Genomic DNA, 56,518 nt, shown 5'->3' with positions numbered 1-56,518 from the left:
GGATCACCTCCCTCCGCAGACGGCACAGTCGGGGTCGCGTGGCCACTCGGTCTGGCTCGTCGCGCAACCGCGCGCGAAGTCGACGGTGAGCGGCCGGCCGGCGTACGCCGGCGGCTCGAAACCGGTCAGGTAGCGGAGCACCTCGAACGCGCCGAACGCGCCGAGCAGCCCGGCCACGGGACCGATGCCGCGGTTGGGCCGCGGCAGGCGGGCGAACAGCCGGTTCGCCGCGATCGCACCCGCGATCTCCGGGTCGTCGGGGTCGGGGAAGTCGGCCGGGTTCGCCGGGTCGGCGGGGACGCAGGCGCGGCAGGCGCTGACCCCCGGGTGCACCGACCACACCGTCCCCGTGGTGACGGCCATGCCGCCGCGGACGAAGGGGACGCCGGCGCGTACGCACGCCTCGTTCACCCAGAGGTCGATCCGGTTCGGCCGGTCGACACCCGAGGCGACGACGTCCGGGCCGATGCGGCGGACCAGCTGCGCGAGCTGCTCGGGCCCCTCGAGGTCGGCGTCGATCGCCTCGACCTGGATGCCCGGGTCGAACGCCCTGATCCACTCCGCGGCCCGCTCGGCCTTGCGCGCGCCGATGTCGGCCCAGCGGTACAGGTACTGGCGGGCGAAGTTGCGCGGCTCGACGGCGTCCCGGTCGAGCACGGTCATCGTGCCCACGCCGAGCCCGGCCAGGTGCGGGATCGTGTTGGAGTTGAGCCCGCCGGTGCCGAGCACGAGCACGTGCGCGTGCCGCAGGCGTTCCTGCAGGTCCTCGCGGCTGTGCTCCAGCGTGCCGAACGACTCGAAGAAGGCGAGGTTGCTGAAGTACCGCTCGGCGGCGTCCGGCTCCAGCCTGCCGAGGCGGTCGCCGTCCTCCAGCAGCCGCTGGGCGTCGAACGCCTCGACGGCGGCCCGCACGTCGGCCTCGTCGAGCCCCAGCTCGCCGGCGAGCCCGGCGACGGTCCTGCCGCCCTCGCTCAGCAGCTGGAGCAGCTTCTCCACCAGCCCGTCAGGGTCGGCGATCATCAACTGGTCGCGTGGGTCGTTCACCAGCCGCAGCTCGTCCCCGACCCGCTCCCAGGCCGTGTTCTTGAGTCGTGGCCTCATCGCCGCGTCCGCCAATCTCTCGGAGGGATCGGCCACACCGTGGCAGTCACCGGCATGATTTCCGCATGGATCCCGTATGGGCGGAGTTCAGGACGTGCGGGAAACGTATCGGCTAGCGTCTGACGGGTGCCCTCCGCCGACCTCCGATTCCTCCTCCTCGGCACTGCGGAAAGCGTGGTGGGCGGCCGGGCCGTCCACCTGACGGGCAGGCAGCGCACGCTGCTCGCGGCGCTGCTGCTCGACCTCGGCCGCGTCGTGTCCGTCGAGCGGCTGGCCGATCACCTCTGGGGAGAGGCCCTTCCGCCCAGCGCCCCCGCGCGGGTGCGCGGGCTGGTCACCGAGCTGCGCCGGGCCCTCGGCGCGGACACCGTCGTCACGCGCAGCCCGGGATACCTCATCCCCGCCGACGCCGCCGACGTGGACGCCGAGGAGTTCACCGCGCTGGTGGAGCGGGCGCGCGGGGAGAGCGGGGAGGCCGCCGTCGCCCGCTACGAGCGCGCTCTCGCGCTCTGGCGCGGCGAACCCTTCCAGGAACTGAGCGGCCCCGCCGCCCAGGCGGAGCGCTACCGGCTGGAGGAACTGCGGTACGAGGCGATCGAAGGCAGGGCCGCGGCGCTGCTGGAGCTGGGTCGCGGCCACCAGGCCGGCACCTCGCTGATGCGGCTCGCCGCCGAGCAGCCGCTGCGCGAACGCACGCACGGCCTGCTCATGCGCGCGCTGCACGAGGCCGGGCGGGTCCCGGAGAGCCTGGAGGTGTACCGGACGTTTCGGGCGCGGCTCGTACGGGAACTCGGGGTGGAGCCGAGCGCGGAACTCCAGCGGCTGCACCAGCGGCTGCTCCAGAACGATCCCCCGGAGCCGGCGCCGGCGCCGGCCCTCGTCCCGCGTCAGCTGCCGCCCGGCACCGGCCACTTCGTCGGCCGGTCGGCGGAGCTGTCGCGCATGGCCGAGGGCCGGGCCCTGATCGTGACAGGCCCCGCCGGCGTCGGGAAGACCGCGCTGGCCGTCCACTGGGCCCGTCAGGAGAGCGGGCGTTTCCCCGACGGGCAGCTCTTCCTCGACATGCGCGGCTTCGACCAGCGGGAGCCGATGCGGGCGGCCGAGGCGCTGCCCCTGCTGCTGCAGGGGCTCGGCCAGGCCGTGACGGACATCCCGGTCGAACTTGACGCCCAGGTCGCGCTGTACCGGTCGTTGCTGGCCGACCGGCGCCTGCTCGTGGTCCTCGACGACGTCGCCGAGCCGGACCAGGTCCGCGCGCTGCTGCCCGGAGGTCCCGGCTGCCTCGCCCTCATCACCAGCCGGGACAGCCTGCCAGGCCTGGTCGCGCTGGACGGGGTCGAACGCCTCACCCTGGACGTGCTGACCAGTGAGGAGGCGCTGCGACTCGTCGCCCAGCGCGTCGGCGAGGATCGCCTGCGCCGCGAGCCTGAGGCGGCCGCGCGGCTCGTGACGCTCTGCGGCCGGTTGCCGCTGGCCCTGTCCATCGCCGTGTCCTGGATCGGCGAGCACGAGCACCGGACGATCGGCCACTACGTACGCGAGCTCGCCGATCACGGGCGGCTGGCGCGGCTGCGGGTCGAGGGCGAGGAGAGCGTCGCCGTACGGGCGGCGCTCGACCTGTCGTACCACGCGCTGCCACAGGCGGCCCGGCGGGTCTTCCGGCTGCTCGGCCTGGCGCCGGTGGCCACCGTCTCGACCGCGGCCGCGGCGGCCCTGGCGGGCACGAGCGGCGAGCGCGCGCGGCGGTCGCTCGACGCGGCGGCGCGGATCCACCTGGTCAAGGAGACCGCCCTGAGCCGCTACGCCGCCCATGACCTGGTGCTGGAGTACGCCGCGCAGCGCGGCCTCGCCGAGGACTCCCCCGAGGAACGCCGGGCCGCCGTCGAGCGGCTGTGCGCCTACTACCTGCGCACGGCCGAGGCCGCCGCGTCGGCCGCCGGGTTCCGGGCCGTGGCCCCGCCGCACGGTCAGGCCCTCCCCGACGTGACTCCCACGGCCTTCCGCGACGGGGCCGAGGCCCTCGACTGGCTCGGCCGCGAATGGGACAACCTCGCGGCCACGATCTCCCACGCCGCCGCGGAGGGGCCGCGCCCGTACGCCTGGCTCCTCGTGGCGGCGCTGGCGGACGTCATGCAGCACCTGCGGACGCGCGGCGAGGGACTGCGGCTCGCGGAGATCTCACTGGCCGCCGCCGAGCAGGAGGGGGACCTGGGCGGGCAGGCCGCCATGTGCCAGGTGATCGGCCTGTTCCGCTGGCGCCTGGCCGACTTCAAAGGCGCGATGGGCCACCACCGGCGGGCGCTCATGCTCTCCCGCCAGGCGAGGTGGCCGCATGGAGAGGCGCTGGCGCTGCAGGGCTGCGGCGTCGTGCTCAAGCAGCTCGGCGAGCCCGGCCAGGCCATCCCGCACTACCGGCGGGCGGTGAAGATCCACCGCATGCTGGGTGACGAGCGGGGCGAGGCCCGCGGCCTGAACAACCTGGCCTCGGCCCATCTCATGCTCGCCCAGCTCCGGCAGGCCGAGCGGAGCCTGCTCGCCGGCCTCCCTCTCACCAGAGGGACGGGTGACCGCCACGTGCTGGCGCTGACCCTGGTCAACCTGGCGCTCGTGCACCAGAAGCAGGCCCGCTTCGCGGAGGCGCTGGAGTCGCTGCGCGAAGCCCTGGCGGTGGCGGAGGCCGCGGGCCTGCGCTACGCCGAGGCGGTCACGCACGAGACGTTCGGCTGGACGCACCGCGAGGCCGGCCACCACCGGGAGGCCGTCACGTCCTTCACCCGGAGCCTGGAGATCGCCGAGGACGTCGACAACCAGCGCTGCCAGATCGCCTCGCTGACCGGCCTCGCCGGCGCCGAGCTGGAGCTGGGCCGGACCGGCGACGCCTTCGCCCACCTCGACGCCGCACTGGAGCTGGCCCGGCGCACCGGCACCGACCTGGACGAGGTGCTGCTGGGCTACGCCGAGGCGCGCCACCGCCAGGGCCGGCACGACGAAGCGCTCGCGGAGGCGAACCGGGCCCTGGAGCTGGCGCTGACGGCCAACCCGCTGAACCTGCCGCGGCTGCACACCCTGCTCGGATCCCTCCACCTCGCCACCGGCGACGACCGGCGCTGCGCCGAGGCGTGCGAACGGGCGCTGGAACTCGCCGCCCGGTCCGGGCAGCGGCTGGAGTACGCCCGCGCGCAATGGACGCTCGCCCACGCCCTCGCACGGCAGGGCGACGAGCGGGCGGAGCGGCACCGGCGCGAGGCCGAGGAGCTCCTGGCCGCCATCGGCGCGCCGGCACCCCGCCTGTGAGCAGAGCCGGAGGCACGTCGCCTCCACCGCACGGCGGTCGTACGTCAGCCGCGCCGCTGGTCCGCCGTCCCGCAGAACACCTTGACGGCGATGCCCATCACCTCCGCGGTGGACGGGTTGCGGGTCGAGGGATTGATCGACAGCGTCATCGACTTGCCGGAGTCCGAACGGAACGCGAACGTCAGATACCCGATCAGCTCGCCGCTGTGTCCCCACACCGTTCCGCACGGCAGCCGGTAGGCCTGCAGTCCGAGCCCGTAGCCGAACCCGGCTCCCGTCTCGACCGTCGTACGCATGGCCCGCAACGACGACTCGCTGATCAGCCTGCCGTCGAGCAGCGCCGACATGAACCGCTCCAGGTCGGCCGCAGTCGAGATCATCTCCCCCGCCGCCCAGTCCAGCGAGGGGTTCATCCGCGTCGCGTCCACCAGCTCGGGCATCGGCTCGTACCCCTTGGCGTGCGGCGACGGCAGTCCCGCCCGGTTGCCCGGCACCAGCGTGCGGCGCAGCTTCAACGGGTCGAGGACGCGGCGCTTGACCTCCTCGCCGTAGGGGTTGCCGGTCAGCTTCTCCACCAGCAGTCCGAGCACCACGTAGTTGGTGTTGGAGTAGTGCCACTTGCCGTCGTCGGGGAGCTTCTTGGCGAAGGCCACCTTGAGCAGCTCGCGCGGCTGGTAGGAGCGGAACCGGGCGTCGCCGCGCCAGCGGTTGGTCGAGTATCCGGGCTCGCTCATGTAGTCGTACAGGTGACTGGTGTGGTTGAGGAGCCGGCGGACCGTGATCTGCTCGCCGCCCGGCACCAGGCCGGGCAGGTGCTGCTCGATGGGGTCGTCGAGCCGCAGCTCGCCCTCGTCCACGAGCTGGAGCACCACGGTCGCGACGAAGGTCTTGGTGACGCTGCCGATCCGGAAATAGCCGTTGGGCGACGGGCGTCCCCCGCGTTGGAGGTCGCGTACGCCCGCGGCGCCCGCCCAGGTGCGGCCACCGCCGGAGACCCGCGCCAGGGCGGCCGTCGCCCCGTCGCCCGCCACGATCTTCTCCAGATCGGCGCGCACGTCCACTCCTTGGCCGCCCGCCGCAACAGCCGTCGCCACCAGCACGTTCATCGTCGTCTGCATCATGGGCTCAACGCTATGGAGATCGGCTTCGCGGCGGAATGCGGTGCGCCGCCGACCCCATCTGCGGAAAACCGCACCCTCCGAGGAGCCGAGACAGCGCGGCACCGCCGGGACGCGGCGCGCACATCCCATGCCGCATCGGCGTCACCGTGGTCGGAACCCCAGGAAGGCTTGCTCAGGAGAGATCGATGGTGAGACCGGAGGTGGCGATGCCGATCTCGCCGTCGTACTCGGCCTCAGCAGCGGCTCGCGCCGCTGTGGCGTCTGTGTCCGGCTGCAGGTGAGTCAGTAACAGGTGCCGGGCGTCGGCTTCCTTGGCCTGCCGACCTGTCTGGCGGGCGCTCGACAGGTGGCGCCGCATACCCTGCGGCACCTGGTCCGCGAATGTGGCCTCGGCCAGGAGCAGGTCAGCGTCACGCGCCAGATCCACCACATCGGGGCTAGGACCGGTGTCCCCGGTGTAGGCGAGCACTCGCCCGCCCGCTGTCAGCCGTATGCCCGCATTGGGCACCGAGTGCGGCAGCAGACGGGTCCGCGCGCGGAACGGGCCGATGGCGAGCCGGTCTCCCGCGATGAACTCGTGCAGGACGTAGGCGTCGCTCAGCATCCCCGGCCGGTCCAGCGCGAGCACCGCATCCAGGGCGCCGGGCAGCGAATACACCGGCAGCGGCCCCGGCGGGTCATCACGCAACGCACGCGCACGCAACAGCGGGTTCAGGTCGGCACAGTGGTCGGGATGTCCGTGGCTGATGAACACCGCGTCGACCTGATCGGCGGTGATCCGTTCCAGCAGCCGCGGCACCGTCGCGTACCCGGGGTCGACGAGCAGCCTGAACCCCTCGTGCTCCACCAGGTAACCGCCGCAGGCCTGGCCCGCCCCCGGCCACGCACCGCATCCACCAAGGATCGTCAGCAGCATCCAAGAACCCTAACCTCGATCTTGCATGGTGTCGGTGTCCGCCGATCCCTCCGTCGCCTCGATACGGGGCGCGCTCCAGGTCCTCCGGCGTTCGGTTTGGGACGCAGGCTGCCCGTACCGCTCACGCCGCCAAGATCATCGCAACGGACCGCTGCCTGCCGCTACCCGCTCGGTAGCCGGTGATCGCGGATGTAGTGCTCGATCGGGTAGGCGGTGCCTGTATCGACGTGCTCTCCCGCCACCTGGAGCACGTCACTGCCGCCAGCCTGCCCGACGACCTGCTCGATCTGCCCACCCCGGCCGAGGTCCTGGACGCGGTGCCTGACCCGCGCAGCCGCCGGGACGCCGCTCTCGCCTCGGCCCGCTGCCGGCGTTATCCCTGCTCGCCGTGCTCGGCGGAGCAACCTCCCTAATCAAGATCGCCCGGTTCATCGCCGGATACAACCCGGACCTGCGCGCCGCGGCCGGCCTACCCGGCGCGGTGCGGCCGGCCGGCCGCGAGCACCCTGGGACGGCTGTTGGCCCGCTCGGACGGCAACGCCTTCGACACCGCGACCTGCACCTATCTGGCCGCGCTCGCCGCCTGCACCCCACCCGCCACCACAGACAGCCGCCCCCTGCTGGCATTCATCGTCGCGGCCGTCGCCACCGCCGCCGCGGCCGGGCGCGACGCGACGACGATCGGCTGGACCACCATCGCCGCCATCGACCACTGCCGCAGTCGCCCGGCCGACGACCTTCAGCTACTCGGTTTCACAACGTGAGAACGCTTCGGCCCTGGGCCCCCGCCTACATGCTGCCGTGCTAGCGAATGTGGTCCAGCTCAGGAGAGAGGTTCTCCTCGCGAATGAGGTCAAAGTGCCCCATTGACGTGAGTGAGAATGAGATGCGCGACTCGTCCACAACCGCTGCCCGCATGGCCGGCAAGTGCCTCTTGTACGCGGACGACAGCACCACCCGCACAGCATCGGAGACCGCGGCCACAGCGGCCAGACGTGCGCCGATCTGGGTGTATCCGTCAGGGTGCCAATAGCCAAGCATGTCTCGCGAGAGACTCCACAGCTGGACGAAGTCCTTTGTGCGGACCTTGGCGACGTATGAGCGGAGCGCCTCCAGAACAGCCGGATCAGTCGCCTGGCCGATCAGTTTGTCGAACGCAGGCAGGGGATCATTAGGATCCGCCTCGGCGAACAACTTCGAAATGGCCATCGTCGACTGGTTCACGTTCGGGTCGAGCAGCAGGGCCGCCGCCATCCGAGGAGCCGCCGGCCTGTTCTCCCTCCAATGTTCGGCGAGACACAGAATCAGATCGGCGCCGAGCGAGAAACCGGCGAGCACGATCTTTTTCTCCGGATACTTGCCGTGAATCTCCGCAATGAGGTCCGAAACTGTTTCGACATGCTCCCTCAACGGTATGGGACCCGCCGAAATGGTTGACCTCGCCTCGAACCCGACAAGGGTGATGGCGATGCTGTGCTGTTCGTCGTGACGTCGCAGGTAGTCGCAGTAGTCGCTGGAGTCCAGGCCGAGGCCGTGCAGGAAGATCACTATGGAGGAGGAGTTCGACGATCGCTCGACATAGGCCGGCTGGCGCCCCATTTGTAGCCTGGTATGGAGTTTGGTGCTCATCATCATGTTGCGCCTTGAGGTTGATGGTGATGTTCCGGCGGCGCCCGCCACTCTTGACCGTAAACAATTCGTTCATGTGTTTCCATGGAGGACGGCAGCCGCACCGCTGTTGGATCGCTATGGACAGTATGAACGCCCGCTGGCTTAATAGACTACACGGGGCAACTTGCATTCGGCATGCACTTGCAAACTCTGCCGTGTTCTAGGTGTAGGCGCTGGGAGATGGTGCGTGAACAGCCAGCTGACAGTGCACAGCGCAGCCAAATGGATTCGCGACAATGCCTTCTCCAGTAATCAGGTGGGACGGGTGGGCATAGAGCTGGAGTGGCTACTCGTACCTGACGATTCACCTGATAGGCGCATAAGCGTCGCAGATGTCAAGGCGTGTCTCGAAATTGATGATGGACCTTTACCAGCGGGAGGGTGTGTCACTTTCGAGCCCGGCGGCCAGCTCGAACTCAGCACGGCCCCGGCCGACTCGCTCGCCGAATGCCTGGACGCGGCCGCCCGCGACCTGCAAGTGCTCCGCGACGGAGCTGTGCGCTCCAGCCTTACTCTGCTGGGGCGCGGTCTTGACCACCGGAGGGCGGCCCGCGTCGTGGACACTCCGCGGACCGTCGCTTTAGAGCGCAATTACGACCATTTCGGACCTTACGGCCGAGTCGTTATGTACAACAGCGCATCGGTTCAGGTCAATGTCGACGCCGGCGATGACTCGTCAGGCCCGCGAGGTTGGAGACACCGGTGGTGGTTGGCCAACAGCCTTGGTCCTGTGCTCACGGCGATGTTCGCGAACTCGCCCTTCGACCTCGGCACACCGGAACGATCGAGACGGCAGGTGCTTCGTTTCCTCACCGACCCGACCCGTACCGACCCGCTGCCCCTCGTGGAGGATCCACGTGAAGCGTGGGCGGACTATGTGCTCGACGCCCGGGTTGTCGGGATCGCCCAGTCGTGTCCGCGCACCTTGGAGGCTCCTCCTCCGGGCCTCACGATGCGGCAGTGGCTCCGCGGGGCGGGACCACGACGTGCTCGCCTCGACGACCTGGAGCATCACCTCAGGTCGGTGCTGCCTCCCGTGCGGCCGCGCGGCCATCTCGAGCTGCGCATGATCGACGCTCAGGAGGGCGACAACTGGATCGTGCCGGTCGTCACGGTGAGCGCACTGCTCGATGACCCGTACGCCTTCCGGGAGGTGCGCAGGATCGCCGAGACTCTGCCTCTGCCGAGCATGCGCGAGACATGGGTGACAGCCGCCCGTGACGCCATGGGGGAACCCCGTTTTGCGGAGGCCGCCCAGCGTTGCATGGCGATCGTCATCGACGCCCTGGAGCGCATGGAGGTGCCCGGACGGGTACGGCCGATCGTGCAGAGGTTCGCAGAGCTCTACACCTTCCGCGCGCGGTGTCCCGCGGATGACCACTTGACCGACCGGCAGCCCCTGTCCGTGGCGGTCGCGGCCTCCGGGGGGCCGACCGCCCTTTGAGAGAGGCCGCCTCACCCGTCCTGGGCCCGAAGGGAGCGACATGTTCCAGGAGCGGCGCACAGCCTTCGACCGTACGCTCGCCGCCATCGTGCAGCACCAGCAGGGCCACCACGGCTGGTCGCATTTTCATCGGCTCGTTCGGGAACTGCTCGCCGGCGGGCACCCCGAATTCTCCCGCGTACTCGAGACCGTGTGGAGCGCGCGACCCCACATCAGCGACGCCCACCTCATCACCCTGACAAGCGCCGCCGTCCGCCAGATCGCCTTACGGGAGAAGCGTGACACCTCGCTGTTCGACGGCGGCGTCGATGACGCCACGCGACTCCGTCTCCTCCGTGATCTCGTCGAGCGCCACGGCGAGGAACTGGCCAGGGAGATGTGCGGCCGGTCGAACTCGTTCACCGGCGCACGCCGTTTCCTCGTGCCGCAACTGATCATCGGCGGGTTCGCCGCCGAGCACGGATTGGACGAGGTGAGATTCCTCGACCTGGGGACCGGGGTGGGAATTCTGCCTCGCCAGCTCAACAACAAGGCCGTCTACGATCGGTTCGGGACAGACTTGGCATGGGAGCCGTACACGCCTGAATACCGGACCATACCGCTGGCCCTACGTGTCGGCGCGGACGCGCCGCCCCTGCCCAGCATGGAGTGGTTGCGTTCCTGTTACGGGCCGTCCGAGTATTACGAGGAACGGTTGGAGGAACTGCTGTGGTCCTTCGACATGACGGCCGAGGAGGGCAGAGCGGTGGTGACCGCCGAGCTCGACATACTGGATCTGCCGCGGCTGGCCCATTTCCTCCGCACCAACCGGTTCAACGTCATCACCTGCAATTTCGTGCTCTTCCAGTACGACGTCAGTGTTCAAAAGGCGATAGAGGCGTGTGTGATGGACAACATCGCCTCCCCGGGGCTGTTTCTCACCATGAATCCCAGCCACGGCCTCCTTCGGCCGGGGTGTCAGGTACGTGGCCGGCTTGCGGGCGAGCCGAAAGAGTTGCGTCTGGTGGCCGCCGGCGACGCCCATCTCATCGGCACGGCCACGATTGAGGCCGACTTCCCGGTCGTCATGGGCGGACGGCAGGAGAAAGGCATTGGCTGAGGACGCGAGCAGGGGCATGACGTTCCTGAGCCTGATCCGGCGTCACCGCGTGCTGCTCGGTGGGGTGGGCGGCACCCTCGCCGTCATCATCGGCATCTACGGCGACGAGGCCAGGACGGCACTCGACTGGCTGTGGGCGAGCATGGGACAGGTTTCTGAGGCGCTGCCCGTTCTCGCCGTCGTGGGGCTTTGCTGGGCGACGTGGTATGTGCGCGGCGTGGTGGAGCGGAACAGGCGGCAGGACCGGCGCGTCACCGCTCAATCCTTCGACATACGCCCCGCCGATTTCGAGGACGATCTGCCCGGTGACCAGACGGTGATCGGGCGCGAACTGCGCTATCTGGAACGTGTCACGCGATCCAACACCCTGGTCGTCCTGCTGCCCGGCCTTGGGCTCGACGCGAACGACTTCCGGCCCTACATGAACATCGCACATGAGCACACCGCGGCGCTCACCCTCTTCGGGTTCAACGCCGAGGAGGCCAAGGACGAGAGGTATCGGCCGGTCGGCCTGAAAACCCACGTCGAACTCGTCAACGGTGCGCTCAACCATTTCCGCAGGAAGTATCCGCAGAAGAAGCTGGTTCTGGTGGGCTTCTCCACCGGAGCAGATATGATCATCCGTCTGGGAGAGTTCTGGCAGACCCATCCGGCGCGCAACCCTCGCACGTACGCCATGGTGCTCCTCGACCCGAACATCAACCACTCCTCGATGGTCGTGTCCGGGGCGTTCGCAACGATGAATCCCTCCGCCCCCTTCACCGAACTCATCGAGATCGCACGCATTCCGAAGAACATCACCGAGTTCCAGAACATGTCCGAGTACCTGCACAAGATCAGCAAGAAGAACCTGGCACACATCCAGCGGCATGCCGAGGACTGGTGGGACTACTGGGAGGGCGAGGAGAAGTGCGATCGCTTCCTCCGCCGGATCGGCACTTTGCACGCCATGTGCCCGAAGTCGAAAGTCGTGTTCTCCGCGAACTACGACCAGCATTTCAACGAGATAGTCGCGGGAGCCCGGCGGCAGAGCATGGGCGAGATGTTCGACCTGCTCCGCGAGGACCACTTCCAGTTGCTGAACGAGAGGCTCATCGCCAAAGAGGTGGCCGCGCTGGTGACCTCCCCTTCCCTCTCCTGACCTGACGATCGGCCGGCCCAGCCCTGTCGAGCCCGTCGGCGAACGTGTCCCCGGCCCCGGACACCCCAACCCCCTGAACACCCGGAATCAGCGCCCTTCGGAGAACGGCCGCGGAGGCGGCGGCCGCCAGGTTCTCCCTGACGACACGGGTCGTGGGGTGGTCGCTGCCCAGCACTCGCTCGCAGTCGGTGAGGGTGGTCGTGTACAGCGGGACGGCCCGGCCCAGGTTCCCCACCTTCCGGTAGGCGTCGGCCAGGTTGCTGCGGCAGACCAGGGTCGAGGGATGGTCAGGGCCCAGCACCCGCTCGTGGTCACTGACGCCGGCCTTGAGCAACAGGATGGCCCGCTTCGGATCACCCGCCGCCCCGTAGGCGATGGCGCGGCTGCTGCGGCAGGTCAGGGTGTCGGGATGGTCGGGGCCCAGCACCCGTTCGTAGCCGCTGACGGCGGCTTCGAGCAGCGGGACGGCCCGATCCAGGTCCCCCGTCACCTGGTAGGCGTTGGCGAGGTAGGTACGGGAGGTCAGGGTGTGGGGATGGTCGGGGCCGAGCACGCGTTCGCGCTCGGCCAGCGTCTGCTCGTACAGCGGGATGGCCCGGTCCAGATCCTCCGCCGCCTGGTAGGCGTTGGCCAGGTTGGTACGGCAGGTCAGGGTGTCGGGGTGGTCGGGACCCAGCACCCGCTCGTAGTCGCCGGCGGTGGCCTCGAACAGCCGGACGGCGAGCTTCAGGTCCCCTGCCGTCTGGTGGGCGCCGGCCAGGTTCATGCGGGAGGACAGGGTCGAGGGATGATCAGGGCCGAGCACTTGTTCGCGGCCGGTGAGGGCGGCCCTGAACAGGGGGATGGCCCGGCTCAGGTCTCCCGCCTCCTGGTAGCCGACGGCGAGGTTGTGGCGTAGGGCCAGAGTCTCGGGATGGTTCACGCCGAGCACCCGCTCCATGTCGGCGAGAGTGGCCTCGAGCAGTGCGATGGCCCGCTGCCAGTCCCCCGCCGCGTGGTAGGCGCCGGACAGGTTGTTGCGGCTCATCAAGGTGTCGGGGTGGTCGGCGCCCAGCAGCCGCTCGCAGTCGGCCAGCGTCGCCTCGTACAAGGGGATGGCCCGGCCCAGGTCCCCCGCCTCGCGGCAGGCGAAGGCGAGGTAGGTGCGGCAGACCAGGGTGTGGGGGTGGTCAGGGCCGAGCACCCGCGCGCAGTCGGCCAGGGTGGCCTCGAGCAGTTGTACGGCGCGGGCGAGCTCGGCCAGGTCGTGCAGGGATCTGCCGCACCAGAGCCGGAGTGCCAGGAGGTCCTCGGGGAGCTCGTCGGCGGGGGTTCGCCGGTGGAGGGCGTCGCTCTGGTCGATGAGCATCTCGACCGCGGCGCGGGCCGCCCAGGTACGGGCGCCGTCCGGCAGCGTGTCGGCGTAGTCCCGGAGCAGCCCGGTGGCCCGGACCAGGGCGGTGCCGAGGTCGCCGTGGTGGGCGGCGCGGTCGCACAGGACGCGCTGGATGAGGCGGTGCATCAGGACCGTGGTCCCATCCTCACTGAAAGTGATCAGCGAGGTGTCGGCCAGGTCGGCGAGCATTTCCCGCAGTCGTACCGGGGCTGCGCCGGCCTCGGAATCCGCATCGCTCAGGGCGGACAGCACCGGCAGCGGGACGCCGGAGGACGACAGCACGGCGAGAATCGACAGCAGGTCGTGGGCGAAGGGCAGAGCGGACTCCGCCTGGGTGACCGACAGCAGGACGGCCTCGGCGGTGCCGGCCGGGTAGGCGTCGCCGTCCTGGGCGGTCAGACAGTCGCCGACGGGGAAGCCGCGCAGCAGCTCCAGGTAGCCGGCATGGTCCAGGCGCAGACGTACGATCACCGTGGCGGCCTGGGCCAGCGCCAGCGGCAGATGTCCCAGCTCGCGGGCGAGCGCGGCGGCACCGTCGGGGTCGGTCAGGCCGGTGCGCCGCTGCAGGAAGGCCTCGGCCTGCTCGGAGGTGAACACCTCCACCTCGAGCGGCGCGTACGCGCGGGCGAAGGCGCGGTTGCGGGTGGTGATGACCACTCGGGTGGCGCCGGTGGCCGGGCACCAGGCGCGTAGGGCGTTCACGTCGGTGGCGTTGTCGAAGACCAGCAGCGCCGGACGGCTGGTGGCGGCCAGCCATGCCTTGGCGCGGCGGGCGGCGGTGGCGGCGTCCTCGTCGGAGCGGCGTTCGCCCAGCCGCTCGGCCAGGGCGGCCAGGCCGCTCAGGATCTGGTCGGTGGTCTCGGCGGCGATCCAGGCCACCACCGGCCAGCGCGCGGCCTGGCAGGCCCAGGCGTAGGAGGCGGCCAGCAGGGTCTTGCCCACCCCGGGCCTGCCGGCCACGGCGCAGATCACCGCGGCCCCGCCCCCTGCGTCCTGTGCGCCGTGATCCGGGGCCGGGCCGCCGAGCAGTTCGGCGAGCTGCCGTAGCAGCGGCTCGCGCGGCTGGAAGCCGGGCGGGCGTTGCGGGATGTCGCCCTCGACGATCTGGCCGGGGTCCGGTGCGGGCGGGTAGTGGTGGTGGATGGTCTGATCCCTGGCGGACTGATACACGCGGCCCTGGCCGGATGCCTGTGCCCGCAGTTCGGCATGCCGTGCTTCCTCGTCGCGGGAGGAGATACCGGGGACGTCGTCCGCTGTCGACATGCCTCCAGGGTGCTGCCGAACCGGGACGGGCGGGCCCATAGTGACGAACGCGTTACCCGCGATCCCGGCTTCGCTTGCCGCCGGTCCTCCGAAGGACGTTGTCGGCGTCGATCGCGTTCGGGCGTTGCCTGGAGGCGGTGGCCGACCGACACACCGAACGTCGCGGCTCGCGTCCGCAGTTCGGGTTCGGCTCGACGCGGGCCGGCGCGTGGCGGTGATCAGTCCTGGCGGCGGAGGTCCAGCATGGAGAAGACCTTGTCGTAGCGGTGTTCGCCGACGGCGACGAAGTCGGGCAGGCGGCCGTATTCGGTGAAGCCCAGGGACCGGTAGAGGTGCAGGGCGTTGGTGTTGTCGCCACGGGCGTCCAGGGTGAGGACCTCGATACCCGCCTGCCGTGCGTCAGCGATCAAGGCGGCGGTCAGCGCCCGGCCGACGCCACGACCGTGGGCGGTGGCGGCCACCGCGAGCTTCTCCAGGTCGGCGTGCGGGCGGTGGGTCGGCCGGGCGTAGCGGAGCCAGTACCCCAGCCCGATAAGGCGACGGTCGAGGTAGGCGGCGCGCAGGGCCGCGTCCCCGGCGCGCGCCGCGGAGACGACGTGGCCGAGAAGTTCGGCCACCTCGTCCGGCGAGGGTGGTTCGACCCAGCCCAGCGCGGCGCCTCCGCTGACCAGGTCCGCCAGGATCCGGTGGGCCGACTCGGCGAACCGGGCCTCCAGTTCCGGATCGGAAGTCAGGTCCCTGGCGTCGAGGATGGCGGGCTCGGTGATCATGCCGCTGGTCGTGGCCGGATTCATGTCCGGCAGCCTAGCCAGCCGAGCGCCCGCCGTTCCCACGGGTGGTGGTCACCGGATCGCGCCGGCCAATGGCGGGCGCCCGTGCCGTCAGTGGGCCGGCGGCCGCGCACACCGGCTGATCAGCAGCGGCGGGCAGGGCGCTCCACACGGCCGGGCGGACCCATGCCTGGAGACCGGGTCAGGGTTGTGTGTTCCGGTCGAGGCCGAGCGTGGCGATGAGGTCTTCGTGGAGCTGGAACCAGACGCGATGGCAGGAGTCGACGTCGGTGCGGTCCACCCAGGCGTTCTCCCCTGCCCGGGCGCGCTCCAGCGCCGCGGCGAAGCGGGTGTCGTATCCGCGCAGCCGGGTCAGGACGTTCCCGAGCCGGTCGGCCAGGGGCGTGAGCGCGCGGGAGACGCAGGCGAGCTCGTGGAGGACACCGGCGTCCCAGGCGGGGTCGCGATGATCGTTGACGGCGAGCCGGTCGCCGTCGGTGGGCCGGAGTTGCCAGTCGGTGCAGGCGCGCAGCAGGAGGGCGTTGAGGGGGAGGAACGTGCGGTAGACGTCCCGGACCTCGTCGGCGCCGCCGACGCGGGCGAGCTCGGCCGCGAGCAGGCGCTCGTTCTCGGCCCGGCCCGGTTCGGTGAGCGACCAGCCCGCGGTGCCGGCGAAGGCGGAGTACGCGGCCCAGCCGCGCGCTTCGGCGTCGCGCAGCAGTTCCTCGGTCCGGGCCGCGTCGAGCCCGTACCGCTGCGCGATCACCGGGGTGTCGGCGAACCCGAGGACGCGTACCGCGTGCAGGACCAGCAGGTCAGGCGGAGAGTCGCGGGTCACGAGCCGGCTCCTCGCGCCGTCAGGCGGGTGTAGTGCTGCTGGCAGGCCTGCGGGGAGTTGAATCCCATCGCGTCCGCCATCTGCGCCCAGGTCAGTCCGCTGCTGCGGGCGATGAACAGCAGGGCGGACTCGAGTCCTTCCACTTCGGCGCGCGCGGCGGGCAGGAGGGCCAGCGCGCTCAGGACGTCCTCCGGGTCCAGGTCGGCGTTGCGCCAGACGGCGAACTGGACGAGGTCGACCGCCGACAGCGGGGCCGGAGCGGGCCGCCACGGACGGGCGTCGAGCGTGTCCGCGCCCCGGCGCAGCAGGCGTCGCCTCGCGTCGTGCTCGCGGTCGGCCTGGGCGTGGTCTGCGCGCCCGGCGTGAGTGATGTCCTGCTTGCGTGGCATGCCGTTCATGATCCATACTCAACGAAATGTTGTCAATATTTCGTTGAAAGGATGGGCGGGTGATCGTACCCCTCAGATCGGCTGCCGCCGGCACGTGCGGGGGCAAGGCCGGTGCGCTCGGCGCGCTGCTGCGCGCGGGGCTGCCGGTTCCCGACGGCTTCGTGGTGTCGTTCGCCGCATACCGGGCCGCCGTCCGCGACCTGGGCCTCGAACGGTTCGCCGGCGAGCCGGGCCGGCTCGACGCCGTACGGCGGGCGATCGAGGCCGTCGAGGTCCCCGCCACCCTGGCCGACGCGCTCGGACGCGCGCTCGGCGAGCTCGGCGACCCGCCCGTCGCGGTGAGATCGTCCGCCGCCCATGAGGACACCGGCCGGACGTCGGCGGCCGGTCAGCACGACAGCTTTCTCGCCGTACGCGGAGCCGGCGCGGTCACCGACGCCGTCCGCGCCTGCTGGGCCTCCCTGTTCACCTCACGCGCCGTCGACTACCGGGACGCCTCCGGCGGCCCGTCCTCCGGCGACCTCGTCATGGCGGTCCTCGTGCAACGCCATCTGGACGCCGAGGTCTCCGGGATCATGTTCACGCCCGCGGACCCGCACGGCGCGATCCGCATCGAGGCGTCCTGGGGGCTCGGTCCCAGCGTCGTCGGCGGCACGGTCACCCCTGACGCCTACCGCGTCACCGGGGACGGGGCGGTCACCCGCACGGTCGCCTGCAAACGGACCCGCCTTGACCGGCAGGGCGGGCGGCTCGTGATGTCCGACGTGCCCGTCCGCGCCCGCGACCGGCCGGCGATCGACGACGCGACCGCCGGACTGCTCGCCGAGCTGGGCAGGGAGATCGCCGCCGTACGCGGTGGGCCGCAGGACGTCGAGTGGACGATCGCCGACGGACGTCCCTGGATCCTGCAGGCACGGCCGGTCACCGCCACGCCCCCGGCCTGGCCCTCCCCCGCCGACCACGCCTCGGCCTACGCGCCCACGCTGACCGGAACGCCCGGCAGCCACGGGGTCGTGACCGGCGCCGCGAGGATCATCCGGGGTCCCCGCGACTTCACGCACGCGCGCCCCGGCGACATCATCGTCTGCCCCTTCACCGACCCCGCCTGGACGCCGCTGCTGCGCATCGCGGCCGGCGTCGTCACCGAAACCGGAGGCGTCCTCTCCCACGCCGCCATCGTCGCCCGTGAGCACGGCATCCCCGCGGTCCTCGGCGTCCCTGACGCGACGAGCAGACTCCACGACGACTGCACCATCACCCTCGACGGCACCACCGGCACCGTCACGGTGGCCGAGGCGTGAGCGCCCCTCCGCCTCCGCCCCCTTCAGCCACAACGCGAAAGGAGACGGGAAGCGGGCCCGCGCGGGCACCGCACCCCGACCGCCCATGACCACGCGACACCTCTACCTGGCCCGCCACGGCGCCGCCGACGCCTTCGGGAACCTCACCGGCATCGGTCGCCGGCAGGCCCGCCTGCTGGGCGAACGGCTCGCCGGCCTGCCGGTCGACGCCGTATGGCACTCTCCGCTGCCGCGCGCCGCGGCCAGCGCGCACGAACTCGCCCGGCACCTGCCGGACGCGCCCGTCGCCGAGGCCGCCGAACTCGTCGACCACGTGCCCTACGTTCCCCGGGCGGCCGAGACACCCCCGTCCTGGGCCGGCTTCTTCGACGGCTACGACGACGCCGAGGCGGCCTCGGGCCACAAGCTCGCCGAGGCCCTGGTCGCCCGGTTCGCGAACGTCCCCGGCCCGGCACCGGCGGGAACCCGCCGCGACACCCACGAGGTCCTGGTGACGCACGCCTACCAGATCGCGTGGCTGGTGCGGCACGCCCTGGACGCGCCGCCGTCGCGGTGGCTCGGCCTGAACAGCGCCAACGCCGCGCTGACGGTCATCGACTACCGCACCGGCCTGCCGCCGACGCTGGTGATGTTCAACGACGTGAGCCACCTTCCGGCCGACCTGCGCTGGACCGGGTTCCCGGACGGCATGAGGCCGTGAGCCGCCGAGGGGCGTGCCGGCCCGCGCGCTCCTGAGGCGGGCGCGGCGCTGTTCTCCCGGTCGCGAAGCGGTGCGCCTCAGTGACGCCGAGCTCAGGGCCGCTTCCGGAACGGGGCGAGCGTGGCGCGTACGAGACCGGCGGCGCCCCAGTCGGGGTCGAACTGGGCGATCACGGCCAGGTGCTGGCGCAGCTGGAGGATCGGCATGCGTTCGCGCCAGCCGCGGTCGAGTCCGGTCAGCTCGGCGTACAGCTCGAAGAACACGTGCGCCTCGGGCGGCGGCGCCGTCGTCCACAGGTGGGCCAGGTCGACCTCGGCCCACGTGTACGACACGGCCGGATCGATCAGCGCGGGCCGCCCGTCAGGGGCCGCCATGACGTTCATGGCCCACAGGTCGCCGTGCGTCAGGCACGCGGGCCTGACCGGCAGCAGTTCGGGCAGCCGGTCGCACAGCCGCTCCAGCGCCGCTCGATCGGCGGCGTCGAGCGCCTCCTCGACGCGTCGCTCGCCGAGCCAGCGCAGCAGACGGTGCTGGGCGAAGAACGCGTGGCCGTCGTCGTCCCAGGTGTTGACCTGCCGGCGACGGCCCAGCCAGTTGTCCCGGTGCCACCCGAACCGGGAGTGCCGGGTGGCGGTGTGCAGGTGGGCGAGCGTGTGCGCGAGCTGCTCCCAGAAAGCCACGGTGCCCGGCCGGGGCCGCAGCGCGGACAGCACGAGCAGGTCGCGGTCCGCGAGGATGATCTCGGGCGTGGCGACGCCGCCCACCTCGCCGAGCACGGTGAGCCCTTCGGCCTCCGCGGCGAAGGCGTCGTCCGACGGCGGCTCGCCGAACGCCTTGACGAACACCGGCGTGCCGTCACCGCGGCGCGCGAGCCCCGCGGTCGCGGCGAGGCCCCCGGTGGCCGGCTCGACCGCGACGACGTCGGTCAGGCCGGCCGCGTGCAGGCGTTCGAGCAGGAAGGACGTCGTGTCCGTCACGGGTGTGCCGCTCTCCGCGTGACCGGGCCTCGCCGGGCCGCCGAGCGGCGCAGGCAGCGGGCGGGCACGGAACCGTCGTTCACCTGGTGCGCTCCCAGGTGAGCAGGGCGAAGGGGCCTTCTTTCCGTGGGGTGCCCGGTGCGGCGGCCGAGCCCTCGCGGTTCGAGGGATCCCCGTACCGGCGGGCTGGTGTCGGGCATGAGCGTCTCTCCTTCGCGACGACGCGCAACGCGTGCGGGCGCAACACTACCCCGGCCGGGTATCCGGGGAACGGCGCCCGTCCCAGGCGTGTGGCAGGGGTCAGCTCAGCGCGGCCGCCTTGCGCAACAGCACTGAGCGTTCGCGCTGGTTGGCGCACAACCGGGCCGCCAGTTCCAGCTCGGCGCGCGCTTCCGGCCGCCGTCCGAGCCGGGCCAGCAGCTCACCGCGTACGGTCGGGACCAGGTGCGAACCGGGGAGCCGGTCCAAGGCGATCAGCTCGTCCACGATGGCCAGGGCCTGCGCGGGGCCCGAGGCCATGGCGACGGCGACGGCCCGGTTGAGCTCGACCACCGGCGAGGGCGCGACCCGGCCGAGTGCTTCGTAGAGCACCACGATCCGGTCCCAGTCGGTCGCCTCGACCGACGGCGCCGCCGCGTGGGTGGCGGCGATCGCGGCCTGCAGGCCGTAGGGGCCGAGGCCGCGGGCCGACGCCTTGGCCAGCGCGGCCAGCCCGCGGCGGATCGCCAAGAAGTCCCACAACCGCCGGTCCTGTTCGTCGAGCAGGACCGGCGAACCGTCCGGGGCGGTCCGGGCCGGGAAGCGCGCGGCCGTCAGCTCGCACAACGCCAGCAGGCCGTGCACCTCCGGCTCGTCCGGCTGCAGCGCGGCCAGCGTACGGGCGAGCCGGATCGCCTCGTACGCGAGGTCGGGGCGCAGCAGCCGGTCGCCCGACGTGGCCGTCGACCCCTCGGTGAAGATCACGTAGAGCACGCTGAGCACGTCGCCCAGCCGCTCCCGCCGCTCGGCGGCCGGCGGCAGCTCGAACGGCACCCCGGCCGCCGCGATCGTCTTCTTGCCCCGGGTGATGCGGGCCTGCACGGTCGGCACGGGTACGAGGAACGCGCGGGCGATCTCCCCGCTGGACAGGCCGCCGACCACCCGCAGGGTCAGCGCCACCCGGGCCTCCGGGGAGAGCACCGGGTGGCAGCTGACGAACATCAGCGCCAGCACGTCGTCATCGATCTTGTCGGGATCGATGTCCTCGTCAACCGCCACGTCGGCCGCCAGCAGGGCGTACCGGTCCTGGAGGGCGGCCCGGCGGCGGATCGCGTCGATGGCCCGCCGCCGGGCCGTGGCCATGAGCCAGCCGGCCGGATTCGCCGGAGGGGCGAGCGGCCACGACGTGAGCGCCTCGGCCACCGCCTCCTGGGCCGCGTCCTCGGCCAGCCCGAAATCGCCGGTGAACCGGGTCAGCGCGGCGACGATCCGCGCCGACTCGATCCGCCAGACGGCCTCGACATCGGCCGTGCTCATCAGGGGTGGCCGTCGCTGTCGCGCCCGGCCCCGTCCTTCACGGTCATCGGTCGGCCTGCGGGACCTCGTCGCTCCCGGGCACCCGCCGGACCTCGATCTTGGCCCCGCGGGCCGCGGGGACGCGCTTGGCCCACTCGACCGCCTCCTGCTTCGAGGCGACGTCGAGGAGGAAGAAGCCCCCGAACAGTTCCTTGGTCTCGCCGTACGGCCCGTCGGTGACCACGGGGGCCTCGCCGCTGAAGTCGACCACGACGCCCTGGCTCGGATCGTCCAGCCCTTCGGCCGCGAGGAGGACGCCGGCCTTGACCATCTCCTCGATGAACTGGCGGGTCGTGGCCATCATCTCGTCGATGTCGGCCATCATGGCGGCGTTCGACTCGTCGGTGCCCCGCATGATGAGCAGGTATTTCGGCATCGCGTTCTCCTCGTCCGGCGGGGCCGCCTCTCGGCCCTCGCACCCACAGGTCGAACGAGCGGCCCGCGGATCGACACGGACCCGCAGAAATCTCCCGCGGACGCCCCGCTGATCGGAAAGCTTATCGCCGCGTCTTCGTGGAAGGCGGCGACGCGACAGACGCGCGGCACGCATCGAACTAATGCCATGAATCGGACGTTCATTCTTCATCCGGACCGGCCCGCCTCAATAATCGAGATGAATATCGCGGGGAGCCGATATACCGGGTCTTCGAGTTTGATCGGGGAGGGGCGGCAGGAGTCCGCTCTCTGGTCACGTTGAGTGACGGCTAAGGCTGAAGATCACCCCGGATGCAAGATGCCCGCGGCTCTTGTGGATCATGACTGTTGTCTAGGCAGTCGATCTTCAAGAAACCACGGGCGTGCAGAACACTATAGAGATTTCTTCGGATGCGACACTGCTGCTGGGCCTGGAAGGCGTGGCGGTGGTGCGGGTGGAACGCGACGATGACGGCCATCGGGTGGTCCACATGATCACTGATGATGAGACGGCACGGGCCTGCCCGGCGTGCGGGGTGTTCGCCACCCGGGTCAAGGAACGTGTGCTCACCTCGCCCCGCGACCTGTGCGCCGGCGGTGAGACGATCAGCCTGCTGTGGCACAAACGCCGCTGGGTGTGCCGGGAGGAACGCTGTCGGCGCGGATCGTTCACCGAGCAGGTTCCGCAGGTCGGCGCGAGGATGCGGACCACCGCCAGGTTGCGGCGGGCCTGCGGGCGCAGCGTGGTGGACGGCGGGCGCACCATCTCCCAGGCCGGGCGTGACCATCGGCTGTCCTGGCCGGTGGCGATGCGCGAGATGCGCGCCTATGCCACCGAGGTGCTGCCCGCCGAGCCGCTGCCGACCTCGGCAATCGGGATCGATGAGATCCGGCGGGGCGCTCCCCGCTGGGAACAGGATGCGGCCACCGGCAAGTACCGGCTGATCGCCGACCGATGGCATGTCGGCTTCACCGATCTGTGCGGGGAGCAAGGGCTGCTCGGCCAGGTCGAAGGCCGCGTGGCGACGTCGGTCACGGCCTGGTTGAACGCCCGGCCCGCCGCATGGCGCAACGCCGTCTCCTACGTGGCGATCGACATGTGCGCGGTGTTTCGCTCGGCGATCCGCGCCGCGCTGCCACACGCGATCATCGTGGTGGACCATTTCCACCTGGTGCAACTGGCCAACGCCAAGCTCGCTGAGCTGCGGCGGCGGCTGACCTGGAAGATGCGCGGACGCCGTGGACGCAAGGGCGACCCCGAATACGACCACCGCCGCCTGCTGCGCGCCAATGCCGAGGAGTTGACCGCCGAGCAGCGTGCCGTCCTGGAACGCGACGTGGGCAGGATCGGCACCGCCGGCAGGCATCTGCTGGCAGGCTGGCACGCCAAGGAGAAACTGCGTCACCTGCTCGCGCTGGCCCGGACCAACCCGGCCCGCTCGCGGATCGCCCACCGCCTGCACGCCTTTTTCGCCTGGTGCGCCGACCACGCCTACCTGCCCGAACTGGTCACCTTGGCCCAGAGCATCGCCGCCTGGTGGGCCGAGATCGAGGCGTTCATCCGCACGGGCATCACCAATGCCAAGAGCGAAGGGACCAATCGCGTGATCAAGCTCGAAGCGCGCTGCGCGTACGGCTTCCGCAACACGAGCAATCAACGCCTCCGATCACGCTGCGCAACCACCCGCTCAAGCCGAAACCGAGCTATCCCCGCGTAAGTTCGATGACCCGATATACCTTGCATGCGTTGTCAGCCGCACCGTTTGATGTCTGGTCCGGAAAGTGTGCTTATGGGATACGCCCCTTTGATGATCGGCGCTCTGGGAATCGTCGCCACCCTCCAGGCGCCCGGCGCCACGACCACGGGTTTCGCCCGCTCCGGACCAGCCCCGGTCACCTGCGAGGCAGGAGGAACAGGACAACTGACACTCGTAACACCCCCGATGATTCCGGCCGAGGCACCCGGAACCGCACGGTTTCCGGCGCGGCTCGACATAAGTAACGTCACCGCGAATATCCGGGACCTGCCCACCCAGATCTCCGGCAGTGTGACGTTCTCCCTTAGACCGGGCGAACAGTTCGAGGACTACGACAATCGCGCGGCCGCGGCGACGGCTGAGCTGACGATCCCCGTCACCGGGACGGCGGTGGGCGGCCGCGCCGTCCTGACCGGTTCCGGCACCCTGAACGACGGCCGATGGAACGGGGTTCCCGGCACGTACCGGCTGCACGCGACGAACCTCGCGCTCACCATCCCCGGCGCGGGCTCTTGCCGCGTGAGCGACATCGCGCCGGCGGGCGAGTTCTTCGTGCAACCACCAGCCACGGTCGAGGACGAAGAACCGGCGTTGACGCGCCTGGTGGGGGCGATCCGCAGCATCATGATCACGCTCGTCCTCGCAGGGGTCGGCGTCTTCCTGTACGCGAACAGACCGAAGAGATTCAGACGCGGCCGCGAGCCGCGCACGGCCGGCCCCCGCCGTCCGCGCCGCGAGCAGCCCCCCGCCCCGCGCAAGCCGCCGCCCGAGCCCGCCGGTTTCGAGTCCCGGCCGCACCTGCGCCTCTTCCGGACCTTCACGTCGATCGCCGTGGGCTGCATGCTCACGCTCGGACTCGTCGTGAGCTGCGCGATCGACCGGCGCGTCACCCTGGACGATCTGCCCGGCCTCCCGGGCCTGCCGTCCCCGCCCGCGCCGCCCGGCAGGTGACCCCATGACCGAGGAAACGCACACTCACCTTCTGCCGGCCTGCCGGCGGCAGCGCCTGGCGCTGCTCGTCCTGGTGTCGCTGCACGCGATGGTCGCGCTCACCATGCTGCTCAGCCAGGTACGTCCCCCGCAGATCGACGTGGCGCAAGCCGGCATTCCCGAGCTGACGAAGCTCACGAACCTCCTCACCTCGCTCGTCTACTGGCAATACCTGCCGGGCTGGGCACTGCTGGCCGTGCTGTCGGCCGTCGCCTGGGGACACCTGCGCCACGCCAGGGCCCGGCACGTGCCGCCGGACCGCCGTGAGCGGGTGGCGCGGCGGTACCGCAGGACGCTCGTGACAACGTTGCTGGCGCTGCCGGCCCTGAAGATCCCGTCCCTGCTCGACGTGGCCGTCTGGCCGCGCGCCCACGCGCTGGCCTTTCTCCTGTGCCTGCCGACGACCCTGTACGCCTTGTGGCTCGTGCACCACCTGCAGCGCTTCCGGCGGGTGCCCGTGCCCTTGCTGCTGACCGCCGCGGGATGGGGGGCCGTCATCGCCACCGGCTTCGGCCTGACCATGAACGAGTGGTGGAAGTCCTTCTCCACCCTGCATTTCCCGCTCCCGGAGAACACCCTGGACGTGACGCGCCTGAAGGACACCGGCCTGCCCATGGTCTCGGGGTTCTTCGAGGAACTCGGCAAGGGGGCGGGCGTGGCGATCCTCTTCCTGCTCCACCGGCGGCATTTCGACTCCGTCGTCTCCGGCGTCGTCGTCGGCGCCGCGACCGGGCTCGGCTTCAACTTCGCCGAGAGCGTCACGTACATGGCCGCCTTCGACGGGTCGAGCGCCGGCTTTCACTTCTGGGCCCGGCAGGTGGCCGGGCTCATGGCCGCGCACGCCGCGTTCACCGCCGTCACCGGCGCGGCCTTCGGCATCGCCCGGCAACTACGCAGCCGTTCCCAGCAGCTCACCACGATCGCCCTCGGCCTCTGCGCGGCGGCGAGCGCGCACTTCTGCAACAACGCCATGCTCGACTACCTCGCCAAGGAGTCCCACAAGTGGTTCACCGCCGATGACACCTTCGACGTCCTGGTGCTGACGCCCGCCCAGTTGCTGCTGTTCCAGGGCCCTTCGGTGGTCCTGTACGTGCTCCTTCTGCGCCGCGGACTGCGCAGCGAGGCGGGCGGCCTGCGAGTGGCGCTGACCACCCTGCCGCCCGCGTCTCGCGACGCGATCACCGAGCAGGAAGCGGCGGTGCTTCTCTCCCCCGCCCGGCGCTTCCGGCTCAAGGTCGACGCTCTCCGCGCCGGGGAGAACCCGCGCCGCGGCCTCACCGCCTACCGCCGCCTGGCACGCCTGCACGCGGCCCAGCTCGACCTCGCCACCGAACGCTGGCACAGCCTGCGGGGCGAGGCCGACCCGTACGCGCCGGACGAGGCGTCGTCGCGGGCGCGCGTCCAAGCGATCAAGGCCGTACTCGCCGCTCCGAAGGACTGCCGATGAACGAGCGCACGCAGCGGCTGCTGGCGCGATGCCTGCTCACAGCCGTGGGAGCGGTGTGGATCCTGCTGCTCGGCGCGTCCCCTGCGGCGGCCGGCTGCGGCACCATCACCTACGAGCAGCGTCAGGACCCCGGCCGGCCCGGGCCCGCGAACGAGTGGATCGTGGGGCGCTGCGACCAGTCCGTCCCCGCGGCCGCCGCCGCCGTCGCCTGCGCGCTGGGCCTGGTCGCCACCGGCTGGTCCGCGTGGCGGCTGCACCGGGCCGGCGCCGCCGCGGCCGCGCCCACCGGGCCGGGAGACGTCGAGGTCGTCGGTCCCGGTGAGGTCAGGTCCGGCGATGTGGACGGTGACGTCGTCATCCAGGGCGGGACCCTCGTGGGTCACGTGTCCGGCACGGTGGTGATGGTGGAAGGCGCCACCTTCATCGGGACGGCCGGGAACGTCGTCCAGATCGGCGCCCGCAACAACGTGATCGGCGACATCGACGAGGGCACACTCGTCCAGGCCCGATCGGTCCTCGGCGGTGTTCTCTCCAAAGGCCGCAAGCTGTGGCCGCTCGACTGACGGGGAGGGCGTCAGTGGTCCACCGTGACGACGATCTTGCCGAACTGGGTGTTGGACTCCATGTGCCGATGCGCCTGCACGATCTCCTCCAGCGGGAAGACGCGATCCACCACCGGCCGGAACACGCCGCCTCGCAGCCCCGAGGCGACGAACGCGGCGGCGCGGCGCAGCCGCAGCGGGTCCCTGGCGATCTCCAGCATCGTGTACGTACGCATGTTCAGAGCGGGCATGCCCAGGTCGAACCCGGGATACGGGGTCGGCTGCCCGCTGAGCGCACCCCACAGGAACAGCGTCCCGTCGGCCGCCACCGCCCGGGCCAGCTCGGCCACGCCCGGACCGGCGACGGCGTCGAAGACGAATCGGGCGCCCTGGCCGCCGGTCAGCTCCAGCACGCGTTCGGTCACGTTCTCCTCGTCGGAGACGATGACCTCCGCCGCGCCCTGGCCGGTCAGTTGCCGGGCCTTGGCGCGGGTGCGGGTGACCGCCACCGGGACGGCGCCCAGGCGGTCGGCGGTGTGGATCGCGGCCAGGCCGACGCTGCTGGAGGCCGCGTTCACCACCGCCACGTCCCCCGCCCGCATGCGGCCGATCTCCACCATCGCGCCGTAGGCGGTCAGGTAGGGCATCCAGACGGCGGCGCCGGAGACGGCGTCCACCTGCTCGGGCCGGGGCAGCAGCGCGGTGGCCGGCACGACGGCCCGTTCGGCGTAGACGCCGTAGTCGTTCTGGGAGAAGTTCGGCACGACGCTGACCGGCTGTCCCGGCTCGAAGCCGGTCACGCCCGGGCCGAGCGCCTCGATCGTGCCGGCGGCCTCGGAGCCGAGCCTGGCGGGCAGCCGCTTGACCGGCTCGATGTAGTGGCCGCTCCTGAACAGGGCCTCGGCCCTGTTGACGCCGATCGCCTCCACCCGGATGCGCGCCTCACCCGGTCCCGGCTCCCCCGGGTCCTGGTCCTCCAGTCTCATCACCTCGGGTCCACCGAGCTCGTGGAACAGCACGGTCCTGGCCACACGAATCCCCTCCTGCCGAAGACGAAAGTACGACACTCATCGAACTTTGATGGTTATCGTACTATGGGGTCATGGAACGCACACCACCCCACCCGGAGAAGGAGCAGTTCGACCTGCAACGGGTGCTGGAGGCGCTCGTCGACCCCGTCCGCCGGAGCATCGTCGCCCAGCTCGACGCGGCGGGCGAGGACGTCGCCTGCGGCGCCTTCGACATCGCCGTCAGCAAGTCCACCGCCACCCACCACTTCAAGGTGCTGCGCGAGGCCGGCCTGATCCGGCAGCACTATGTCGGCACCTCACGCATGAACACGCTCCGCCGCGCCGAGATGGACGAGACCTTCCCCGGCCTGCTCGACGCCATCACTCGACAGGTCACGCGTACTCCTTGGTGAGCGACTGGCGGTACGTGGTCAGCCGGCGCACGAACCCGGCGGTCACCACGCCGACGAGACGTCCGTCGCGGTGGTATTCGGCGAGGAACCGGCCGTCGGGTTCCCTGGTCACCAGACGCAGGTCGTAGCCGGTTCCGGTGAAGCCGGCGGACTGCAGCCTGTGGCCGTACAGGTGGCACCAGAACGACGGGACCGGGTCGAAGGGGGCGGCGACGCCGAGCAGCGCCCGGGCCGCCTGCGCCCCCTGTTCGAGGGCGTTGCCGTAGTGCTCCACCCGGACGAGCTCCCCGCCGAGCAGCGCGGACGGCCGGCGGGCGACGTCTCCGGCGGCGGCCACCCGCGGCGCGGCCAGCCCGTGACGGTCGACGACGACGCCGCGGTCCAGGCGCAGGCCGCAGCCGCGTAGCCACTCGGTCTCGGGTTCGGCGCCGAGGGCCACGACGAGCAGGTCGGCCGGCAGCGCCGTGCCGTCGTCGAGATGGACCCGCTCCACCCGTCCCGTGCCGGTGACGCCGGCGACGCGGCGGCCCAGCCGCAGGTCCACGCCGTGGGCGCGGTGCAGGCCGGCGACGATCGCGCCGACCTCGTCGCCCAACGGCCGGCGCAGCGGCACCCGGCCGGGCCCCACCAGGGTGACCGGCAGGTCCAGCGCGCGCAGAGTGGCCGCGACCTCGGAGCCGATGAACCCGGCTCCGGCGACGACCACGCGGGGACGGGTGGTGAGCGCGGCGCGCAACGCCCGGGCGTCGTCGAGGCCGCGCAGCGTGACCACGCCGCGCAGTTCGCCGGCGCCCGGGAGGGTGCGGGCCCGTACCCCGGTGGCGATCACCAGGGCGTCGAACGGGACGGGCGGCAGGGCGCCGCGGTGCAGGCGGCGGCCGACCAGGTCCAGGCCGGTCGCGGGGTGACCCAGCAGCCAGGTCACGCTCAGGTCATCGATTCCGGCGAGCGCGACGCCAACGCCGTTGTCGCTGTCGTTGTCGTTGTCGTTGTCGTTGTCGTTGTCGTTGGCGAGGAGGTACTCCTTGGACAGGGGCGGCCTTCGGTAGGGCCGGTGGCGCTCGGCGCCGATCATGCTGATCTCGCCGTCGTAGCCGAGCCGGCGGAGCTCCTGTGCGGCGGTCAGTCCGGCGAGGCCGGCGCCGGCGATCGCGACGCGGCGCACGGGTCAGTCCCCGTCCAGGAAGATGGCCTGCACGGGGCACGCCCGAGCGGCCTGCTCGACGGCGGGCCACGACGCGTCGGCAGGTGTGGCGTCGTACACCAGCTCGTCATCGTCGTCGAGGGCGAACACCTCCGGGGCGGCGAAAACGCATTGGGCGTGGGTCTGGCACAGGGTCATGTCGACGCGGACGCGCATGGCTGCCTTTCGTTCGTGAAGAGGGTCAGGCGGGGTTGAACCGGGAGTACTTGCCGAACGACCACCGGTGCGGGACGTCGCCGGCGATGTGGACGACCCGCTCGACGTCGAAGTCGATCAGGCGCTGCGCGCCCGGGACGGCGGCTGCCCGGTCCGGGTCCCAGTCGGCGCGGGCGCGGCCGGTCAGGTGCAGGGTGTCGCCGTTCTCCCAGTCCAGGAACAGCAGCCCGCAGCGCGGCTCGAGTTCGAGGTTGCCCAGCGTCATGTACATCGCGTTGCCGACGTAGTCGGGCCAGGTCAGCCGGCGGTCGCCGGACACGGTGACGAAGCCGGGGTTGCCGCCCCGGTGTGAGGCGTCGGCGCCCAGCCCGGCGACGTAGGTGGCGACGAAGAACGTGTCGGCCGCGGCGATCCACCGCTGGTGGTCGGCGGTCAGCGCGCCGGTGACGATCGCCGTCCTGTTCGTCGAGGGGGAGTCGTCGACGTAGGCGCGGGTCTGGATGTACTTCGGGCAGTTGGAGTACACCTGTTCGGTGTGGATCATGAGGCGGCCGTCGTCGTCGTGGGCGTGGCCGTTGACCCGCATCCGTTTCCGGGTGGCGGGCTCGATCGCGAGCATCCCGAGCGGCTGCTCGGTGGCGAAGAGGCCGGCGAGGGGATCACCGGCGCCGGGCAGCCGGTCGGCGATGATGGTCCGGTCGTCGGGCACGGTGATGAATCCCGGCGGGCCGGTGAGCGCGCCGGCCCACGCGGCGCCCGTCGCGTCCGCGGCCGCGATGACCACCAGGCGCTGCCCGGCGAGGAAGTCCGCGGCCACCTGGGGGATGGTCGTGCCTACGCCGGCCGATCCCCAGCCGTCGACGGTCAGCCCGGCGCGGCGCTGTACGGCGTGTTCTCCTCGATGGAACATGGGTGATCCCCTCTCCGTGGCGGGCCCGGGCCGCGGCACGCGGCCCGGGCGGTCTGTTTAGAAGAAGCCGCAGGTGGGGGCGCCCTGGACGGGCGCCTGCGCGGTGTCGGCGCCGGTCGGCGCGTAGATCTCCAGGCGGATGCCGTCCGGGTCGCTGAAGAAGATGCCGCCGGAGGACGCGCCCTCGCCGTGCGGGACGATCCCGTCGTAGGCGAACTGCACGCCGAGGTCCCGCAGGACGGCCTCGTAGCGGCGGACCGCCTCGATGTCGGGCACCTGGAACGACAGGTGGTGCAGTCCGGGGCGATCCGTGGGGAAGGTTCCGCCGCTCTGCTGCCACAGCGCCACCACGAGGGTGCCGTCGCGGCCGAGGAGGGCGAACCTGCGGTCGCCGTCGGTCTGCTCGGCCAGGGTCTCGAAGGCGAAGACCTGGTGGTAGAAGGCGGTGGAACGCGCCAGGTCGGTCACGTTCAGGCCGACGTGTCCGGTCTGCAGGGCCGGGGTGCTCATACGAATCTCCAGATTCCGATATCTAACGGATTGTTGCCCGTCTTGGCGTTAGAAACAATGGCAGGGGTTTCTAACGGTGTCAACTCGGCGGTACCGTTAGAAAGGTGGATGTGGCTCACCTTGCAAGCGGCGGCGCCCCGCTCCTCGGCGAACCGCCGCCGATCGAACTCGGCAACACCTCGTACGCGGTCAGAGGCCGTCCCATGGACGGCCTCCAGAACGCCGAGCACCTGGCCGCGTGGCTGCGCGACATGCGCCCACGCCTGGCGGTCCCGCTCACCGACGCCGACCTGCGCGAGGTGAACGACAGCGACCTGCGCGTCGCCCGGGAGCTCCGGGACGCCGTCCGGACCCTGACCGTCGCGACCGTCGATGGCCGTGACCCCGATCCGGCCGCTGTGGCGACCCTCAACCGCCGCGCGCGGCAGGCCCCGCGATGGCGCGAGTTGCGTACCGCCCCTGAACCGCACATGACGGTCCGCACCACGGGCCGGCCCGTCGCGGCCGCCGTCGCGGCACTGGCCGAGGAAGCCGTCGCCCTGTTCGCCGGACCGCTCCGCCATGACCTGCGCGCCTGCCCCGGCCCCGGCTGCGTGCTGTACTTCGTCCGCGACACCCCACGGCGCGAGTGGTGCTCAGCCGGCTGCGGCAACCGAGCGCGAGCCGCCCGCCACTACGCCAAGGCGCGGCAGGAAGCCCAAGGCTGAGGAGCGGCGGCAAGGCCCCCGCAGTAGGGCCTTTCGGCCCTGCCCGGCCCGGTCGCGGCGGATGACGCTGAAGGGTGGACGGAGGGCAGCGACATGTCAGCGATGATCGTCGAGGGACTGCACAAACAGTACGGGACAGTGAAGGCCGTGGACGGGGTGAGCTTCACCGTCGAGCGGGGAGAGGTGTTCGCGCTGCTCGGGCCGAACGGCGCGGGCAAGACCACCATCGTGGAGATCCTGGAAGGGCACCGGGAGCGCGACGCCGGTCGGGTGTCCGTGCTGGGCTTCGACCCGGCCACCGGCGGGCGGGCCTACCGTGAGCGCATCGGGGTCGTGCTGCAGGAGGCCGGGTTCGAGGAGGAGTTCTCCGTCTTCGAACTGGTCCGGCTGTACGCCGGCTTCTACCCGCACCCCTACGGCCCGGACGAGGTCATCGAGCGGACCGGGCTCAAGGACAAACGCGACGCCCGGGTACGCACGCTCTCCGGAGGGCAGCGCCGCCGCCTGGACCTGGCGCTCGGCCTCGTCGGCCGTCCGGAGTTGCTGTTCCTGGACGAGCCCACCACCGGCTTCGACCCCTCGGCCCGGCACCACGCCTGGGAGCTGATCGACGGCCTGCGCTCGTCCGGCACCACGATCCTGCTCACCACCCACTACATGGACGAGGCCCAGCAACTGGCCGACCAGGTCGCCGTGCTGCGGGCGGGCCGCGTGGTCGCCGCCGGCGCGCCGGACACGCTCATCGCGGCCGAGCGCACCAGCGTGCTGTCGTTCCGCCTGCCCGAGGGCACGGCCGTCGCCGACCTGCCGCCCCTCACCGGCGAGGCCGAGGTGCGCGGTACGGCGGTGTCGGTCGCGACCAGGCACCCCGCCCGCGACATGCACGCCCTGACCGGCTGGGCGCTGGAGCGCGGCACCGAGCTGACCTCGCTGTCGCTGGCCCGGCCGTCCCTGGAGGACGTCTATCTCGACCTGGTGGAGGAGGCGACGTCATGATCGGGCGGCTGGTCCGGCACGAGACCCTCTCCTTCGTCCGCACGCCGATGGCGGCCGTCTTCACGGTCGCGATACCCCTGCTGATGACGGTGATCGTCGGCGCCGCGGTGGGCAACCAGGTGGTCCAGCCCGGGTCGGGCGTGCGGGTGATGCAGTTCGTCGTCCCGGTGATGGCGGTGTTCGGCGTCGCCCAGGGCTGTTTCGGCGCGCTGGCCATCCGCCTGGCCGACCTGCGCGACCGCGGCTGGCTCAAGCGGCTGCGCGGCACGCCGGTGCCCGCCTCGGCGGTCCTCGCGGGGCTGGCCGGGGCGTCGCTGGTGATCGCGTCGGTGACCGTCGCCGTGCTGCTGGCCGTGGGTGTCGTCTTCTACGACGTGCAGCCGGTCTGGCGTACGCTGCCCGCGCTGCTGCTCACCCTGCTGATCGGGGCGGCGTGCTTCACCGCGCTCGGCTTCGCCGTGGTCGCGCTGGTGCGCAGCGCGGCGGCGGTGCAGCTGCTCGGCACCGGCCTGCTGCTGGGGCTGGCGTTCATCTCCGACGTCATCCTCGTCGGCGCCCGGCTGCCCGCCTGGCTGGACGCCATCGGCTGGATCTTCCCCCTGCGGCATCTGGCCCACGCCGTGCGCGACGCCATGAATCCGTTCCTCACCGGAGCGGGTCTCTACCCCGATCATCTGGCGGTGCTGCTGCTCTGGGGGATCGGTGGCGCGGCGCTGGCCGTCCGGCGATTCCGCTGGGAACGGCCAGCGGCACGCACCCGGACGGCCGGCACGGCCCGGGAGCGGCGTGCCCGGTCCCAGGGGCGCCCCTCGCCGTGGCGGCTTCTGGCCGCCCAAGCCGGTCACGCGCTGGTCCGGCTGCGCCGCGACCTGTCCACGGCGTTCTTCACGGTGATCCTGCCGGTGCTGCTTCTCGCCCTGATCTCGCTGATCTTCGCCGACGCCCGGGTCTCAGGGGTGCGGCTGCCGGTCTTCATGCTCGCCGCCATGATCACGTACACGGTGGGCGTGGCCTCCTACGTCAACATCGCCGAGGCGACCGCCGGTGACCGTGAGCGCGGCGTGCTGAAGCGGCTGGCCGGCACTCCCCTGCCGCGCTGGGCCTACCACGCCGGCCACCTCACCACCGCGCTGCTGGTCACCCTCGCCACCACCGCCGTGCTGGCGCTGGTGGCGGTGCTCGGCTACGACGTCAGGATCGAGCCCCGCGCGGTTCCCGGGATCCTCGCCGCGACGGCTCTCGGGGCGGCCTGTTTCACCGTCCTCGGGGCTGTCGTGGTGGCGTTCGCGAGCAACCAGCAGACGGTCAACGCGATCACTCTCGGCACGTTCCTGCCGCTGGCCTTCGTCTCGGACGTGTTCGTCGTCGGGGGCGAACTCCCCGGCGCGCTGCGCACGGTCGGTGACGTCTTCCCGCTCAGACACGTGTCTCACGCGATCCTCGCCGTGCTGGATCCGGCGGGACGGCCGTGGCCATGGACGGACCTCGCCATGGTGGCGGCCTGGACGCTGGGCGGGCTCGCGGTGCTCGCCGTCGTGGACGCCCGGCGCGGAGCCGGCCCGCTGCGGCGGTGCCGGAGGTCTTCGGGCAGCCGGGACTTTCGCCTCTGGCGCCGAGCACGCCGGCGGAATGAGCTGGAGATGCAAGGCTCGGATGGAGGGAGGCCGCCATGGACTGGCCCCTCGCGATCGTCATCGTCTCCGTGATCTTCGCTGTCACCGTGGTCATCACCACGTTCATCGCCCGGCCGAAGAAGTGACGCGGGAGCCCTGCCCGCACGCGGACATCTTCGAGTGCTCCACCGTCGCGGGCGGGGTCGCGGCGCTCCTGAGAACGGGCCTCGCATCGTCCTCCAAAAAGTGATATCACTTAGATAGCAGAATGAAGTCATCCAGAAGGGACGGACGATGACGAACACATCGGGCCAGGCCACGCTTGAGGCCGCCGTCGTGGACATGCCCGCGCCGCGCACGGGCGAGCGCCCGGTGCGGGCGGCCAACGGGTTCGTGATGATGGGAGTGGCGACGGCGCTGGCCCTGGCCGGGATCGCGCTGCTCGTCGCGGGGATCGTCATGCTCGCCTCGGGGGCCGGGCAGGGCGGCGTGTGGGTGACCGTCGTGAGCATCCTGATGATCCTGCTCGGGTTCTTCCTGTACTTCGGCCTCACCGCGGTGGCGCCGGGCGAGGCCAGGGTGGTGCAGCTGCTCGGCCGGTACGTCGGCACCCTGCGCACCCCCGGCTTCCAGTGGGTCAACCCGATCACGGTGCGCCGGCGGGTCTCGACGAGGATCCGCAACCACGAGACGGACGTGACGAAGGTCAACGACGCGGACGGCAACCCGATCCAGATCGCGACCGTGGTGGTCTGGCAGGTGGAGGACACCGCGCAGGCGGTGTTCGAGGTGGACGACTTCGTGGAGTTCGTGGCCATCCAGGCGGAGACGGCCGTGCGGCACATCGCGGGCAGCTATCCGTACGACGCGCACGGCGAGCCCAGGCTGTCCCTGCGGGACAACGCCGACGAGATCAACGAGCGGCTGTCCACGGAGATCGCGGCCCGGGTGGCGTCCGCCGGGGTCAAGGTCATCGAGTCGCGCATCATCCACCTGGCGTACGCGCCCGAGATCGCCCACGCCATGCTGCGCCGCCAGCAGGCGGGCGCGGTGGTGGCGGCCCGGCAGCGGATCGTCGAGGGGGCGGTCGGCATGGTGGAGATGGCCCTGGCCAGGCTCGCCGAGCACGACGTGGTCGAGCTGGACGAGGAGCGCAAGGCGGCCATGGTGAGCAACCTGCTCGTGGTGCTGGTGGGTGACCGCGACACGCAGCCCGTGGTCAACACGGGCACGCTCTACCAGTAATCACCGTGGAGCGGAAGAAGATCCTGCTGCGGCTTGACCCGGTGGTTCACGACGCGCTGGCCAGGTGGGCGTCCGACGAGCTGCGCAGCACGAACTCCCAGATCGAGTTCCTGCTGCGCCGGGCCCTTGCCGAGGCCGGGCGGCTGCCTGACGGGGTGGGGCGGATGCGCCCGCGCGGACGGCCGAGGAAGGCGCCCGAGGACGACGCAGGGGACGACGCAGGGGACGGCCCGGATCAGGAAGACGAAGAACGGGAGCGGGCGGATGGAGACGCGAGTGAAGCAGGGTGAGTCACTGCCCCGGTCGGCCTTCCTGCTGGCCTTCGACCTGCGGAAGGAGCGGCTGCCCCAGCGGCGCGAGCTGGGCTGCCTGCTGCGCGCCGCCGCCCTCGCCGAGTTGCTGCTGGCGGGCAACCTGGCGGACGAGTCGGGCAAGGCGCGGCCTCTCACCGCCCCGGCCGCCGAGCCGGGTTCCTTGCGGGCCGTGGTCTGGGAGCAGATCTCGGCCTCGCCGCCCCGCTCGTGGCGGCGGTGGGTGCAGAAGGACCACGGCAAGGCGGTCGGCATCGTACGCGACGAGCTGGCGGCCGCCCGGATGATCAGGGTGGAGCGGCGCCGGGTCCTGCTGTTCCCGGTGGAGCGGATCACGCCGCGCAAGGCGTACCTGTCGCGCAGGCTGGCCGAGCGCGTCGGCCGGGCCATCCGCGGCGGGCAGCCGGTCGGCCGGCTGGACGTGGACGTCCGCGTCCTGGCGGCGCTGGCCACGGCGGCCAAGCTCGCGACGGTGGTCCCGTCCTGGCGGGAGCTGCGGCAGCGCCAGGACCGGATCCAGCAGTTGTGGGCGCCCGTCGAGCCGATCGCGGCCGCGTTGCGCAAGAGCGTCGAGGAGGCCAGGTCGGCGAGCTCGGCCGGTTGACCCCGGCGAGCCGTCGCGGCTCCCGCCGCCTCACCCGGACGAGCGGTCACGTTTGACAATCGATCCTGGCGATTCATGACATGTCGTCGTACGCTCGCGAGCGGCGGTCGCGTTTCCCGGCCGCTCTTCTGTTACGGGGAGTACATGTTCATGAGCCGACTTCGGCGTGTCCTGCTCTGCTTACCGATGGCTCTGATCCTGGCCGTGCCGCTCCACGTGAGCCCGGCCCAGGCAGAGCCGCCGCCCCAGCAGGAAGCGGGAGCCCTCTCCTACACCGGCAAGCTCACCATCGACGACCAGGGCGAGCTCGGGGTCGAGTCCGACCTCAGGAAGACCGGGGGTCGCGAGCCCGACCTGACCTACCGTGACCCCTTCGCCACCGCGGCCGCCTCCGGGCCGCGCACCCCGCCGGCCGAGCCCACCGGGCCCGAGGTCGAGGACTGCCTCGACAGCGACGACGCCAAGGACTCCACCGGCCGGGTCTACAACCGGTGGATGTGGTGCCAGCGGTACCAGATCTCCGCGGGCCGCGTCGTCGCCGGCCGGCTGATGTCCACGGTCACCATGGACTTCGACGCCGTCGCCTACGGCCGCGACGACCGCACCCGCGGCGTGACCGTCTTCTTCAAGGCCGGCAAGGCCGTCTACTGGCCCACGACCAAGGGCTACATCCGGCCGGAATCCATGCTCTACCAGCGCATCAGCTGCCTGGGCGGCTCCAGCGGCTGCGAGCAGAACTACGCCCACACCGGCAAGCAGCTCAAGGACTGGGACGACGGCTGGACCTCCTGGTCGATCACCTCGCTGCCGACCGCGGGCACCGACCAGATCGCCAGGCACACCTGGGCCTTCGACGGCTACATCATCGACTCCTGGAACGTCACGCTGCCGGGGCTGCCGGCCGAGAAGCACAACATCCGCTGCGACTCGGCCGACTACTTCGGCAAGATGCGGCGCGGCGCGTGCATCTTCGACGACGTGATCCCGCACCTGCAGTACTCGGTCCAGGACACCAGGGTCGCCGAGGTGGCCAGGCACATCCAGTGCGCGCAGGCCGAGCCGTTCTGCCTGCGGGACGGGCAGCCGTGGCAGACCTATCCCAAGCAGGACACGGCCAAGCTGATCCCGGGCAAGTTCGTCGCCGGCAACCGGGACGATCTGTTCGCGCTGCACCGCGTGCCGTACAACGGGCCGGTCTGGAACGCGAACGGCCGCGAGAAGGACAGGGCGTGCGCGCGGATCCCCAAGAGCGACTACGACACCTCCAAGGGGCAGGAGTGCGACGAGTACCCCTTCGCGACCACCGTTGAGGGCGCGTCCAACCCCAACTGGGACTTCTCCGTCCTCGGCGTGCAGAAGACCGTGAACGGGTGCGCGGGCAACGCGCTCAAGCGGTACTACCGCGACGACCGGATCCTCTACCACTCCGACGGCTTCTACGTGCACATCAAGGACACCCCGCCGGAGGGTTCCGACGCGTGCGAGGCCGTGCCGCCGGACGAGGACGAGCCTCCGGGCGGTGGCGGCCCTCCGCCGGTCAACCTGCCGCCGACCGTCAACGCCGGGCCGGACGTCTCCGGCGACGAGGGCGCGTTCGTCGCGCTCCAGGGCAGCGCCAGCGACCCCGAGTCCGGCACGCCGAACGTGAGCTGGAGCTTCACCCCCGGTCCCGGCGTGGACCCGGGCGCGACCTGCTCCTTCGCCAACGCCAGCAGCGGCGCCACCTCGGTGGCCTGCACCGACGACGGCACGTTCACCGCGACGCTGACGGCCGGCGACGGGATCAACCCGGCGGTGAGCGACAGCGCGACGGTACGGCTCAGCAACGTCGCACCGGCCATGGGCGCGCGCCCGCTGATCGCGGCGGCCGACGACGAACCCGCCACTCCCCCGGACACGCCGGGCATCCACCAGCCCCGGCCGTGGCAGGTGTTCCGCGCGGGCGCCCCGGTCAAGCTGCAGGCCGTCTACAGCGAGCCGGGCGCCAACGACACCCACACCTGCGTGACCGACTGGGACGACGGCACCAGCAGCACCTACGCCGGAGCCGACCTGACCTGCGAGAACACGCACACCTACGCCCACCCGGGCATGTACACGATCAAGACCGAGGTCACCGACGACGACACCGGCACCGATCTCCAGGACGTCATGGTGATCGTCTACGATCCGGACGCCGGGTTCGCCACCGCGGGCGGCCAGCTCGACACCCCGGACGGCAGGGCGCACCTGCAGTTCAACCCGAAGTACCTGCCGCACGACGAGGGCCCCGCCCCGTCGAACGGCAAGCTCTCCTACCGGGTGCAGCAGGGCATCGACGTGGACTCGGCGTCGCTGGAGTGGCTGGTCGTCACGCCGGACGACAAGATCGCCTTCAAGGGCGAGACCTCGGACGGCCGCGGCTTCGTCGCCTACGCCTACGACGGCTCGCCCGGCGCGTTCCGGGTGGTCGTCTGGCCGCTGTCGGCGGGCGCCTATCCCGGTTCGCCGGTGGACTACGACAACGTCGAGGGAGCGAGCTACGACCTGGACGCCGCGCGCCCCCAGGAACTGGCGCACGGCTCGGTCCAGGCGCATAACTAGTAACCGTGGCGAATCTGCTGAACCGGCTGGAGACCACGGTCCTGGTGGACCACCAGAGCTTCGACCTGCTCGACGACGGTGGCCCTCAGGAGTCCGTGGCGGTCTTCGGCGACCCGTCCCGCTGGCTGTTCACCGGGCGCAACGTCGTCACGGTGGTCAGCCAGGACGGGTCGCCGCACGAGGCGGCGGTCGTGGTCGAGCTCTGGGACGCGCCCCCTCCGGGGCCGTTCGAGAGCGAGACGCTGGTGCGGCTGGACAGCGGTGAGCTGGAGGTCAACCCCTTGGTCGAGCCGGACGCGCCCTGGCTCGGCCTCGGCGGCCCGGGGACCTACGGTCTCCGGGCCCGCCGGACGGGCGACCGGTCCTACCTGTTCCGGTTCTGGCCCGCGGCGGAGTGACCGGACCGGCCGGTCAGCCGGGGCGGCGGACGGTGCGGCGCACGGCCACGCCGCAGAGGGCCGCCGATGCCAGCGCCAGGATGCCCGCCTCGGTCCACTGGAAGCGCCAGAACCTGGACGGGGGGTGGTAGTACACCGCGTACCGGTAGCCCCGGTCGAACAGGCATGCCTGCCACGCCTCGGTGTGCCTGCTGCTCTGTCCGACGTCCGCCCGACGCGGGCAGCCGCTGCCCGACGGCTCGGCGACTTCCCTTCCCGACGGCTCCACCCAGGCGGCGCTCACCAGCCGGGTGTCGGGGTCGTCCAGCAGCACGGTGCCGGACAGCTCGGCACGCGCGGGCTCGGCGTAGTGGTCGCTCACCTGGAACAGTGTGAACATCGTCACCGTCACCCCGGCCACGACCAGCGCCATCGCGGGCAGGGTGCGCCGGAACAGGGCGCCGGCCGCGGTGCCGAGCGCGAACGCGTACAGCCACCAGGCCGCCGGCTGCACCCCGACCATGTTGAACACGCCGATGTTGCCGAACGTGGAGTCGATCCCCTCTCTGAACACCGGCCGCCACAGGCTCACCATGAGCGACAGCAGCAGCCCGCCCGCCACGACCGCCGCGCCCAGGACCGCCAGTTTGACCGTCAGCCACCGCCGCACGGGCACGGCCTGGGTCCAGGCCAGGCGGTGGGTGCCGCGCTCGTACTCGCGGCCGAGCAGCGGCGCGCCCCAGAACGCCCCGATCAGCGCGGGAGCCACCAGCGGCATCCAGCCGAACACCGAGTAGACCGCGTCGTAGCGCTGCCCGAGCGCCACCGACAGTTCGCCGCAGGCCACGGCGGGCCCCGGGCAACCGGGCGGGGCGTGCCCGGCCACGTACCGGTGGGCCTCCACCGCCGAGACCAGCAGCAGCGCCCCCAGCAGCGCGAGGAAGCCCGCCGTCACGAGGATCTGCGCCCGGTGCTGGCGCCACGTCACCCAGATCACGCGCCCACCGCCGTCATTCCGGGCAGCGTCGCCGACTCGGGGCTGCGCAGGTAGCCCATGACCAGCTCGTCCAGCCCGGGCCGCCGCGCCTGCCAGCGCGGATCGAGCGGAGGCCCGCCTCTGACCAGCATGCCGAGCTGCCTGCCGGTACGGCTCGCGCTCACCACCTGCGTCCCCGCGGCCGACGCCCCCTCCGGCCCGGTGAGCACGAGGTGCCGGTCGAGGAGGTCCTCGATGTCGCCGCTGACCTGCAGCCGGCCCCCGTTCAGCACGACCAGCCAGTCGCACGTCTCCTCCAGGTCGGAGACGACGTGCGAGGACAGCAGCACGGTCAGCTCCCGTCCGGCGACCTCCCCCATGATCGAGCGCATCACCTCGTGGCGGGCGAGCGGGTCGAGATTGGCCAGCGGTTCGTCCAGCACGAGCAGGTCGGGCCTGGAGGCCAGCGCCAGGGTGACCGCCACCTGCGCCTGCTGCCCGCCCGACAGCCCGCGCACCTTCCGGCTCAGCGGGATGCCCAGCCCGGCGAGCCGGTCGGCGGCGGCCGCGTGGTCCCAGCGGGTGTTCATGCGGCGGCCGAAGGCGAGCATCTCGGCGACGGTGAAGCTGTCGTACAGCGGCTTGTCCTGGGCCACGAACGCCGCCTCGCCGGTCACGCGGACGCTGCCCAGCGCGGGCCGCAGCAGGCCGACGGCCGCGTGCATGAGCGTGGTCTTGCCCGCGCCGTTCGGACCGACGAGCGCCGCCACGCGGCCGGTGGGCACGGCCAGCGAGCAGTCGCGCAACGCCCACGTACGGCGGTAGCGGATCCCCAGCCCGGTCGTCTCCAGCGCGGGTCTCATGCCACGCCCTCCTTCGCGGCGTCGGCCAGGACCACCGTGAACAGCGCCCGCAGGTCCTCCTGGTCGAGACCGGCCGCGAAGGCGTCGCGTACCCACGCCTCCAGGCCGCGCCGCAGCCGGGTGTGGTCGGCGAGCGTCGCACCCGCGATCCCCTGCCGGACGAACGTCCCCAACCCCGGCCGCCCCTCGACCAGCCCTTCGCGCTCCAGCTCCCGGTAGGCCTTGAGCACGGTGTTGGGGTTGATGGCCAGGCTCTCGACCACCTCGCGAGCGGTCGGCAACTGGTCTCCGGGTCGCAGCGTGCCGAGCCGGAGCGCCTGTTTGACCTGGTGAACGAGTTGCAGGTACGTCGAGACCCCCGAGCCACGGTCCAGGCTGAACGCGATCACTTGAAGCACCCTTTCACTATTTGAATAGGGAAAGGGTGCTTCAATGATCGTCCCGTGTCAACTTGTCCGTCCCGGAGCCTTACCCACAAACTTGGCGATTTCGGACCACGGACGCCACCGCGTGCTCCATGATCAGCAGTTGACCCGTCCGCCTTGCGCGTACGGGTCAGCCCTGTCAACAGAGGATCGGAGTGTTTTGCGGAAGAGAACAGCCCTGCTCGCCACCACCGTCCTGGCGTTAACGGCCTTCCTCCCCGTCCCGCCCGCCGGCGCCGCGGCGGCGTCCACGGGGCAGGACAGCATCACCTGGGCGCCCTGCGAGGAGGAGCCCAGCGCCGAGTGCGGCAAGCTGACCGTGCCGATCGACTGGTCGAAGCCCGACGGCCCGACCATCGACCTGGCCCTCGCCCGCCGGAAGGCCACCGACCCCGCCGCCCGGATCGGGTCGCTGGTCATCAACCCCGGCGGCCCCGGCGGCTCCGGTGTGGAGGCCGTGTACGGCGCCCCCGGCTCCTACACCGAGGAGCTGCAGAAGCGGTTCGACATCGTCGGGTTCGACCCGCGCGGCGTGGGCCGCAGCCACCCGGTGATCTGCTCGGCCTCGGTGTACAACCAGATGCCGCACACCGTGATGTCCAGCCAGGCCGACTTCGACGCCTGGAACGCCTTCACCAAGAAGCTGCACGCCGACTGCCGCGAGCGCACCGGCCCGCTCTACGACCACGTCGACTCGCGTCACGTGGCCAGGGACATGGACGCCCTCCGCGCCGCCCTCGGCGAGGAGAAGCTGAGCTACTACGGCATCTCGTACGGGACGCTCATCGGCCAGATGTACGCCGAGCTGTTCCCTGACCGGGTCCGCGCCCTGGCGCTGGACAGCAACATGGACCACAGCCTCGGCGTCGCGGGCTTCCTGGCCACCGAGGCGATGGCCGTCGAGGACGCCTTCGACGAGTTCGCCGGCTGGTGCGAGGCCGACGAGAGCTGCGTCCTGCACGGGCGTGACGTGCGCACGATGTGGAAGAACCTGCTGGCCCAGGCGCGGCGCGGCGAGCTCCTCTACCCGGCCACCGGGACGAGGATGACCGAGCTGCAGGTCATCTACAACGCCGCGCTCGGCACCGAGGGCCCCGACTGGCGCACGCTGAGCGAGGTCATCGACTGGCTGAGCGGCGGCGCGGAGCCGTCGTGGGTGCCGCCGCTGCCCGGCCGGGGGCCGGTGGAGGGGGACGTGGCCTGGCTGCCGACGCGCATCCTGTGCCAGGACTACAACCTCAAGGTGCGCGACTACAGCGAGTACGCCGCCCTCATGCGGGCGTCCAACCTGCTGGCGCCGGACACGCGCTACCACCCGTACCCGATCGACGACCTGCCGATCTGCCTCAACTCGGCGCCGACGAACCCGCCGCACCCGTTGCGCTACACCGGTGAGGCGCCGATCCTGCTCGGCAACTCGCTGCACGACCCCGCCACCCCGTACCTCTGGTCCGCGAACGCGGCCCGGCAGCTCGGGCCGAAGGCGGTGCTGCTCACGTACGAGGGCTGGGGGCACCGCATCTACGGCAAGGACAAGTGCCAGACCGACATCATCGACCAGTACCTGATCGCGCTGACCGTGCCGCCGCACGGCACCCGGTGCGCGGTGGGCACGCCGGAGGAGAGCCTGCTCAAGAAGCGGACGCCGCGGGCGTGGCCGACGGATCAGGCCCACTGGGCGTCCTGATCCGGGACATCGGCAGCTGAAAGAGCCCTGGCCGGCGATCCGGCCAGGGCTTCGTCACTCTCGGGGCCTCCCCCACGCCGGCTCAGGCGGCGCACTCCAGGCAGACCTGCCGGCCGCTCGCCCGCGACACGCGCTGGCTGCGGTGACGGACGAGGAAGCAGTGCGAGCAGGTGAACTCGTCCGGCTGAGGGGGGATCACCCGCACCGACAGCTCCTCGCCCGACAGATCCGCGCCGGGCAGCTCGATCGACTCGGCCAGCTCGGTCTCGTCGACGTCGATGCCGCCGGCGGAGGGGTCGGGGCGGCGGGTCAGGGTGTCCGTGAAGCCCTCCTGCCCGGAGTCGTCGTCGATCTTGCGCGGGCTGTCGTAGTCGGTCGCCATGGCGTTCATCTGTCTCCTCATCTCGTGCCTTCTGGCCGGTGGCCGCCGCTCTTGTGCCCAAATACGACGAAATAGTCCACTTCGGTGGAAAAAATCCCGGCCACGTTCCTCGGCGCGGCTCTGAACACGTGATGGCGGGGGTCAGGTGACGGATCGCGCCACCAAGGCCATGGCCTGCCGCATGGCGTTCCGTACCTCGTCGGGTCCGTCGCCGCGCCGCAGCGCGGTCAGCGCGGCCGCGCTGACCGCGCCCACCATCGCGCCGACCAGGGCGGAGGCGGTGATCGTGTCGAGCCTGCCGGGGAAGGCCCGCTGCAGCGCCTGCGCCAGTTCGGCCTGCGCGGCGAGGTAACGCTGCAGCAGCCGCGCCTGCAACGCCGGCACCGAGGCCGCCAGCCGCGCGCGAAGCGCCGCGAGCCCGCTGGGAAGGTCGCTGTCCCAGGTGTCGGCGATCATCCGGTCCATCGCCCGCACCAGCACGTCGGGCAGCCGTTCCCCGTCGCGGCGCTCGGCGATCGCCCGCAGGGCCAGGTCGACGCGCACGTCGGCATGGGCCAGGAGCACATCCTCCTTGGCCGGGAAGTGAAGGAAGAAGGTGCGGGGCGACACCTCCGCGGCGTCGGCGATCTCGGCCACGGTCACGTCGTCGTAGCCCTTGTCCTCGAACAGGCGCACCGCCGCCTCGATCAGCGCCTGCCGGGTGCGCTGCTTCTTGCGCTCCCGCAGTCCGTGTTTCTCCACCACGCGAGCCAGCTTAGTTCATTGCATACTGTGAATTAATACATAGACTGCAGTCAATCGAAGGGCAATCGTTCATGGGAAGTCTGGACGGGCGCGTCGTCCTCATCACCGGGGCAGGGCGCGGCATCGGGCGGGAAGAGGCGCTGTTCTTCGCCGCCGAAGGCGCCAAGGTCGTCGTCAACGATCCCGGCGTCGCCATCGACGGCACGGGCAGCGACGCCGGGGTGGCCGCCGAGGTCGCCGAAGAGATCACCGCCCGCGGCGGACAGGCCGTGGCCGACACCGGCAGCGTCACCGACTGGGACGGCGCCCGCCGCATGGTGGAGACGGCCCTGGAGTCCTTCGGCGACCTCCACGTCGTGGTCAACAACGCGGCCATCGAACGGAACAGGGGCCTGGCCGACCTGCCGGAGGAGGACTTCGACGAGGTCGTGGCCGTCAAGCTGAAGGGCACCTTCGCGGTGACGCACTGGGCGGCCCGCCACTGGCGCGACCGGCATCAGGCAGGGGTCCACGCCGACCGCGCCGTGGTCAACACCTCCTCCGGCTCGGGACTGTTCAACCCGCTGCCCGGACAGGTCTCCTACGCGGCGGGCAACGCCGGGGTCGCGGCGCTGACCACCGTGGCCGCCCTCGAACTCGGCCGCCACGGCGTGCGGGTCAACTGCGTCTCGCCCTCGATGGCCCGCACCCGCCTCACGCTGGCGGTTCCAGGCATGAGCCAGGAACCGCCGGCGGGCCGGTTCGATCCCCTGCACCCAGCGGCCGTCGCGCCTGTCGCCGCCTACCTGGCCGGCGCGACCTGCCCGCTCACCGGCCAGGTGCTGTCTGTGCGGGGCGGGACGGTCGCGGTCAGCCACGGCTGGTCCCCCGGCGGCCACATCCACAAGGACGGGCTGTGGAGCGTGGAGGAACTGGCCGAGAAAATGAAGGGGCTGCCGAGGGACGACCCGTTCGACAAGCTCGCCCAGGCCCTGTCCGGCGCGCTCGGCGCCGTCGGACGCGACCGGCTCCAGGAGATGATCAACGCCCTGCTCGACCAGGGAGCCCACTCCGATGCGGCGTCCGCGTGACGTGACGATCCACGTCCCGGGCCGCGTGCCCGGTCACGCGGCCCGGGGGCCGGCGCGAGGCTGGGACGGGTGTTGCCTTGCCGGGCGGGCGGTGCCAGAGTGCCAATGATGCTCAGTTGGCATCAGCTGCGGGTGAAATGTCCTTTTTGTGGCAGAATGCGGGACTGCGCGTCTCCCGTCACTGGAGGAATCCCATGCGTAGACCCCTTGGGGTGCTCGCCGCCGTCGCCACCCTCTCCACTCTCGCCGCCTGCGGCACGTCCGCCGGCGGCGCGCGAAGCGGGGCGGCCGGCGCGGCGTCCGAGGTGACCGCGCCGGCGGACGCCGCGACCGCGGCCCCGTCCGGGCAGCCGGAGAAGCAGCCGCAGGAGCGGCGGAAGGAGCCGGACGAGTGCCGCGTCAGCGTGGCCCGCCCGGACGTCGCGGCCCTCACCATCCGGGCCACGGCCGCCCGCCGCGACTGCGTCCACCCGGCGCTGCTGCGCATCCGCGTCAAGCGGGCCGTCCCCGGCGACGACCCGGTCGTCAAGAGCGGCGCCACCAAGGACGGCCGGATCACCCTGCGGATGCCCTGCAAGCCCGGCACGTACTACACCGTCGCCACCGACTACCGGGGCGGGACCGCCACGTCCAAGGCCGTCCGGCTGACCTGCGCCACGCCGGCCCCCACCCCCACCCCCACTCCGGCCCCCACGAAGGCGCCCACGCGAGCCGCCACCAAGGCGCCCGCCACGTCGTCCACCGGCACGGCGGTGGAGAACGAGGTCGTCCGGCTCACCAACGCAGAACGGGCCAAGGGCGGCTGCGGCCCGCTCACCCACGACGCCAGGCTGCGCCAGGCGGCCTTCGGGCACTCGGCCGACATGGCGAAGAACGACTACTTCGAGCACGACTCGCAGGACGGCCGCGACATGGTCGACCGCATCAAGGCGACCGGCTTCACCGGCTCGGCCTGGGCCGAGAACATCGCGATGGGGCAGCGTACGGCGGCCGAGGTCGTCGAGGGCTGGATGAACAGCGACGGCCACCGGCGCAACATCATGAACTGCTCCTACACCCACATCGGGGTCGGCGCGGCCAGGAACGGGCAGGGGCAGCTCTACTGGACGCAGGACTTCGCCAGGCGCTGATCCTGGAGGTACTGACCGGCGGGCCCGTGTGACTTACGGTGATGGCATGTGTACGCACAGCTCCCCGGAGCGTACGGCGAAGGACCGGCCATGACCCAGACCCCTCCCCCCGGCTCGCACAGCCTGAAGCGGGTGATGGGCCCCGGCCTGCTGCTGCTGTTCATCATCGGCGACATCCTCGGCACCGGCGTCTACGCGCTGATGGGCGCGGTCGCCGGCGAGGTGGGCGGCGCCGCCTGGCTGCCGTTCGTCGTCGCCTTCACGGTCGCGCTGATCACCGCCTGCTCCTACCTGGAGCTCGTCACGAAGTACCCCGAGGCGGCGGGCGCCGCGCTCTACGTGGACAAGGCGTTCGGCAGGCACGCCCTGACCTTCCTCGTGGGCTTCGCCGTCATGTGCTCGGGCATCACCTCCGCCTCGGCCGCGTCGCGGGCCTTCGCCGCCAACCTCGTCACCGGGTTCGGCCTGGACGGAGGCAACCTGCTCGTGCTGGTCATCGCGGCCGGCTTCATGCTCCTGGTCATGGCCGTCAACCTGCGCGGCGTCGGCGAGAGCGTCAAGGCCAACGTGGTGCTCACCCTGATCGAGCTGTCCGGGCTGCTGCTGGTCATCGTGCTCAGCATGTTCTTCATCCTGGGCGGGCAGGCGGACTTCTCCCGCGTCGTCGCCTTCGAGACCCCCGCCGACAAGAACGTGTTCCTGGCGATCAGCGCCGCGACGTCGCTGGCCTTCTTCGCCATGGTGGGCTTCGAGGACTCGGTCAACATGGCCGAGGAGACCAAGGACCCGATCCGGACCTTCCCCCGGATGATGTTCACCGCGCTCGGCGTCACCGGGCTGATCTACGTCCTGGTGTCGATCTGCGCCGTCGCCGTCGTGCCCGTCGGGCGGCTCGCCGGCAGCGAGACGCCGCTGGTGACCGTGGTGCGCACCGCGACGCCGGACTTCCCTATCGCCGGGCTGATGCCGTTCATCTCCATGTTCGCCGTCGCGAACTCCGCGCTGATCAACATGATGATGGCCAGCCGGCTCCTCTACGGCATGGGCAGGCGGGGCGTGCTGCCGCCCGTCCTGGCCTCGGTGCACCCGGTCAGACGCACACCGCAGGCGGCGATCGTGTTCACCACCGTGCTGGCCGTCGGGCTCGTCGTCCTGCTCTCCCTGGATCCGGAGAGCCCGGTCGTGGCGCTGCTGGGCGGGACGACGTCGCTGCTGCTGCTCGCCGTGTTCGCCGCCGTCAACGTGTCCGTGCTGGTCCTGCGGCAGGACCGGATGGAGGTCGCGCACTTCGACGCGGGCCGCGTCCTGCCCGTGCTGGGCACGGTCACCTGCCTCTACCTGGTGCTGCCGTGGTCGTCCGGGCGGCCGGCCGGCCAGTACGAGATCGCGGGCGCGCTGCTGGCGCTCGGGGTGGCCCTCTGGCTGGTGACCCGGCTGGCCACCAGGCCCAGGCACCGGATCTGATCCGCCCGGTCCCGGGTCAGGGGCCGAGGATCAGCCGCCGCGCCGCCGCCTCCCCCTCGGCCAGCACGGCGGCGGCCCGGTCGAGCGAGTCGTCCACGGCGGCGGCGAACGCCCCGGGCCCGCCGAGCGCCGCGACCGTGTCCGCGGGCAGGAACTTCACCAGCAGCGCCGCCGTGCCCGGCGGCAGGCCCGCGAAGTGCACGGTGAGCAGGCCGTGGTCGCGCAGCAGCACCATCGCCAGCGCGGCCGTGGCCTCGATCGGCTCCAGCGGCGGCGCGCCGGGGCCGGCGCGGCGGGCCAGCTCCCCGTTGATCGCCTCCCCCGGCAGGCGGGTGATGAACGGGGTGTCCTCGACGAGCTCGCCGCCGAGCCGTTCGCGCAGCGCCGCGCCGACCAGCCGGGTCGAGGCGATCAGCTCGCGAACCCGCTCGTCGGTGTAGGTCTCCAGGGTGCGCACGACGGCCGGGTACAGCACGGGGCGGCATTCGCTGCCCAGCTCGTAGGCGCGGGCGCGGGCGCGGGACACCAGGTCGGCCCGGCCGCCGAGCAGGCCGACGCGGGGGCCGGCGACGCCGTACTTGTCCAGGCCGGTGGCGCCGAGGTCGGCGCCGAGCCGCAGCGTGCGGGGCTGGCCGAGGGCGGCCGGGCCGACCCGCGCGCCGCCGGCGTCGTCCACCACGACGAGCGCGCCGCGGGCGCGGGCCAGCTCGACCGCGCGGTGGATGTCGGCCTCGTCGAGGGCCTCGTAGGTGACGGCGAGCCTGGTCAGGGCCACTCGTCGTCCATGAGCGAGGGGTCCACGTCGGGCATCGGCAGGCCCCGTTCCAGGCCGGTGACGTTGTGGAGCGGCGCGCCGGCGGCCCTTCGGCGCTGGATGTGCCGCCAGGCCTCGGCCTGTTTGCGCAGGTGGGCCTCGGTGTCGGGGAGGATCGTGCCGGACGCGTACGGGAGCCCGCCGGAGGGCGTACGGCTTGAGCGGTCATGATCTCAGCAGATCAGACAGGCCGTCGGAGGGACAACACGGACACCTAACTCGTTTTTTGCGAGTGAACTATAAAGAACGTAGTAGTGTGCTGGGCATGGAACTCGGTATCGCCCTGCCCACCTCCGGGCCTCTGGCCGGCCCCGCCGCCATCGCCCGCGTCGCCCGCGAGGCCGAACAACTCGGCTACGACTCGGTGTGGACCTACGAACGACTGCTGCGACCGACCGCGCCCGTCGCCATCGGCGGCGGCGACCCCCAGCCTGTGCCCGAGATCTACCGGGTCGTCTACGAGCCGCTGGAGACGCTGAGCTACGTGGCCGCGCTCACCGACCGGATCAAGCTCGGCACCAGCATCATCGACGCCCTGCTGCACCCCGCCGTCGTCCTCGCCAAGCGCCTGGCCACCCTCGACCAGCTCAGCGGCGGCCGGGTGGTGGCCGGGCTCGGCCAGGGCTGGATGCCGCAGGAGTTCGCCGCCGCCGGGGTGCCGATGAGCCGGATCGGGCGCGGCATGGACGAGGTCGTCGCCGCCATGCGGGCGAGCTGGGGGCCGGACCCCGTCGCGTACGAGGGCGACTTCACCCACATCGCCGCCTCCGAGATCAACCCGAAGCCGGTGCAGCCGCGGCTGCCGATCCTGCTGGGCGCCATGACGCCGGGCGGCATCCGGCGGGCCGCGCGCATCGCCGACGGGCTCAACCCGGTGGTGATCAACCGTGACACGCTGATCGACATGACCAAGGCGTTCCGGGCGGCGGTCGCGGAGCAGGGCCGCGACCCGGAGTCGGTGACCGTGGTGGCCCGGGCCAACGTGCCGCTCACGGCCGAGCCCCTGGGCGACGAGCGGCCGTTCCTGGGCGGCTCGCCGCGCGAGATCGCCGACGACCTCAAGGGGCTGGAGGGCACCGGCGTGGACCACGTGCTGTTCTCCGGCATGGGCTTCGGGCCGGAGGCCGGGCTCGACGAGACCCTCGCCCGCTACGCCGAGCTCATCAGCCTGGCCCGCCGGTAGGCGGGGACCGCCTCACCCGCCGGCGGTGCCGACAGCGGCGCCGGCATGGGCCGCCGGTCAAGGGCGGCCGGCTCAGGGGCGGCAGAGTTCGCCGAGGTTGTTGCGGGCGGCCCACTCGCGCAGCTCGTGGAAGGCCTGCCGGAGGTCCTCGCCGACCGGGGTGAGCCGGTAGAGGACCGCCGTGCTCGGCCCGTCGGCGAGCTGCCGCTCCACCAGGCGCGCGGCCGTCAGCTCGCGGAGGCGGTCGGCGAGGATGCCGTCGGTGATCCCGTGGATCATCTTGGCGAGCTCGCTGAACCGCGCCGGCCGCTGCATCAGCGCCACGATGATCATGCCGTTCCAGCGTTTGCCGAGCACCTTGAACACGTCCACGAACTGCACGTCGCACCCGCTGACCTGCGCGTGCTGATCCGCTGCCACGGCTGAGGAAAGGCGCTCGGTCATGGCCGCCAGCCTACCCGCCCCGCCCTCGCGAAGAACCGGCCTGGTCAGGCGGCCGGGCAGCACGGCGCCGGGCCGGCGCTCGGCGCCGGCCCGGCTCGTTCCGTGAGGTGGTCGTCAGCGGACGACGCCCTGGCTGTCCTTGCCGTCGCCGTCCCAATCACCCGTGATCGGCAACTCCGCGCCACCGTTGCCGTAACCCACCGACACCGTCCCCTCGATCGCGCCCGTCACCGGACCCGTCCGCAGATAGAACGTGGTGCCCATCCGCACCCCGACGTTGTCCTTGCCGTCGCCGTCCCAGTCACCCGCCAGCGGCGCCGCACCCGGATCCCCGTACCGCACCACATAAGCCGCCGCACCCGTCTGCGGCGTGTTCGACAACAGGAACGTCCCCGACACCGGATCGTAGGCACTGACCGAGTCCTTGCCGTCGCCGTCCCAGTCACCCACCACCGGAAGCATCCCCGGATCCCCGTAGGCCACCGACACCGTCGTCTCCGTCATCGTCGTCACCGGACTCGTCCGCAGGAAGAACGTCAGCCCCATCCGGACACCCACGTTGTCCCTGCCGTCACCGTCCCAATCCCCCACGAACGGCACCCCACCCGGATCCCCGTACCGGAACGAATACGACGCCAGACCCGACTCCGGCGTGTCCGAGATGTAGAACGTCCCCGACGTCGGATCATAAGCACTCACCGTGTCCTTACCATCACCGTTCCAGTCACCCCGGATCGGCACCATCGGCGAGTTCCCGAACTGCACCACCGGCCGCGTCGCCACATTCGACGACTGACTGTCGGACAGATAGAAGTCCAGAACACCCAGACTGCTCCCGCCGTCGATGCCGACCGGCGCGGAGTAGCCCACGATGTCGATGTCGGAGCGGGCGTAGTCCTTGTACTTGATCGCGTCGCCGCTGTTGCCCTCGATCGTGTAGACGCGGCTGCCGTCGGACGACCTGACGATGCCGACGTGGTCGATGGAGCCGCTCTGGTCCCAGTCGAAGACCAGGGCGTCCCCGGGCTGCGGGGTGTACCCGCTGGAGCGGGCGTGCCAGGTGCCGTTCTGGGTGCCGTAGTCCTTGAAGGACGACGCCCACCCGGTCAGCACGCCGCCGTTGCCCTCGGCGACGTCCGCGTGGCGTACTCCGGCGTTCTTCCAGACGTACTTGGCGAAGTCGGCGCACCAGTCGCTGTCGCGGAACTGCACGCCGTCGCCCGTGCCGCAGCCGGTGGCCGGCTTCCACGTGCGGAACACGCCGGTGTAGTAGTTGCAGCCGCTGCCCATGGGGTTCTCCTTGTTGCGTGCGGCGTTGCCGGCCTCGCGCTGCGCGATCGAGACGATCGTGTCGCGGCTCGCGGCGGCGGCGGGCGTGGCGAGCGCGGCCTGCAGTCCGGCCAGGGCCATCGCCCCGGCCGCCGCCGTGGCGAGGCAGGTGGCGGCGCGGGTTCGCGTGGAGCTGCTCATGGTGTGTCCTCCCGGTTCGGTGTTCGACGTCACCGAGAGTGGGCCGGGCCGCTCCAAATCGTCTGCAATAGCGCTGTACCGGTTCCTGCTGTCATGATCGGGGTCCGGCAGGTGTGGCGCGGCTCACGCGAACCTGGGGGAACGCATGGACTTACGGCTCCTGGGACCGGTCGAGGTGTGGAGCGGCGGGCGGCAGGTGCCCGTCGGCGGCGCCAAACCGCGGACGTTGCTGGCCGCCCTGCTGCTGGAGGCCGGCCGTGTCGTCACCGTCGACCGGCTGATCGAGGCGATCTGGGAGGAGGATCCGCCGCCGACCGCGCGCGGCGTGCTGCAGACCTACGTCGCCTCGCTGCGCAGGGCGTTCGCGGGGGCCGGGCTGCCGGACGTCATCGTCTCGCACCGGCTCGGCTACCTGGCGGAGATCGCGCCGGACTCCCTCGACAGGAACGTCTTCGAACGGCTGGTCGCCCAGGGCCGCCACGCGGCGCGGCGGGGCCGGCCCGAGGAGGCGGCGGAGACGCTTCGCAGGGCGCTCGGGCTGTGGCGTGGCGAGGCGCTGGGCGGGATCGGCGGCGCGCACCTGCGGGCGGAGGCCGTACGGCTGGAGGAGCTGCGCCTGGCCGTCACCGAGGAGCGTGTCGCCGCCGACCTGGCCGCCGGCCGGGACGAACAGCTCATCGACGAGCTCGCCGAGCTGGTCGCGCTGCACCCGGCGCGCGAGCGGCTGCGCCGCGACCTCATGGTGGCGCTCTACCGGGTCGGCAGGCAGTCCGACGCGCTGGCCGTCTACCAGCAGGGCAGGCAGGTGCTCGTCGCGGAGATGGGCGTCGAGCCGGGGCCGGAGCTGCGCCAGGCGCAGGAGGCCATCCTGCGCTCGGACCCGGCGCTGGCGCGGCCCGCCAAGCCCGGGGGGCGCCTGCCGCGCCAGCTTCCGTCGCCGCTGCCCGACTTCACCGGCCGGGAGCGGGAGGTGGCGGCGCTGCGCGACCACCTGACCAGGGCCGGCGCCATGCCGATCTGCGTCATCTCCGGCCAAGGCGGCGTGGGGAAGTCCGCCCTGGCGCTGCGCGCCGCGCACGAGATCGCGCACGCCTACCCCGACGGCCAGCTCCACGTCGAGCTGCGCGGCACCACGCGCACCCCGGCCGGCGCCGAGGAGGTCCTCGGGCGGCTGCTGCGCGAGCTGGAGCCGGCCGGCGCGCCGCTCCCCCTCACGCTGGAGGAGCGCTCCGCCCGCTACCGGACGCTGCTGGCCGGCGGGCGCCGGCTGATCGTGCTGGACGACGCCGCCTCCGAGGCCCAGGTACGCCCGCTGCTGCCCGGCGGCGAGGGCTGCGCCGTGATCGTCACCTCCAGGAACCGGCTCGCCGGGCTGTCCGGCGCCATGCTCGTCGATCTCGGCATGCTGCCCGCCGGGTCCGCCATCGACCTGCTCGTCAGGATCGCGGGCGAGGAGCGGATCACCGGCGACGCCGAGGCGGCCCGCCAGATCGTCCGCCAGTGCGGCGGCCTGCCGCTCGCGCTGCGGGTCGCCGGGGCGCGGCTCGCCTCGCGCCGCCGCTGGTCGGCCCGGCGCCTGGCCGAGCGCCTCGCCGACGAGCAGCACCGGCTCGACGAGCTGGCCGCCGGCGATCTGGAGGTGCGCGCGAGCATCGCCCTCAGCTACGAGATGCTCTCCGCCGCGGAGAAGCGGGCGCTGCGCAGGCTCGGGCTCCTCGGCCTGCCGAGCTTCCCCGTCTGGGTGGCCGCGACGGCCGTGGACGCCGGGATGCGCGCGGCCGAGCAGCTTCTGGAGCAGCTCGTGGACACCTCGCTCGTCGACGAGGTGGACCCGGACGAGACCGGCCAGGCCCGCTACCGCCTGCACGACCTGGTCCGGCTGTTCGCCGGCGAGCGCGCCCGGGCCGAGGAGCCGGCCGAGGAGATGACGGCGATGGCCGGGCGGGTGCTGGGCGGCTGGCTGTGGCTGGTCGAGCGGCTCAGCAAGGCCGTGCCGACGGGGGCCATCCCGGTGCGGGTCGCTCCGGAGCTGCTGCACCCGCTGGAGGAGGAGGCGGCGCGGCCGGCGCTCGCCGACCCGCGCGGCTGGTTCCGCGGCGAGGAGCAGCCGCTGATCGCGGCGGTCGAGCTGGCCGCCGCGCTGGACCTCGACCGGCTCGCCGTCGAGCTCGCCGCCGCCCTGTCGTCGGTGGCCTTCGAAGGCAGCCAGTACGTCTTCGACGACCCGTTCACCTCCTGGCACCGTACGCACGAGGCGGCGCTCGGCGCGGCCCGGCGCACCGGCAACGTGCTCGGCGAGGCGAGCCTGCTCGCCGGCCTCGGCCGGCTCTACTACGAGCGTGACTTCTACGCCGAGTCCCGGCGCTACCTCGGCCAGGCGCTGTCGCTGTTCCGGGCCGCAGGGGACGTCCGGGGGGAGGCGGCCACGCTCGCCGCGCTCGGCGCCGCCTGCCGCGAGCAGGGCCATCTGGCCGAGGCGCTGCACTTCCTCGGCGAGGCCGAGCCGCTCTGGGACGATCTCGCCGACGCCGGCGCGCTCGCGCACGTCAGACGGCTGGCAGGCACCGTGCGTCTCGAACGGGGCGACTACCCGGCGGCCTGGGCCGACCTCGGCGCGGCACTGACGCTCTACCAGGAGATCGGCAGCTCCCGGGGCGCCGGCCTGACCCTGCGCAACATGTCGCTGTACCACCGGGCGCGCGGCGAGTACGGCCCGGCCGAACGGCTGTGCGAGCAGGCGCTGGAGATCTTCCGCGGGCTCGGCGACCGGCTCATGGCGGCGTACTGCGCCCGCTCGCTGGCGAAGGTGCGGATCCGGCTGGGCGGGCACGACGAGGCCAGGCGCCTGCTGGAGGAGGCGCTGGGCGTGACGCGCACCCTGCACGACCGGTGGGGCGAGGCGTGCACGCTGCGCACGCTCGGCGAGCTCGACCTGGCCGAGGGCCGTCTCTACCAGGCGCAGGCGCGGCTGGAGGAGTCCGTGCGGCTGTGGGAGACGCTGCGGCTCGGCCTGTTCCGCGCCCGTACCCTGCGCGACCTCGCCTCCGTCCGCGAGGCGCTCGGCGACACCGCGGGCGCCCGCGAGCTGCTGGCCGAGGCGCTGGAGGTGTTCCGGCTGCACGGCTCCCGCGAGTACGGCGAGCTGTCCCGTTGAAAGGCGGGTTACAGGATTCTTGGAGCGGCCCGGGGAACGATGGCGGAGGCGCGGCATCGAGGTGAGCGCCCCTGGTTCCCACGTGGAGGCTTCCCATGCCGGAGATCGTGCTCCTGTCCGACCCGCGGATCGCCGCGGTCCCCGTCGAGGAGTGCGGGGAGCCTTTGGTGGACCTGCGCGACGTGGAGGCCCTGCGGGTCGATCCGCGGCTGGCCGACGGCGCGGGCGCGTACGCGCACGTGCGGCTGAGCGTGGCCGATCTGCTGGTGGCCGCGCAGACCCGGCTCCCGCGCGAGCTGCGGCTGCTGGTCGTCGAGGGCTACCGGCCGGCCGCGACGCAGGCGCGGGATTTCGCCTCGTCCGTCGCCCGCCACCGCGCCGCCCACCCGGGCTGGGACGACGAGCGGGCCGCCGCCGAGGCCGCGAAGTTCGTCTCGCCGCCCGCCGTGGCACCGCACGTCACCGGCGGCGCGGTCGACCTGACGCTGTGCACCGCCGGCGGCGCCGAGCTGCCGATGGGCACGCCGGTCAACGCCACGCCGCCGGAGGCGGGCGAGGAGTGCCGTACGGCCTCGGCCGCCGTCTCCCGTGAGGCCCGGGCCAACCGGGACCTGCTGATCGACGCCATGACGTCCGCCGGGTTCGTCAACTATCCCACCGAGTGGTGGCACTGGTCCTACGGCGAGCGGTACTGGGCCTTCGTCACCGGCGCGCGGCACGCCCGCTACGGCCCCCGGGACCGGCTGCCGGCGGGGGAGGCGCCGGTCCGGCGGGCGCGCGGGGCCCGTTAGGCGGGGTCGCCGGCGGCGTGGCGGGCGGCATGGCGGGCGGCCAGGTAGCCGAAGACGACGGCCGGGCCGATGGTGGAGCCGGGGCCGGGGTAGGTGCGGCCCATGACGGAGGCGGTGGTGTTGCCCGCCGCGTACAGGCCGGGGATGGCGGCGCCGTCCTCGCGCAGCACGCGGGCGTGCTCGTCGGTGAGCAGGCCGCCCTTGGTGCCGAGGTCGCCGGGATAGACGCGGAACGCCCGGAACGGCCCCTTCTCCAGCGGCCCGAGGTTGGGGTTGGGCTTGACCCGCGGGTCGCCGTAGTAGTTGTCGTAGACGGTGCGGCCCCGGCCGAAGTCGGCGTCCACGCCGGTGCGGGCGAAGCCGTTGAAGCGTTCGACGGTCGCGGCGAGGCGTGCGGCGTCGACGCCGATCTCGGCGGCCAGCGCCTCCACGGTCGGGGCCTCGGCCAGCAGGCCCGCCCGCTTCCACTTGCCCGCCTGCCCGGCGACGGCGGTGTTGAGGTAGCGGCGGGTGTGCCGGACGTCGGTGATCATCCACATCGGGCCGGCCTCGCCGTGCTTGAGCATGTCGTGGCCGACGTCGATGTAGGACGCCGACTCGTTGGTGAAGCGCTCGCCGCCGGTGTTCACCATGATCGAGAACGGCAGGGAGCGCTCGGCGACGAGGAAGCGGGGGTCGCCGCCTGGACCGAGCAGGGACGCGCCCCACCAGGCGTCGTCCATGAGCGCCAGCGCGGCGCCCGCCTTCGCGCCCATCGCGATGACCGTGCCGAGGTCGCCCTCGGGGGCGGAGGAGTAGCCGGGGATGCCGTGGTGCTCGCGGCGCCAGTCGCCGTTCTTGGCGAACCCGCCGGCGGCCAGGACGACGCCGTGTCGGGCGCGGATCCGGCGGGCGCGGCCGTTCCGTTCCACCACGGCGCCGACGACCGCGCCGTCCTCGATGATCAGGTCGACGATCGGGGCGGACAGCCAGACGGGGGTCTGCTGGGTGCGGACGATGTGCATGAGCGAGGCGGCGAGCGAGCCGCCGATGCCGGTCGGCCGTTTGCCGCCGGCGTACTGGCCGAGGGTGCGGAAGACGAAGCGGGCGCCGCGCACGAATCCGCCGGGGGTGGACCAGGCGCGCGACAGCAGCCACACGTCGTCGGTCATGAGGGGCAGCGGGATGCCGCTCTCCTT

Annotated in this window: 53 protein-coding genes (1 of these 53 running past the window's edge); 28 read left to right on the top strand and 25 right to left on the bottom strand. The window is 71.9% G+C overall.

Annotated elements, in window-relative coordinates; all coding sequences use genetic code 11:
- Positions 1–3 precede the first annotated feature (3 nt).
- A complete protein-coding gene (locus tag Nocox_RS20430) occupies positions 4–1,101 on the bottom strand; it encodes a HesA/MoeB/ThiF family protein (protein WP_020543478.1) in 1,098 nt (365 codons plus the stop codon).
- Between the two features lie 126 nt (positions 1,102–1,227).
- On the opposite strand from Nocox_RS20430, the gene Nocox_RS20425 reads away from it, so the two are divergent.
- On the top strand, positions 1,228–4,395 hold the full coding sequence (locus tag Nocox_RS20425) for an AfsR/SARP family transcriptional regulator (RefSeq protein ID WP_084685685.1): 3,168 nt from the start codon (positions 1,228–1,230) through the stop codon (positions 4,393–4,395).
- Positions 4,396–4,439: 44 nt separating this feature from the next.
- On the opposite strand, the gene Nocox_RS20420 is transcribed toward Nocox_RS20425, so the two are convergent.
- The gene (locus Nocox_RS20420) at positions 4,440–5,516 is read right to left on the bottom strand and encodes a serine hydrolase domain-containing protein (protein WP_157383084.1); all 1,077 of its coding nucleotides are present in this window, start codon (positions 5,514–5,516) and stop codon (positions 4,440–4,442) included.
- A gap of 172 nt (positions 5,517–5,688) precedes the next feature.
- Positions 5,689–6,432, bottom strand: coding sequence for an MBL fold metallo-hydrolase (locus tag Nocox_RS20415; RefSeq protein WP_020543475.1), 744 nt, complete (start codon positions 6,430–6,432; stop codon positions 5,689–5,691).
- Positions 6,433–6,659: 227 nt separating this feature from the next.
- On the opposite strand from Nocox_RS20415, the gene Nocox_RS20410 reads away from it, so the two are divergent.
- Together Nocox_RS20410 and Nocox_RS20405 are read left to right on the top strand one after the other, a co-directional pair.
- Positions 6,660–6,845, top strand: coding sequence for a hypothetical protein (locus tag Nocox_RS20410; protein ID WP_157383083.1), 186 nt, complete (start codon positions 6,660–6,662; stop codon positions 6,843–6,845).
- A 105-nt stretch (positions 6,846–6,950) separates the two neighbouring features.
- A complete protein-coding gene (locus Nocox_RS20405; protein WP_020543473.1) occupies positions 6,951–7,196 on the top strand; it encodes a hypothetical protein in 246 nt (81 codons plus the stop codon).
- Positions 7,197–7,236: 40 nt separating this feature from the next.
- On the opposite strand, the gene Nocox_RS20400 is transcribed toward Nocox_RS20405, so the two are convergent.
- On the bottom strand, positions 7,237–8,067 hold the full coding sequence (locus Nocox_RS20400) for an alpha/beta fold hydrolase (RefSeq protein WP_084685684.1): 831 nt from the start codon (positions 8,065–8,067) through the stop codon (positions 7,237–7,239).
- A gap of 223 nt (positions 8,068–8,290) precedes the next feature.
- Here Nocox_RS20400 and Nocox_RS20395 point away from each other — a divergent pair, with 223 nt between their 5' ends.
- Genes Nocox_RS20395 through Nocox_RS20385 form a run of 3 tightly spaced genes read left to right on the top strand, consistent with a single transcriptional unit; the run spans position 8,291 to position 11,787 of the window.
- A complete protein-coding gene (locus Nocox_RS20395; RefSeq protein ID WP_157383082.1) occupies positions 8,291–9,547 on the top strand; it encodes a glutamate-cysteine ligase family protein in 1,257 nt (418 codons plus the stop codon).
- A 40-nt stretch (positions 9,548–9,587) separates the two neighbouring features.
- Complete coding sequence (locus Nocox_RS20390) at positions 9,588–10,646, top strand: hypothetical protein (RefSeq protein ID WP_020543469.1); 1,059 nt, start codon at positions 9,588–9,590, stop codon at positions 10,644–10,646.
- Between the two features lie 16 nt (positions 10,647–10,662).
- Positions 10,663–11,787 (top strand): hypothetical protein, encoded by a 1,125-nt coding sequence (locus Nocox_RS20385; RefSeq protein ID WP_157383081.1) that lies wholly within the window; start codon positions 10,663–10,665, stop codon positions 11,785–11,787.
- Here the strand turns inward: Nocox_RS20385 and fxsT are convergent.
- From fxsT to Nocox_RS20365, 4 genes are all read right to left on the bottom strand, one after another.
- Complete coding sequence (gene fxsT / locus Nocox_RS20380) at positions 11,738–14,425, bottom strand: FxSxx-COOH system tetratricopeptide repeat protein (protein ID WP_169577039.1); 2,688 nt, start codon at positions 14,423–14,425, stop codon at positions 11,738–11,740. The genes Nocox_RS20385 and fxsT overlap by 50 nt on opposite strands.
- A gap of 218 nt (positions 14,426–14,643) precedes the next feature.
- Positions 14,644–15,219 (bottom strand): GNAT family N-acetyltransferase, encoded by a 576-nt coding sequence (locus Nocox_RS20375; protein ID WP_026214388.1) that lies wholly within the window; start codon positions 15,217–15,219, stop codon positions 14,644–14,646.
- A gap of 178 nt (positions 15,220–15,397) precedes the next feature.
- A complete protein-coding gene (locus Nocox_RS20370) occupies positions 15,398–16,033 on the bottom strand; it encodes a hypothetical protein (RefSeq protein ID WP_020543464.1) in 636 nt (211 codons plus the stop codon).
- Positions 16,030–16,422, bottom strand: coding sequence for a hypothetical protein (locus tag Nocox_RS20365; RefSeq protein WP_026214387.1), 393 nt, complete (start codon positions 16,420–16,422; stop codon positions 16,030–16,032). The genes Nocox_RS20370 and Nocox_RS20365 overlap by 4 nt, the downstream gene beginning before the upstream one ends.
- Before the next feature lie 59 nt (positions 16,423–16,481).
- Between Nocox_RS20365 and Nocox_RS20360 the strand changes: the two genes are divergently transcribed.
- On the top strand, positions 16,482–17,723 hold the full coding sequence (locus Nocox_RS20360; protein WP_020543462.1) for a PEP/pyruvate-binding domain-containing protein: 1,242 nt from the start codon (positions 16,482–16,484) through the stop codon (positions 17,721–17,723).
- Positions 17,724–17,808: 85 nt separating this feature from the next.
- Positions 17,809–18,423: a histidine phosphatase family protein gene (locus tag Nocox_RS20355; RefSeq protein WP_020543461.1), complete on the top strand. Its 615-nt coding sequence runs from the start codon at positions 17,809–17,811 to the stop codon at positions 18,421–18,423.
- 92 nt (positions 18,424–18,515) lie between these two features.
- On the opposite strand, the gene Nocox_RS20350 is transcribed toward Nocox_RS20355, so the two are convergent.
- The 3 genes from Nocox_RS20350 to Nocox_RS20340 all read right to left on the bottom strand — a co-directional run bounded on the left by Nocox_RS20350 (position 18,516) and on the right by Nocox_RS20340 (position 21,330).
- Positions 18,516–19,400 carry a fructosamine kinase family protein gene (locus Nocox_RS20350; protein WP_020543460.1) on the bottom strand — a complete coding sequence of 295 codons (885 nt, stop codon included), beginning with the start codon at positions 19,398–19,400 and terminating at the stop codon, positions 18,516–18,518.
- A gap of 300 nt (positions 19,401–19,700) precedes the next feature.
- A complete protein-coding gene (locus Nocox_RS20345) occupies positions 19,701–20,915 on the bottom strand; it encodes an RNA polymerase sigma factor (RefSeq protein ID WP_020543459.1) in 1,215 nt (404 codons plus the stop codon).
- Between the two features lie 43 nt (positions 20,916–20,958).
- A complete protein-coding gene (locus tag Nocox_RS20340; protein ID WP_020543458.1) occupies positions 20,959–21,330 on the bottom strand; it encodes a YciI family protein in 372 nt (123 codons plus the stop codon).
- Between the two features lie 421 nt (positions 21,331–21,751).
- Between Nocox_RS20340 and Nocox_RS20335 the strand changes: the two genes are divergently transcribed.
- From Nocox_RS20335 to Nocox_RS20320, 4 genes are all read left to right on the top strand, one after another.
- Entirely contained in the window at positions 21,752–23,086 is a 1,335-nt protein-coding gene (locus Nocox_RS20335) for an ISL3 family transposase (protein ID WP_063711730.1), read from the top strand.
- Between the two features lie 225 nt (positions 23,087–23,311).
- Positions 23,312–24,076, top strand: a complete 765-nt coding sequence (locus tag Nocox_RS20330; protein WP_157382993.1) for a hypothetical protein — start codon at positions 23,312–23,314, stop codon at positions 24,074–24,076.
- Positions 24,077–24,080: 4 nt separating this feature from the next.
- Positions 24,081–25,562 (top strand): PrsW family intramembrane metalloprotease, encoded by a 1,482-nt coding sequence (locus tag Nocox_RS20325; RefSeq protein ID WP_051112541.1) that lies wholly within the window; start codon positions 24,081–24,083, stop codon positions 25,560–25,562.
- Complete coding sequence (locus Nocox_RS20320) at positions 25,559–26,125, top strand: hypothetical protein (RefSeq protein ID WP_020542726.1); 567 nt, start codon at positions 25,559–25,561, stop codon at positions 26,123–26,125. Before Nocox_RS20325 ends, Nocox_RS20320 begins: the two co-directional genes overlap by 4 nt.
- Positions 26,126–26,136: 11 nt before the next feature.
- Here the strand turns inward: Nocox_RS20320 and Nocox_RS20315 are convergent, their stop codons facing one another.
- Positions 26,137–27,135, bottom strand: a complete 999-nt coding sequence (locus Nocox_RS20315) for a zinc-dependent alcohol dehydrogenase family protein (RefSeq protein WP_020542727.1) — start codon at positions 27,133–27,135, stop codon at positions 26,137–26,139.
- Positions 27,136–27,206: 71 nt separating this feature from the next.
- On the opposite strand from Nocox_RS20315, the gene Nocox_RS20310 reads away from it, so the two are divergent.
- On the top strand, positions 27,207–27,527 hold the full coding sequence (locus Nocox_RS20310; RefSeq protein ID WP_020542728.1) for an ArsR/SmtB family transcription factor: 321 nt from the start codon (positions 27,207–27,209) through the stop codon (positions 27,525–27,527).
- On the opposite strand, the gene Nocox_RS20305 is transcribed toward Nocox_RS20310, so the two are convergent.
- From Nocox_RS20305 to Nocox_RS20290, 4 genes are read right to left on the bottom strand one after another with little or no spacing between them, the layout of a single operon-like run.
- Positions 27,508–28,692, bottom strand: a complete 1,185-nt coding sequence (locus tag Nocox_RS20305; RefSeq protein WP_020542729.1) for an NAD(P)/FAD-dependent oxidoreductase — start codon at positions 28,690–28,692, stop codon at positions 27,508–27,510. The two genes, Nocox_RS20310 and Nocox_RS20305, sit on opposite strands and share 20 nt — an antisense overlap.
- Positions 28,693–28,695: 3 nt before the next feature.
- Positions 28,696–28,887: a ferredoxin gene (locus Nocox_RS20300; RefSeq protein WP_020542730.1), complete on the bottom strand. Its 192-nt coding sequence runs from the start codon at positions 28,885–28,887 to the stop codon at positions 28,696–28,698.
- Positions 28,888–28,912: 25 nt separating this feature from the next.
- The gene (locus Nocox_RS20295; RefSeq protein WP_020542731.1) at positions 28,913–29,797 is read right to left on the bottom strand and encodes a pyridoxamine 5'-phosphate oxidase family protein; all 885 of its coding nucleotides are present in this window, start codon (positions 29,795–29,797) and stop codon (positions 28,913–28,915) included.
- 57 nt (positions 29,798–29,854) lie between these two features.
- Positions 29,855–30,307, bottom strand: coding sequence for a VOC family protein (locus Nocox_RS20290; RefSeq protein ID WP_020542732.1), 453 nt, complete (start codon positions 30,305–30,307; stop codon positions 29,855–29,857).
- Positions 30,308–30,417: 110 nt separating this feature from the next.
- On the opposite strand from Nocox_RS20290, the gene Nocox_RS20285 reads away from it, so the two are divergent.
- From Nocox_RS20285 to Nocox_RS20250, 8 genes are all read left to right on the top strand, one after another.
- Positions 30,418–31,014: a CGNR zinc finger domain-containing protein gene (locus tag Nocox_RS20285; protein WP_020542733.1), complete on the top strand. Its 597-nt coding sequence runs from the start codon at positions 30,418–30,420 to the stop codon at positions 31,012–31,014.
- A gap of 102 nt (positions 31,015–31,116) precedes the next feature.
- Positions 31,117–32,010: an ABC transporter ATP-binding protein gene (locus tag Nocox_RS20280; RefSeq protein WP_020542734.1), complete on the top strand. Its 894-nt coding sequence runs from the start codon at positions 31,117–31,119 to the stop codon at positions 32,008–32,010.
- A complete protein-coding gene (locus Nocox_RS20275) occupies positions 32,007–33,716 on the top strand; it encodes an ABC transporter permease (protein ID WP_020542735.1) in 1,710 nt (569 codons plus the stop codon). Before Nocox_RS20280 ends, Nocox_RS20275 begins: the two co-directional genes overlap by 4 nt.
- A 201-nt stretch (positions 33,717–33,917) precedes the next feature.
- The gene (locus tag Nocox_RS20270) at positions 33,918–34,868 is read left to right on the top strand and encodes an SPFH domain-containing protein (RefSeq protein WP_020542737.1); all 951 of its coding nucleotides are present in this window, start codon (positions 33,918–33,920) and stop codon (positions 34,866–34,868) included.
- Positions 34,868–35,158: a type II toxin-antitoxin system antitoxin gene (locus Nocox_RS20265; RefSeq protein ID WP_085996008.1), complete on the top strand. Its 291-nt coding sequence runs from the start codon at positions 34,868–34,870 to the stop codon at positions 35,156–35,158. The genes Nocox_RS20270 and Nocox_RS20265 overlap by 1 nt, the downstream gene beginning before the upstream one ends.
- Complete coding sequence (locus Nocox_RS20260; protein ID WP_020542739.1) at positions 35,145–35,783, top strand: GPP34 family phosphoprotein; 639 nt, start codon at positions 35,145–35,147, stop codon at positions 35,781–35,783. Before Nocox_RS20265 ends, Nocox_RS20260 begins: the two co-directional genes overlap by 14 nt.
- A gap of 186 nt (positions 35,784–35,969) precedes the next feature.
- On the top strand, positions 35,970–38,366 hold the full coding sequence (locus Nocox_RS20255) for a PKD domain-containing protein (RefSeq protein WP_020542740.1): 2,397 nt from the start codon (positions 35,970–35,972) through the stop codon (positions 38,364–38,366).
- Between the two features lie 5 nt (positions 38,367–38,371).
- Positions 38,372–38,764: a hypothetical protein gene (locus Nocox_RS20250; protein WP_020542741.1), complete on the top strand. Its 393-nt coding sequence runs from the start codon at positions 38,372–38,374 to the stop codon at positions 38,762–38,764.
- A gap of 13 nt (positions 38,765–38,777) precedes the next feature.
- On the opposite strand, the gene Nocox_RS20245 is transcribed toward Nocox_RS20250, so the two are convergent.
- Genes Nocox_RS20245 through Nocox_RS20235 form a run of 3 tightly spaced genes read right to left on the bottom strand, consistent with a single transcriptional unit; the run spans position 38,778 to position 40,971 of the window.
- Positions 38,778–39,740, bottom strand: coding sequence for an ABC transporter permease (locus Nocox_RS20245; RefSeq protein WP_020542742.1), 963 nt, complete (start codon positions 39,738–39,740; stop codon positions 38,778–38,780).
- A complete protein-coding gene (locus Nocox_RS20240; RefSeq protein ID WP_020542743.1) occupies positions 39,737–40,582 on the bottom strand; it encodes an ABC transporter ATP-binding protein in 846 nt (281 codons plus the stop codon). Before Nocox_RS20240 ends, Nocox_RS20245 begins: the two co-directional genes overlap by 4 nt.
- Positions 40,579–40,971 carry a GntR family transcriptional regulator gene (locus Nocox_RS20235; RefSeq protein WP_020542744.1) on the bottom strand — a complete coding sequence of 131 codons (393 nt, stop codon included), beginning with the start codon at positions 40,969–40,971 and terminating at the stop codon, positions 40,579–40,581. The genes Nocox_RS20240 and Nocox_RS20235 overlap by 4 nt, the downstream gene beginning before the upstream one ends.
- A gap of 196 nt (positions 40,972–41,167) precedes the next feature.
- Here Nocox_RS20235 and Nocox_RS20230 point away from each other — a divergent pair, with 196 nt between their 5' ends.
- A complete protein-coding gene (locus Nocox_RS20230; RefSeq protein WP_020542745.1) occupies positions 41,168–42,694 on the top strand; it encodes an alpha/beta fold hydrolase in 1,527 nt (508 codons plus the stop codon).
- 82 nt (positions 42,695–42,776) lie between these two features.
- Here Nocox_RS20230 and Nocox_RS20225 read toward each other — a convergent pair whose 3' ends face one another.
- A complete protein-coding gene (locus Nocox_RS20225; protein WP_026214250.1) occupies positions 42,777–43,076 on the bottom strand; it encodes a DUF4193 domain-containing protein in 300 nt (99 codons plus the stop codon).
- Positions 43,077–43,217: 141 nt separating this feature from the next.
- Positions 43,218–43,820: a TetR/AcrR family transcriptional regulator gene (locus Nocox_RS20220; RefSeq protein WP_020542747.1), complete on the bottom strand. Its 603-nt coding sequence runs from the start codon at positions 43,818–43,820 to the stop codon at positions 43,218–43,220.
- Positions 43,821–43,891: 71 nt separating this feature from the next.
- On the opposite strand from Nocox_RS20220, the gene Nocox_RS20215 reads away from it, so the two are divergent.
- The 3 genes from Nocox_RS20215 (at position 43,892) to Nocox_RS20205 (ending at position 47,484) form a co-directional block, all read left to right on the top strand.
- Positions 43,892–44,890, top strand: a complete 999-nt coding sequence (locus Nocox_RS20215) for an SDR family NAD(P)-dependent oxidoreductase (protein WP_020542748.1) — start codon at positions 43,892–43,894, stop codon at positions 44,888–44,890.
- Positions 44,891–45,084: 194 nt separating this feature from the next.
- On the top strand, positions 45,085–46,020 hold the full coding sequence (locus tag Nocox_RS43135) for a CAP domain-containing protein (RefSeq protein WP_246649822.1): 936 nt from the start codon (positions 45,085–45,087) through the stop codon (positions 46,018–46,020).
- Positions 46,021–46,110: 90 nt separating this feature from the next.
- Positions 46,111–47,484, top strand: coding sequence for an APC family permease (locus Nocox_RS20205; protein ID WP_020542749.1), 1,374 nt, complete (start codon positions 46,111–46,113; stop codon positions 47,482–47,484).
- A gap of 16 nt (positions 47,485–47,500) precedes the next feature.
- On the opposite strand, the gene Nocox_RS20200 is transcribed toward Nocox_RS20205, so the two are convergent.
- Positions 47,501–48,259, bottom strand: a complete 759-nt coding sequence (locus Nocox_RS20200; RefSeq protein ID WP_020542750.1) for a PLP-dependent aminotransferase family protein — start codon at positions 48,257–48,259, stop codon at positions 47,501–47,503.
- 304 nt (positions 48,260–48,563) lie between these two features.
- Here Nocox_RS20200 and Nocox_RS20195 point away from each other — a divergent pair, with 304 nt between their 5' ends.
- The gene (locus Nocox_RS20195) at positions 48,564–49,481 is read left to right on the top strand and encodes a TIGR03619 family F420-dependent LLM class oxidoreductase (protein WP_020542751.1); all 918 of its coding nucleotides are present in this window, start codon (positions 48,564–48,566) and stop codon (positions 49,479–49,481) included.
- A 72-nt stretch (positions 49,482–49,553) separates the two neighbouring features.
- Here the strand turns inward: Nocox_RS20195 and Nocox_RS20190 are convergent, their stop codons facing one another.
- Entirely contained in the window at positions 49,554–49,925 is a 372-nt protein-coding gene (locus tag Nocox_RS20190; protein ID WP_084685569.1) for a winged helix-turn-helix transcriptional regulator, read from the bottom strand.
- Between the two features lie 114 nt (positions 49,926–50,039).
- Positions 50,040–51,395 carry a CHAP domain-containing protein gene (locus tag Nocox_RS44165; protein ID WP_026214252.1) on the bottom strand — a complete coding sequence of 452 codons (1,356 nt, stop codon included), beginning with the start codon at positions 51,393–51,395 and terminating at the stop codon, positions 50,040–50,042.
- Between the two features lie 145 nt (positions 51,396–51,540).
- On the opposite strand from Nocox_RS44165, the gene Nocox_RS20180 reads away from it, so the two are divergent.
- Positions 51,541–54,549: an AfsR/SARP family transcriptional regulator gene (locus Nocox_RS20180; RefSeq protein ID WP_020542753.1), complete on the top strand. Its 3,009-nt coding sequence runs from the start codon at positions 51,541–51,543 to the stop codon at positions 54,547–54,549.
- A 95-nt stretch (positions 54,550–54,644) separates the two neighbouring features.
- Entirely contained in the window at positions 54,645–55,340 is a 696-nt protein-coding gene (locus Nocox_RS20175; protein ID WP_020542754.1) for a M15 family metallopeptidase, read from the top strand.
- On the opposite strand, the gene Nocox_RS20170 is transcribed toward Nocox_RS20175, so the two are convergent.
- Positions 55,337–56,518 carry the 3' portion of an FAD-dependent oxidoreductase gene (locus Nocox_RS20170; RefSeq protein WP_020542755.1) on the bottom strand. It continues 468 nt past the right edge of the window, so only the last 1,182 of its 1,650 coding nucleotides appear in the window; its start codon lies off the right edge, out of view; it ends in the stop codon at positions 55,337–55,339. The two genes, Nocox_RS20175 and Nocox_RS20170, sit on opposite strands and share 4 nt — an antisense overlap.

Origin of the sequence: Nonomuraea coxensis DSM 45129, assembly GCF_019397265.1 — a bacterium.
Lineage (GTDB): Bacteria > Actinomycetota > Actinomycetes > Streptosporangiales > Streptosporangiaceae > Nonomuraea > Nonomuraea coxensis.
The sequence above is the reverse complement of the archived record's forward strand: the minus strand, read 5'-3'. Positions and strand labels throughout refer to the sequence as shown.

Excerpts from the sequence above, each read along its gene's own strand:
- Nocox_RS20275 (WP_020542735.1), top strand. The coding sequence starts at position 32,007 with ATGATCGGGCGGCTGGTCCGGCACGAGACCCTCTCCTTCGTCCGCACG.
- Nocox_RS20345 (WP_020543459.1), bottom strand. The coding sequence starts at position 20,915 with ATGAGCACGGCCGATGTCGAGGCCGTCTGGCGGATCGAGTCGGCGCGG.
- Nocox_RS20175 (WP_020542754.1), top strand. The coding sequence starts at position 54,645 with ATGCCGGAGATCGTGCTCCTGTCCGACCCGCGGATCGCCGCGGTCCCC.
- Nocox_RS20310 (WP_020542728.1), top strand. The coding sequence starts at position 27,207 with ATGGAACGCACACCACCCCACCCGGAGAAGGAGCAGTTCGACCTGCAA.
- Nocox_RS20255 (WP_020542740.1), top strand. The coding sequence starts at position 35,970 with ATGGCTCTGATCCTGGCCGTGCCGCTCCACGTGAGCCCGGCCCAGGCA.
- Nocox_RS20430 (WP_020543478.1), bottom strand. The coding sequence starts at position 1,101 with ATGAGGCCACGACTCAAGAACACGGCCTGGGAGCGGGTCGGGGACGAG.
- Nocox_RS43135 (WP_246649822.1), top strand. The coding sequence starts at position 45,085 with ATGCGTAGACCCCTTGGGGTGCTCGCCGCCGTCGCCACCCTCTCCACT.
- Nocox_RS20290 (WP_020542732.1), bottom strand. The coding sequence starts at position 30,307 with ATGAGCACCCCGGCCCTGCAGACCGGACACGTCGGCCTGAACGTGACC.
- Nocox_RS20195 (WP_020542751.1), top strand. The coding sequence starts at position 48,564 with ATGGAACTCGGTATCGCCCTGCCCACCTCCGGGCCTCTGGCCGGCCCC.
- Nocox_RS20420 (WP_157383084.1), bottom strand. The coding sequence starts at position 5,516 with ATGATGCAGACGACGATGAACGTGCTGGTGGCGACGGCTGTTGCGGCG.
- Nocox_RS20375 (WP_026214388.1), bottom strand. The coding sequence starts at position 15,219 with ATGAATCCGGCCACGACCAGCGGCATGATCACCGAGCCCGCCATCCTC.
- fxsT (WP_169577039.1), bottom strand. The coding sequence starts at position 14,425 with ATGTCGACAGCGGACGACGTCCCCGGTATCTCCTCCCGCGACGAGGAA.
- Nocox_RS20325 (WP_051112541.1), top strand. The coding sequence starts at position 24,081 with ATGACCGAGGAAACGCACACTCACCTTCTGCCGGCCTGCCGGCGGCAG.
- Nocox_RS20415 (WP_020543475.1), bottom strand. The coding sequence starts at position 6,432 with ATGCTGCTGACGATCCTTGGTGGATGCGGTGCGTGGCCGGGGGCGGGC.
- Nocox_RS20280 (WP_020542734.1), top strand. The coding sequence starts at position 31,117 with ATGATCGTCGAGGGACTGCACAAACAGTACGGGACAGTGAAGGCCGTG.
- Nocox_RS20385 (WP_157383081.1), top strand. The coding sequence starts at position 10,663 with ATGACGTTCCTGAGCCTGATCCGGCGTCACCGCGTGCTGCTCGGTGGG.
- Nocox_RS20340 (WP_020543458.1), bottom strand. The coding sequence starts at position 21,330 with ATGCCGAAATACCTGCTCATCATGCGGGGCACCGACGAGTCGAACGCC.
- Nocox_RS20215 (WP_020542748.1), top strand. The coding sequence starts at position 43,892 with ATGGGAAGTCTGGACGGGCGCGTCGTCCTCATCACCGGGGCAGGGCGC.
- Nocox_RS20400 (WP_084685684.1), bottom strand. The coding sequence starts at position 8,067 with ATGATGATGAGCACCAAACTCCATACCAGGCTACAAATGGGGCGCCAG.
- Nocox_RS20295 (WP_020542731.1), bottom strand. The coding sequence starts at position 29,797 with ATGTTCCATCGAGGAGAACACGCCGTACAGCGCCGCGCCGGGCTGACC.
- Nocox_RS44165 (WP_026214252.1), bottom strand. The coding sequence starts at position 51,395 with ATGAGCAGCTCCACGCGAACCCGCGCCGCCACCTGCCTCGCCACGGCG.
- Nocox_RS20180 (WP_020542753.1), top strand. The coding sequence starts at position 51,541 with ATGGACTTACGGCTCCTGGGACCGGTCGAGGTGTGGAGCGGCGGGCGG.
- Nocox_RS20330 (WP_157382993.1), top strand. The coding sequence starts at position 23,312 with ATGATTCCGGCCGAGGCACCCGGAACCGCACGGTTTCCGGCGCGGCTC.
- Nocox_RS20300 (WP_020542730.1), bottom strand. The coding sequence starts at position 28,887 with ATGCGCGTCCGCGTCGACATGACCCTGTGCCAGACCCACGCCCAATGC.
- Nocox_RS20320 (WP_020542726.1), top strand. The coding sequence starts at position 25,559 with ATGAACGAGCGCACGCAGCGGCTGCTGGCGCGATGCCTGCTCACAGCC.
- Nocox_RS20390 (WP_020543469.1), top strand. The coding sequence starts at position 9,588 with ATGTTCCAGGAGCGGCGCACAGCCTTCGACCGTACGCTCGCCGCCATC.
- Nocox_RS20240 (WP_020542743.1), bottom strand. The coding sequence starts at position 40,582 with ATGAGACCCGCGCTGGAGACGACCGGGCTGGGGATCCGCTACCGCCGT.
- Nocox_RS20190 (WP_084685569.1), bottom strand. The coding sequence starts at position 49,925 with ATGACCGAGCGCCTTTCCTCAGCCGTGGCAGCGGATCAGCACGCGCAG.
- Nocox_RS20365 (WP_026214387.1), bottom strand. The coding sequence starts at position 16,422 with ATGCCACGCAAGCAGGACATCACTCACGCCGGGCGCGCAGACCACGCC.
- Nocox_RS20225 (WP_026214250.1), bottom strand. The coding sequence starts at position 43,076 with ATGGCGACCGACTACGACAGCCCGCGCAAGATCGACGACGACTCCGGG.
- Nocox_RS20270 (WP_020542737.1), top strand. The coding sequence starts at position 33,918 with ATGACGAACACATCGGGCCAGGCCACGCTTGAGGCCGCCGTCGTGGAC.
- Nocox_RS20205 (WP_020542749.1), top strand. The coding sequence starts at position 46,111 with ATGACCCAGACCCCTCCCCCCGGCTCGCACAGCCTGAAGCGGGTGATG.
- Nocox_RS20355 (WP_020543461.1), top strand. The coding sequence starts at position 17,809 with ATGACCACGCGACACCTCTACCTGGCCCGCCACGGCGCCGCCGACGCC.